At 68.0% G+C, this 56,800-nt stretch carries 47 protein-coding genes (1 of these 47 cut by a window edge); 15 read left to right on the top strand and 32 right to left on the bottom strand.

The features are described 5' to 3' along the window. The 4 genes in view from VFY73_RS30290 to VFY73_RS30275 are tightly spaced (at most 48 nt apart) and all read right to left on the bottom strand, a layout consistent with a single transcriptional unit that may run on beyond the window. On the bottom strand, positions 1-456 hold the 5' portion of the coding sequence (locus VFY73_RS30290; protein ID WP_329725327.1) for an ABC transporter permease. Its footprint begins 846 nt before the window's first position; 456 of the gene's 1,302 nt are visible here — the first part of the coding sequence; its start codon is at positions 454-456; the stop codon falls past the left edge of the window. After that, complete coding sequence (locus VFY73_RS30285; RefSeq protein ID WP_329725326.1) at positions 456-1,742, bottom strand: TolC family outer membrane protein; 1,287 nt, start codon at positions 1,740-1,742, stop codon at positions 456-458. The genes VFY73_RS30290 and VFY73_RS30285 overlap by 1 nt, the downstream gene beginning before the upstream one ends. 2 nt (positions 1,743-1,744) lie before the next feature. Then, entirely contained in the window at positions 1,745-2,467 is a 723-nt protein-coding gene (locus VFY73_RS30280) for an ABC transporter ATP-binding protein (protein WP_329725325.1), read from the bottom strand. Between the two features lie 48 nt (positions 2,468-2,515). Continuing rightward, on the bottom strand, positions 2,516-3,847 hold the full coding sequence (locus VFY73_RS30275) for an efflux RND transporter periplasmic adaptor subunit (RefSeq protein ID WP_329725324.1): 1,332 nt from the start codon (positions 3,845-3,847) through the stop codon (positions 2,516-2,518). A 179-nt stretch (positions 3,848-4,026) separates the two neighbouring features. On the opposite strand from VFY73_RS30275, the gene VFY73_RS30270 reads away from it, so the two are divergent. Both VFY73_RS30270 and VFY73_RS30265 read left to right on the top strand, forming a co-directional pair. Continuing rightward, positions 4,027-4,887, top strand: coding sequence for a DUF6502 family protein (locus VFY73_RS30270; protein WP_329725323.1), 861 nt, complete (start codon positions 4,027-4,029; stop codon positions 4,885-4,887). After that, positions 4,884-6,065, top strand: a complete 1,182-nt coding sequence (locus VFY73_RS30265) for a DUF4382 domain-containing protein (protein ID WP_329725322.1) — start codon at positions 4,884-4,886, stop codon at positions 6,063-6,065. The genes VFY73_RS30270 and VFY73_RS30265 overlap by 4 nt, the downstream gene beginning before the upstream one ends. On the opposite strand, the gene VFY73_RS30260 is transcribed toward VFY73_RS30265, so the two are convergent. Then, on the bottom strand, positions 6,052-7,002 hold the full coding sequence (locus VFY73_RS30260; RefSeq protein WP_329725321.1) for a LysR family transcriptional regulator: 951 nt from the start codon (positions 7,000-7,002) through the stop codon (positions 6,052-6,054). The genes VFY73_RS30265 and VFY73_RS30260 overlap by 14 nt on opposite strands. Positions 7,003-7,127: 125 nt before the next feature. Here VFY73_RS30260 and VFY73_RS30255 point away from each other — a divergent pair, with 125 nt between their 5' ends. Both VFY73_RS30255 and VFY73_RS30250 read left to right on the top strand, forming a co-directional pair. After that, entirely contained in the window at positions 7,128-8,141 is a 1,014-nt protein-coding gene (locus VFY73_RS30255; protein WP_329725320.1) for a zinc-binding alcohol dehydrogenase family protein, read from the top strand. 177 nt (positions 8,142-8,318) lie between these two features. Continuing rightward, positions 8,319-8,723, top strand: coding sequence for a GFA family protein (locus VFY73_RS30250; RefSeq protein WP_329725319.1), 405 nt, complete (start codon positions 8,319-8,321; stop codon positions 8,721-8,723). Positions 8,724-8,746: 23 nt separating this feature from the next. On the opposite strand, the gene VFY73_RS30245 is transcribed toward VFY73_RS30250, so the two are convergent. From VFY73_RS30245 to VFY73_RS30220, 6 genes are all read right to left on the bottom strand, one after another. Next, a complete protein-coding gene (locus VFY73_RS30245; RefSeq protein WP_329725318.1) occupies positions 8,747-9,067 on the bottom strand; it encodes a hypothetical protein in 321 nt (106 codons plus the stop codon). 396 nt (positions 9,068-9,463) lie between these two features. Continuing rightward, positions 9,464-10,819 carry a DUF1501 domain-containing protein gene (locus VFY73_RS30240; RefSeq protein WP_329725317.1) on the bottom strand — a complete coding sequence of 452 codons (1,356 nt, stop codon included), beginning with the start codon at positions 10,817-10,819 and terminating at the stop codon, positions 9,464-9,466. Positions 10,820-10,830: 11 nt separating this feature from the next. After that, positions 10,831-12,672 carry a DUF1800 domain-containing protein gene (locus VFY73_RS30235; protein WP_329725316.1) on the bottom strand — a complete coding sequence of 614 codons (1,842 nt, stop codon included), beginning with the start codon at positions 12,670-12,672 and terminating at the stop codon, positions 10,831-10,833. 148 nt (positions 12,673-12,820) lie between these two features. Next, positions 12,821-13,666: a GNAT family N-acetyltransferase gene (locus tag VFY73_RS30230; protein ID WP_329725315.1), complete on the bottom strand. Its 846-nt coding sequence runs from the start codon at positions 13,664-13,666 to the stop codon at positions 12,821-12,823. A 55-nt stretch (positions 13,667-13,721) separates the two neighbouring features. Next, complete coding sequence (locus VFY73_RS30225; protein WP_329725314.1) at positions 13,722-15,407, bottom strand: glycoside hydrolase family 44 protein; 1,686 nt, start codon at positions 15,405-15,407, stop codon at positions 13,722-13,724. A gap of 338 nt (positions 15,408-15,745) precedes the next feature. Beyond that, complete coding sequence (locus VFY73_RS30220) at positions 15,746-16,405, bottom strand: TetR/AcrR family transcriptional regulator (RefSeq protein WP_329725313.1); 660 nt, start codon at positions 16,403-16,405, stop codon at positions 15,746-15,748. Positions 16,406-16,540: 135 nt separating this feature from the next. Here VFY73_RS30220 and VFY73_RS30215 point away from each other — a divergent pair, with 135 nt between their 5' ends. After that, entirely contained in the window at positions 16,541-16,987 is a 447-nt protein-coding gene (locus VFY73_RS30215; RefSeq protein WP_329725312.1) for a DUF2214 family protein, read from the top strand. Between the two features lie 416 nt (positions 16,988-17,403). On the opposite strand, the gene VFY73_RS30210 is transcribed toward VFY73_RS30215, so the two are convergent. After that, a complete protein-coding gene (locus VFY73_RS30210; RefSeq protein WP_329725311.1) occupies positions 17,404-17,619 on the bottom strand; it encodes a hypothetical protein in 216 nt (71 codons plus the stop codon). Between the two features lie 123 nt (positions 17,620-17,742). On the opposite strand from VFY73_RS30210, the gene VFY73_RS30205 reads away from it, so the two are divergent. Further along, complete coding sequence (locus VFY73_RS30205; protein ID WP_329725310.1) at positions 17,743-18,822, top strand: DUF2855 family protein; 1,080 nt, start codon at positions 17,743-17,745, stop codon at positions 18,820-18,822. Positions 18,823-18,860: 38 nt separating this feature from the next. Here VFY73_RS30205 and VFY73_RS30200 read toward each other — a convergent pair whose 3' ends face one another. Next, positions 18,861-19,874: a hypothetical protein gene (locus VFY73_RS30200; RefSeq protein ID WP_329725309.1), complete on the bottom strand. Its 1,014-nt coding sequence runs from the start codon at positions 19,872-19,874 to the stop codon at positions 18,861-18,863. Positions 19,875-20,031: 157 nt separating this feature from the next. Here VFY73_RS30200 and VFY73_RS30195 point away from each other — a divergent pair, with 157 nt between their 5' ends. Next, positions 20,032-20,592: a GNAT family N-acetyltransferase gene (locus VFY73_RS30195; RefSeq protein ID WP_329725308.1), complete on the top strand. Its 561-nt coding sequence runs from the start codon at positions 20,032-20,034 to the stop codon at positions 20,590-20,592. Here VFY73_RS30195 and VFY73_RS30190 read toward each other — a convergent pair. The 3 genes from VFY73_RS30190 to VFY73_RS30180 form a co-directional block, all read right to left on the bottom strand. Beyond that, positions 20,553-21,923 carry a tetratricopeptide repeat protein gene (locus VFY73_RS30190; RefSeq protein ID WP_329725307.1) on the bottom strand — a complete coding sequence of 457 codons (1,371 nt, stop codon included), beginning with the start codon at positions 21,921-21,923 and terminating at the stop codon, positions 20,553-20,555. The genes VFY73_RS30195 and VFY73_RS30190 overlap by 40 nt on opposite strands. A 244-nt stretch (positions 21,924-22,167) precedes the next feature. After that, the gene (locus tag VFY73_RS30185) at positions 22,168-23,982 is read right to left on the bottom strand and encodes a DUF885 domain-containing protein (protein WP_329725306.1); all 1,815 of its coding nucleotides are present in this window, start codon (positions 23,980-23,982) and stop codon (positions 22,168-22,170) included. A gap of 102 nt (positions 23,983-24,084) precedes the next feature. Further along, the gene (locus VFY73_RS30180; protein WP_329725305.1) at positions 24,085-24,876 is read right to left on the bottom strand and encodes an HDOD domain-containing protein; all 792 of its coding nucleotides are present in this window, start codon (positions 24,874-24,876) and stop codon (positions 24,085-24,087) included. A gap of 288 nt (positions 24,877-25,164) precedes the next feature. On the opposite strand from VFY73_RS30180, the gene VFY73_RS30175 reads away from it, so the two are divergent. Then, positions 25,165-27,441 (top strand): PAS domain S-box protein, encoded by a 2,277-nt coding sequence (locus VFY73_RS30175; RefSeq protein ID WP_329725304.1) that lies wholly within the window; start codon positions 25,165-25,167, stop codon positions 27,439-27,441. 57 nt (positions 27,442-27,498) lie between these two features. On the opposite strand, the gene VFY73_RS30170 is transcribed toward VFY73_RS30175, so the two are convergent. The 5 genes from VFY73_RS30170 to VFY73_RS30150 all read right to left on the bottom strand — a co-directional run bounded on the left by VFY73_RS30170 (position 27,499) and on the right by VFY73_RS30150 (position 33,107). Further along, positions 27,499-27,936 carry a hypothetical protein gene (locus VFY73_RS30170; protein WP_329725303.1) on the bottom strand — a complete coding sequence of 146 codons (438 nt, stop codon included), beginning with the start codon at positions 27,934-27,936 and terminating at the stop codon, positions 27,499-27,501. Positions 27,937-28,012: 76 nt separating this feature from the next. After that, entirely contained in the window at positions 28,013-29,932 is a 1,920-nt protein-coding gene (locus tag VFY73_RS30165) for a putative bifunctional diguanylate cyclase/phosphodiesterase (protein WP_329725302.1), read from the bottom strand. Positions 29,933-29,934: 2 nt separating this feature from the next. After that, positions 29,935-30,426, bottom strand: coding sequence for a YfiR family protein (locus VFY73_RS30160; protein WP_329725301.1), 492 nt, complete (start codon positions 30,424-30,426; stop codon positions 29,935-29,937). 68 nt (positions 30,427-30,494) lie between these two features. Then, a complete protein-coding gene (locus VFY73_RS30155; protein ID WP_329725300.1) occupies positions 30,495-32,423 on the bottom strand; it encodes a TonB-dependent receptor plug domain-containing protein in 1,929 nt (642 codons plus the stop codon). Positions 32,424-32,717: 294 nt separating this feature from the next. Continuing rightward, on the bottom strand, positions 32,718-33,107 hold the full coding sequence (locus VFY73_RS30150; RefSeq protein ID WP_329725299.1) for a GFA family protein: 390 nt from the start codon (positions 33,105-33,107) through the stop codon (positions 32,718-32,720). Positions 33,108-33,368: 261 nt separating this feature from the next. Here VFY73_RS30150 and VFY73_RS30145 point away from each other — a divergent pair, with 261 nt between their 5' ends. The 3 genes from VFY73_RS30145 (at position 33,369) to VFY73_RS30135 (ending at position 36,506) form a co-directional block, all read left to right on the top strand. Next, positions 33,369-33,830: a (2Fe-2S)-binding protein gene (locus tag VFY73_RS30145; protein WP_329725298.1), complete on the top strand. Its 462-nt coding sequence runs from the start codon at positions 33,369-33,371 to the stop codon at positions 33,828-33,830. Further along, entirely contained in the window at positions 33,827-36,034 is a 2,208-nt protein-coding gene (locus VFY73_RS30140) for a xanthine dehydrogenase family protein molybdopterin-binding subunit (RefSeq protein ID WP_329725297.1), read from the top strand. The genes VFY73_RS30145 and VFY73_RS30140 overlap by 4 nt, the downstream gene beginning before the upstream one ends. A gap of 112 nt (positions 36,035-36,146) precedes the next feature. Further along, positions 36,147-36,506 (top strand): hypothetical protein, encoded by a 360-nt coding sequence (locus tag VFY73_RS30135; protein WP_329725296.1) that lies wholly within the window; start codon positions 36,147-36,149, stop codon positions 36,504-36,506. Positions 36,507-36,522: 16 nt separating this feature from the next. Here the strand turns inward: VFY73_RS30135 and VFY73_RS30130 are convergent, their stop codons facing one another. Together VFY73_RS30130 and VFY73_RS30125 are read right to left on the bottom strand one after the other, a co-directional pair. Beyond that, entirely contained in the window at positions 36,523-37,203 is a 681-nt protein-coding gene (locus VFY73_RS30130; protein WP_329725295.1) for an ion channel, read from the bottom strand. Between the two features lie 58 nt (positions 37,204-37,261). Beyond that, positions 37,262-40,399, bottom strand: coding sequence for an ATP-binding protein (locus VFY73_RS30125; RefSeq protein ID WP_329725294.1), 3,138 nt, complete (start codon positions 40,397-40,399; stop codon positions 37,262-37,264). A gap of 442 nt (positions 40,400-40,841) precedes the next feature. Here VFY73_RS30125 and VFY73_RS30120 point away from each other — a divergent pair, with 442 nt between their 5' ends. Continuing rightward, on the top strand, positions 40,842-43,424 hold the full coding sequence (locus VFY73_RS30120) for a serine/threonine-protein kinase (protein WP_329725293.1): 2,583 nt from the start codon (positions 40,842-40,844) through the stop codon (positions 43,422-43,424). A 115-nt stretch (positions 43,425-43,539) separates the two neighbouring features. Next, positions 43,540-44,805 carry a glycerophosphodiester phosphodiesterase family protein gene (locus VFY73_RS30115; RefSeq protein ID WP_329725292.1) on the top strand — a complete coding sequence of 422 codons (1,266 nt, stop codon included), beginning with the start codon at positions 43,540-43,542 and terminating at the stop codon, positions 44,803-44,805. Positions 44,806-45,022: 217 nt separating this feature from the next. On the opposite strand, the gene ggt is transcribed toward VFY73_RS30115, so the two are convergent. The 3 genes from ggt to VFY73_RS30100 all read right to left on the bottom strand — a co-directional run bounded on the left by ggt (position 45,023) and on the right by VFY73_RS30100 (position 48,504). Beyond that, positions 45,023-46,747: a gamma-glutamyltransferase gene (gene ggt / locus VFY73_RS30110; RefSeq protein ID WP_329725291.1), complete on the bottom strand. Its 1,725-nt coding sequence runs from the start codon at positions 46,745-46,747 to the stop codon at positions 45,023-45,025. A gap of 168 nt (positions 46,748-46,915) precedes the next feature. Further along, positions 46,916-47,347 carry a hypothetical protein gene (locus tag VFY73_RS30105; protein ID WP_329725290.1) on the bottom strand — a complete coding sequence of 144 codons (432 nt, stop codon included), beginning with the start codon at positions 47,345-47,347 and terminating at the stop codon, positions 46,916-46,918. Beyond that, positions 47,344-48,504, bottom strand: coding sequence for an MFS transporter (locus VFY73_RS30100; protein ID WP_329725289.1), 1,161 nt, complete (start codon positions 48,502-48,504; stop codon positions 47,344-47,346). Before VFY73_RS30100 ends, VFY73_RS30105 begins: the two co-directional genes overlap by 4 nt. Positions 48,505-48,644: 140 nt before the next feature. On the opposite strand from VFY73_RS30100, the gene VFY73_RS30095 reads away from it, so the two are divergent. Beyond that, on the top strand, positions 48,645-49,517 hold the full coding sequence (locus VFY73_RS30095; protein WP_329725288.1) for a LysR substrate-binding domain-containing protein: 873 nt from the start codon (positions 48,645-48,647) through the stop codon (positions 49,515-49,517). A 60-nt stretch (positions 49,518-49,577) separates the two neighbouring features. Here VFY73_RS30095 and VFY73_RS30090 read toward each other — a convergent pair whose 3' ends face one another. The 3 genes from VFY73_RS30090 to VFY73_RS30080 are packed head-to-tail and all read right to left on the bottom strand — an operon-like array spanning position 49,578 to position 51,588. Continuing rightward, entirely contained in the window at positions 49,578-50,588 is a 1,011-nt protein-coding gene (locus VFY73_RS30090; RefSeq protein WP_329725287.1) for a tripartite tricarboxylate transporter substrate binding protein, read from the bottom strand. Beyond that, positions 50,585-51,460 carry an N-formylglutamate amidohydrolase gene (locus VFY73_RS30085; protein WP_329725286.1) on the bottom strand — a complete coding sequence of 292 codons (876 nt, stop codon included), beginning with the start codon at positions 51,458-51,460 and terminating at the stop codon, positions 50,585-50,587. The genes VFY73_RS30090 and VFY73_RS30085 overlap by 4 nt, the downstream gene beginning before the upstream one ends. Continuing rightward, positions 51,457-51,588 carry a hypothetical protein gene (locus VFY73_RS30080; RefSeq protein WP_329725285.1) on the bottom strand — a complete coding sequence of 44 codons (132 nt, stop codon included), beginning with the start codon at positions 51,586-51,588 and terminating at the stop codon, positions 51,457-51,459. Before VFY73_RS30080 ends, VFY73_RS30085 begins: the two co-directional genes overlap by 4 nt. Before the next feature lie 30 nt (positions 51,589-51,618). On the opposite strand from VFY73_RS30080, the gene VFY73_RS30075 reads away from it, so the two are divergent. Beyond that, positions 51,619-52,452, top strand: coding sequence for a LysR substrate-binding domain-containing protein (locus VFY73_RS30075; RefSeq protein ID WP_329725284.1), 834 nt, complete (start codon positions 51,619-51,621; stop codon positions 52,450-52,452). A 92-nt stretch (positions 52,453-52,544) separates the two neighbouring features. Here the strand turns inward: VFY73_RS30075 and VFY73_RS30070 are convergent, their stop codons facing one another. The 3 genes from VFY73_RS30070 to VFY73_RS30060 all read right to left on the bottom strand — a co-directional run bounded on the left by VFY73_RS30070 (position 52,545) and on the right by VFY73_RS30060 (position 56,553). Further along, entirely contained in the window at positions 52,545-54,050 is a 1,506-nt protein-coding gene (locus VFY73_RS30070; RefSeq protein WP_329725283.1) for a S8 family serine peptidase, read from the bottom strand. 233 nt (positions 54,051-54,283) lie between these two features. After that, a complete protein-coding gene (locus tag VFY73_RS30065) occupies positions 54,284-54,946 on the bottom strand; it encodes a hypothetical protein (protein ID WP_329725282.1) in 663 nt (220 codons plus the stop codon). Between the two features lie 125 nt (positions 54,947-55,071). Next, on the bottom strand, positions 55,072-56,553 hold the full coding sequence (locus VFY73_RS30060; RefSeq protein WP_329725281.1) for a tetratricopeptide repeat protein: 1,482 nt from the start codon (positions 56,551-56,553) through the stop codon (positions 55,072-55,074). Positions 56,554-56,800 lie beyond the last annotated feature (247 nt).

Below are 56,800 nucleotides of genomic sequence, written 5' to 3'. Positions count from 1 at the left end.
GATGCGGGCCTGTGCCTCATCAGCCTGAGCGTCCCAGCTGCCGCCGAACAGGAACGGCGTTTCGAACATCGCGAAGAAGTCGGCCGAGGTATAGCGCGCCGCGGCATAGAAGGGCTTGATCGACGCCGAGTCGGGTTGAACCGGCACATTGGCACCGGACATCATCGCCTGGCGTTTGGCGCGTTTGGCGCGCAGCAAGGCTTCGGCGTCGAAGCGCGTGAGCTGAAAGGTCGGCTCCTCGCCGGGCTGGTAGCCCACCATGCTGGCCGAGTCCAGCTCGACGTCGAACAGCCGTGCGCTCTTGCTCGGGATCGGGTCGCCCGACAGCACGCGGTAAACGGTCAGCGTGGTCATGCAGGCGCCGATGCCGAGGCCCAGCGCAATCACCATCAGCAGGCTCAGGCCACGCGCCGACTTGAAGCTGCGCAGCGCAAGGTCGAAGTAATAGGCGAGCATCAAAGGGTCCCCTTCGAGAGCAGTTGGTTGACGGCGGCCAGCTCGGGCTCGCCGAGGGCGCCGGCTGCTTGTTGCAGCAGCAGCCGGGCCAGCACATAGCCGTGGCGTGCCTGGTCGTGCGCGTTCTGCGCCGCGGCCTGGGTCTGGATCGCCAGCAGCAGGTCGGTCATCGTGCGCGTGCCCAGGCCCTGGCCGGCGCGGGTCGAGGTGAGTGCCTGGTCGGCCGCGTTGACCGCGGCGCGGGTGCTTTCGAGCAGCGCAACGCCAGACGCCACCGCCTGGTACTGCGCCTGGGTCTCGCGCACCAGCGCGCGGCGGGCCACTTCGTAGTCGTCGCGCGCGAGGTCGCGTTGGTAGCCGGCTTGGCGCAACTGCGACTGCGTGGCGCCGCCGGCGAACAGCGGCACGGTGAGCCGCAGCGCGAACTGCGTGCCGCCGCGGCGCTGTTCGTCGCTGATACCGGCGCCGCTGGCGCGCGCGCTGTCCAGCCCGGCGCTGAGCGTGGGCCAATGTGCGGCGCGCGCAGCACCGATTCGCTGCTCGCTGGCCTCGACGATGCGCCGTTGCGACTGAAGCTGCGGGTTGCTGCGCAGGGCCTCGTCGACCCACGCTTGCGGCTGCGCCGGCTCGGGCAGTAGCGCCGGCAGCTCGGGCGCCAGCGGGTGCAATTCGCCAGGCGTCTGGCCAGTGAGCTGGATCAAGGCCTCGCGTGCATCGGCCAGCGCCTGCTGCGCCTGCACGGTGGAGCCGCGCGCCAGCGCGTGGTACGCGCGGGCCTGCTCGACATCGACCTGCGCCGACAGGCCGGCGTCGAAGCGCTTTTGCGCCTGCGCCACCTGCGCCGCGAACGCGTCTTCGTTGGCCTTGGTCGTGGCCAGCGTCGCCTGGGCCGACAGCACACCGAAGTAGGCCGTGGCCAGGCGTGCGCACAAGGCCTGCTCGGCGGCACGCACGCGCAGGTCTTGCGCCGATTCGAGGGTGCGCTCGGCGTCCCAGCTGCGCAGCTTGCCGAGGTCGAACAGGGTCTGGCTGAGACTGCTGCCGAGCTCGCGGCTGCGCGAGCCGTCTTGCTGGTCACGGGTCTCGGTGGCGTTCAGCTGCCACTGCGGCAGCAGCGCCGCGCGGGCCTGCACGGCCAGCTCGCGTTGCACGCCACGCTGTGCGTCGGCCGATGCCAGCACCGGGTCGGCTGCGCGTGCCAGAGCGTAGACCTGCAGCAAGTCCTCGGCCGACGCGGCTTGTGCCCAGGCCACCGCCAGCGCGGTGATGGCGAAACGAAAGCGCATCGTCACAATGCCGGCACGGTGCTCGGCCGCAGCATCGACGGATCCAGGTTCAGCTCGGCCGCGATGTCGACCACCTGGCCGTCGATCACGTGCACGTTGCGCTGCGCGCGCGCAGCCAACTGCGGGTCGTGCGTGACCATCACGATCGTCGCGCCTTCGAGGTGCAGCTCTTCGAGCAGGTCCATCACGCTGCGCGCCATCTGGCTGTCGAGGTTGCCGGTCGGCTCGTCGGCCAGCAGCAGCTTGGGGCTGCCCGCCAGCGCCCGGGCGATCGCGACGCGCTGCTGCTGGCCGCCCGACAGCTCGCTCGGGTAGTGCTTGGCGCGTGCCGACAGGCCCACGCGGGCCAGCGCATCGGCCACGCGCTGGCGGCGCTCGGCGTTCGGCAACCCGCGGTAGCGCAGCGGCACCTCGATGTTGTCGATGACGTTCAGGTCCGGGATCAGGTTGAAGGCCTGGAAGATGAAGCCGATCTTCTGGTTGCGGATGCGCGAGCGCTCGTCGTCGCCCATGCGGCTGACGTCGACACCGTCCAGTTCGTAGCGACCACCGGTGAAGGCCTCCAACAGGCCGGCGATGGTCAGGAAAGTGGTCTTGCCCGAGCCTGACGGGCCGGTCACGGCGACGAATTCGCCGGCTTTCACCTCGAGGTCGAAATTGCGCAGCGCATAGGTTTCGACCATCTCGGTGCGGTAGACCTTGGACAGGGATTGCATCTTCAGCATGTGGCTTTCCTCTTCTTTCTCGTCTCTCGTGAATCGGTGTGCGGGGCGTCAGGGGCTGACCACGACGCGCTCGGCGCCGCGGAAGTTGTCGGTGCCGGAGATCACGATCTGCTCGCCGGATTGAAGCCCGTCGAGCACCTCGACCTTGGACAGGCTTTGCGCGCCGAGCCGGATGGCGCGCTTCTCGGCCACGCCGTCGCGCAGCACATAGGCGACGCGGCCGCCGCCTTCGTCGACAAAGCTGCCGCGGGCGACGCTCAGCACGTTGTCGCGCTGGTCCAGCAGCACCCGTACTGACAGCCGCTGGTTCTGGCGCAGTTGCTCGGGCAGCGCGCCGTCGAAGCGCAGTCGCGCGGCGACTTCGTTGTTGACGACCTCGGGCGACACCGAGCTGACCCTGCCCTTCCACTGCTGCCCGTTGCCGCTGATCTGGCCCGGCATGCCCGGCTGCAGCTCGCGGGCGAAACTCTCGGCAACCTGCATCTGCACCTCGAGCTGCGACAGGTCGACCACGGTCAGCAGCCTGGCGTCCTTGGCCACGCTCATGCGGTCGCTGATGAACAACTGGCCGACCTGGCCGTCGACCGGCGAGCGCACGGTCAGTTCATCGCTCTGGCGCTCGATGTCCCTGACCAGCAGCTGTTGGCGCTCGAAGGCCTGGCGCTTGGCCTGCAGCTCGAAGCGCATCGCGTCGTCTTTGAGGTTCAGCAGCTGCTGGGCCTGCTTCAGTGCGACCTGCGCGCGTTCGACCGCATCGCGTGCCTGGTCGACCTGCGCGCGGGCGGTGGCGCCGGCCTCGAAGGCCTGGGTCTGGCGCGCGAGCTCGTTCTGTGCGGTCTTGTAGGCAATGGCCGCCGTGTCGAGTTGGCCCTGCGCCATGGCGCGCTGCTGCCGCGCATCGGCCGCGGCACGCAGCGCTTCGCTTTGCAGCGCGTCGGCATTCGAACGCTCTTGCGCCAGCTTGGCGGCCAGTTCCGGGCTGGCAATGCGCGCCAGCGCCTGCCCTCGCTTGACCTGGTCACCGGCCTGGATCGACAGCGTCACCGTGCCCGCGCTACCCGCATACAGCGTCGGGCTGACGGCGGCGACGACCTTGCCTTCACCTGCCACATCACGCGTCAGCGGGCCACGGCCAACCTCGGCGACGGCCAGCCGCCCAAGGCTGACCGAGTTCTGGCCAGACAGCCCGCGCGAAAGCGCCGGCCATCCCCAGGCCCCCAGCCCAGCCAGCGCCAGCCCGGCGGCGGCCATCGCCAGCGTCTTGCGGCGGCGCCAGGTCGGTTCGGGTGTCAGCACCCGGTCTTGCGCGGAGGTGTCACGAATCATGGTGTCCGGCGTTGTGTCGGTCGTCTCGATGGGCTGGAAGTTCGCAAAGTCCATACCAACCACTCCGTAGAAACTTTCCTGAATGAAATCAACGGCTTGCGGAACCGTGTCGCGGTCGACCGAGTGTCCGCGGACAGTCGGCCGGACACCGGCGGCGGACAACCCTGACGGCGACATGTCCATACATCTCCGGATCTCCAGGGTGTGAAAAATTTGGGAAAATTTTCCCAACAATGACCACGCTGGTACGCGCTCAACGGGTTCTGGAAACAGCGGTCGCCACCTTGTTGCGACCGCTGTTCCGCCTGTTGCTTCGGCAGTCCATGTCCTTCATCGCCTTTGAAGAGATTGCCAAGCGCGTGTTTGTGGAGGTGGCGATGAAGGACTTCGGTATTGAAGGCAAGGCACCGTCGATGTCCCGGGCGGCGATCTTGTCGGGACTGACCCGCAAAGAGGTTGCTCGCCTGTTGGCCGAGCGGTCCGGCGACGGGGCCGAGCCGGGGGAGCGCTACAACCGCGCGGCCCGGGTGCTGACCGGTTGGCTGCGCGACATCGACTTCACCGAGAGCGACGGCTCGCCGCGCTGGCTGCGCGACGAAGGGCCGCGCAGCTTTGCAGAGCTGGTGCGCCGCCACAGCGGTGACGTGCCTGCACGGGCGGTGCTCGACGAGCTGTTGCGCGTCGGTGCCGTGCGCCGGCACACTGACGGGCGCATCGAGCCGTTGACGCGCGCCTACGTGCCGGCCACCAGCGTGGCCGACAAGCTCGCGATCCTCGGCGCCGACGTGGCCGACTTGATCGCCACGATCGAACACAACATCGACCATGGCAAGACCGAACCACGCTTCCAGCGCAAGGTCATGTACCACCGCATCGAGGCATCGCATTTGCCGGCCTTGCGCAGGCTGACGGCGGTGCAGGCGCAAGCCTTGCTGGAGCGCATGGACCGGTGGCTGCAAGAGCATGACACCGGTGTGCCCGAAGACGGCCCAGAGCCGCGCGCCGCGCGGGTGGGCCTGGGCGTCTACTACTTCGAAGAGCCGCTGGACGGTTCCTTGAAGCAGGACCCGAATTTCATTGGAGAAGAAACATGAAGCTTCGTCGTTGGAAGGCCCTGGTGGGCGGGATCGTCACTTCGCTGTTGGTGGCCTGTGGTGGTGGTGGCAGTGGCGGCGGTGGTGGCATCGGTGGCACCGGGACGATGAGAATCGGGCTGACCGATGCGCCCTCCTGCGGCTACGACGAGGTCAACATCTCGATCGTCAAGGTGCGCGTGCACCAGAGTGCCGATGCCGGCGACAACGATGCGGGCTGGTCCGAGCTGGTGCTGAACCCGGTGCGACGGGTCGACCTGCTGACGCTGCAGAACGGCGTGATCGAGTCGCTCGGCGAGCTGCCGCTGACGGCAGGCAGCTACACACAGATGCGCCTGGTGCTGGCCGAGAACGACCACGCTTCGCCGCTGGCCAACTCGGTGGTGCCCACCGGTGAGGATGAAACCGCGCTCGACACGCCCAGCGGGCAGCAGAGCGGCGTGAAGATCAACCTCGATGCCACGGTGAGCGCTGACCAGGTGATGGACGTGGTGCTCGACTTCGACGCCTGCAAGTCGGTCGTCAAGGCCGGCAACTCGGGCCACTACAAGCTGAAGCCGGTGATCCAGGCGATCCCGCTGCTGACGACCGCTGGCCAGGGCGTGGTGGGTTATGTCGATCCGGCACTGTCGATGGCCGACACGCGCGTTTCGGTGCAGGTCGACGGCATGGCCGTCAAGACGACCGCGCCCGACGGCAACGGCAAGTTCGTGCTGTACCCGGTACCCGTGGGCACCTACGACTTGGTGATCACCGCCGAAGGTCGGGCCACCGCCGTGATGACCGGCGTGCCGACCGACACGGTCGACTACACCTACGTCAACAGCGCAATGGTGCCGATCGTGCCGGGCCCGGCGCCGTTGGGCCTGCGCCCGGTGGTTGGCACGCTGGCGCCTGCTACCGCCGCGGTGCGGGCGCTGCAGAGCTTCACTGCCGGGCCGACGGTGGAGGTGAGCTTCGGCCTGGTCGACAGCCTGACCGGTGCCTACACGCTGGCCCTGCCGATCGATGCGCCACTGAAGACGGCCTACGTGCCGTCACCGACCTCGATCACCTTCACGGCCGACGCGGCGGCAGCGGGCCTGTACACACTGGAGGCGGAGTCCGACGGGGTGGTGAAGACCCAGCCGATCGACACCCGCGTGGCGGTGCCGCCGGTGAACTTCAGTTTCCCCTGACGCTGGCGGCCAGCGCCTGCAGCCGCGGGTGCAGAAAGTCGGCCAACGCCCGCATGCGCGCGCTCAGGTGCGTGCCGCGGGCGAACACCATCGTCAGTGGATAGGGCTGGCTTTCATAGCCGGGCAGCACCCGCACCAGCCGGCCGGCCAGCAGATCGTCGGCCACGTCGAGCCGCGACTTCAGCACCACGCCGTGGCCGTCCAGCGCCCACAGCCGGGCCAGCAGGCCGTTGTCGGCGGCGCGCCGCACGCGGGGTTGAATGTCGACGCTCTCTTCGCCGCGAAAAAGCGTCCACACATGGCCCGGCCGGCCTGACAGGCGCAGCACGATACCGTGGTGCGTGGCCAGTTCGGTGGGGTTGTGCGGCGTGCCGGCGCGCTCCAGGTACGCGGGGGATGCGACCAGCACCGCGGTGTTGTCCGCCATTAACCGCACGATCTGCTCGCCCGACGCCGGCACGCCGTAACGCAGCGCCACGTCGACCGGTTCGCGGCCGATGTCGCTGACCCGGTCACTGACGCGCAGTTCCAGCTGCAACTGCGGGTGCAGCGCCATGAACTCGTCCAGCATCGGACGCAGCACATGAAGCCCCAGGTCGGTCGACACCGACAGGCGCAAGGTGCCGCGCACCTGCGTCAGCGGCGCATGCAGCTCGGCGGTGCCTTGGTCCAGCAGCGCCAACGCATGCCGCGCACGTTCGAGGAACAGGCCGCCCTCGACGGTGGCTTTCAGCGCCCGGGTGTTGCGGGTGAACAGGGCCGCGCCCAGCTGCGCCTCCAGCCGGCGTACCGCCGCGGTGGCGGTGGCCGGCAGCAGATCGGCCTCGCGCGCGGCGGCGGCCACGCTGCCCAGCTCGGCCACGCGCAGCGCCAACCGCAGCGACGGCAGCTCCAGCGGCAACTGCGGAGGTGGCACGGAACGGGCGCGGCGTGGCATCGCAGTCCTTTCAATTGACAAATGCCGTTTGTGAATGACGCAGTCTGCCACGTCTGGTTTGTTGCCAGAGAGTCCGGCACGATGCAGCCCGTTGTCACCCGACTGCCAGATCGAAAGGAACCTTCATGAAAGCCATTGCCCACCGCCAGCCCGCGCCGCTGAGTGCCGCCGACGCGCTGGAACTGGTCGACCTGCCCGAGCCCATGCCGGGCCCGAATGACTTGCTGGTGCAGGTGAAAGCCGTGTCCGTCAACCCCGTCGACGTGAAGGTGCGTGCCGGCATGCCAGTGCCCGAAGGCCAGGTGCGCGTGCTGGGCTGGGACGCGGCCGGTACCGTGCTGGCGGTCGGTCCCGCCGTTCAGGGTTTTGCCGCCGGTGACCGCGTCTGGTACGCCGGCGCACTGGACCGCCAAGGCAGCAACGCTGAGCGGCAGGTGGTTGATGCGCGCATCGCCAGCCGCATGCCGGCCACGCTCGATTTCGCCCACGCCGCGGCTTTGCCGCTGACCGCCATCACCGCCTGGGAGATGCTGTTCGATCGCCTGGGCGTCGCGCCTGGCGGCGGGCAAGGCCAGCGCCTGCTGGTGGTCGGTGCCGCCGGCGGTGTGGGTTCGATCCTGGTCCAGTTGGCGCGCAAGCTGACGCAGCTGGAGGTGATCGGCACCGCGTCGCGGCCGGACACGCAAGCCTGGGTGCAGGAAATGGGGGCCCACCACGTGATCGACCACAGCCAGCCGCTGGACCAGGCGTTGGCCGCGGCCGGCCTGGGCCCGGTGCACCTGGTGGCCAGCCTGACGCAGACGCAGCAGCACTACGCTGCGCTGATCAATGCGCTGGCCCCGCAAGGCAAGCTGGCGCTGATCGACGACTCCAATGAGCCGATCGATGCGCGACCGCTGAAGGCGAAGTCGCTCTCGCTGCACTGGGAAATGATGTTCACCCGCAGCCGCTTCCAGACCGACGACATCACCAAGCAAGGCGAGCTGCTGGTCCAGGTGGCCGCCGCCATCGACGCCGGCACGCTGCGCAGCACGATGACGCGCCACTTCGGCCGGCTCAGCGTGGCCACGTTGCGCGAAGCCCAGGCCCACGTCGAAAGCGGTCGCGCCATCGGCAAGGCGGTGCTCGACGGGTTCTGACCGGCGGCTGGCGTCATCTTCCTTGCCTGGCGCCTGTGTGGAGCGATCTGCGCAGGCTTTTTCCGCAGGCGCTCTGGTTCCGCCGGCAATGGCAATATGTGGCGCCGGCGGCGCAGGAGCCTGAAGACCGGTCGCGAGCGGTGAGCGTCGTTGCCGGCAACCTTTGACGAGATCGAGATGACAACGCGAACAGCGTCCTGCACCTGCGGCCAACTGAGCATCGAAGTCCAGGGCGAGCCGAGGGGCGTCGGCATCTGCAATTGTCTGGCGTGCCAGCGCAGGACGGGCAGTGTCTTTGCGGCGCTGGCAGGCTTTGCGGGGTCGTACCAGGTCACCGGTGAGGCGACCGAGTACGTCCGCACCGGCGATCAAGGAGCCCGGTTCATCTTCCGGTTCTGTCCCGTCTGCGGAACCAACCTGTTCCACACTGAAGAGGGTATGGAGGGCGGCGTGAGTGTGGCAGTGGGCGCCTTTGCCGACCCGGGTTTCCCGCCACCCCAGGTGTCGGTCTACGACTGCCGGCGGCACCCGTGGGTTCAATTGCCGGCAGGTCTTGTCGCTTACGAGAAAGACCCGGCCTGAAGCGTCAGGCCCGGGTGAAGCACTTACTCCGTCGCGCTCGACGCGGCGGCTGCGCTGGACGCCCCCTTGGCCTTCATGTCGAAGCGGACCAGGGAGGGCACCACCTGTTGGGCATCGAGCGGCGAGCGTTCGCGGAACTCAAGCGTGACCGGCTCGTAGCCTTCCAGTTTGGCCGTGAAGCGGTAGACGCTGAACCAGCCGAACTGGTCCTTGATGCTGAGGTCGAACGGTGCGGTTCCGAGCGTTTGGCCCTTGCGTTCGTAGACGATTTCGGCGCCTGGCGGGTCGGACTCGAAACGCACCTGCGTGGCGCAGCCGGCGAGGCCGGCGAGCAGCGAAATCATCAGCAGATTCAAGCTACGGCGGTACTTCATAAAGAGCGTTAGAAGGTGTTACTGAGGTGACGCCTTTATCTTTGCGAGGGGCTTGCCACGTCAATAGCGTTTGCCCTTCGGCACACCGGCTGCGTTGAAGGATCGTGATGATCTGTGCGGATCGTGCGGGCCGCTGCGCATTCATCTGCACAAAAACGTTAGGTCACTGGGCGTCGTTCTGGATTGACAGGCCTTTCTCGCCAAGTCGCCTGTCGGAAACGCACGAGCGCCGGCGCGACCCGGGCTTGGAGGGATGCAGTTTTGTCGGCCGCGAGCGGCGACAAGGTTGCGACAGGCACCAAGAAGGTCGGGCCTGCGCGAGTGACTCGTGCGGGCCCGGTGTGGTGTTGCGGCGCTGCGCGCTTGTCAGCGCAACAGGTCGAGCGTGCGCTGTGAAAACTCGCCGATGTGGGGGAACACCGTGGCCAGGTCGCTGTCCGGCACGCCCATCCAGGTGGCCAGCGTGGCGCCGAGCTGGTCGACCGAAATCGCCGGCAGCATGCGGCCCTGGCCAACTTCGTCGGGCGCGCCGAGTTCGCAGCGCGGCGCCGCGCCGACCCATTGACGCGGCTTGACCGCGCCACCCATCACGACATGATGGCCGGCCCAGCCGTGATCGGTGCCGTCGCCGTTGGCGGTGAGCGCGCGGCCGAAGTCCGACGCGGTGAAGCTCAGGACCTGGTCGCCCAGGCCCGCGTTGTTCATCGCGGTCTGGAAGGCCGCCATCGCATCGCCCAGCTCCTGCAGCAGCGGGCCGTGTGTGCTGGCCATGCCGTTGTGCAGGTCGAAGCCGCTCATCGAGACGAAGAATGTCTGGCGCTTCATGCCCAGCGTGGCGCGCGCGGCGATCAACCTGGCCACCATGTTCAGCTGCAGGCCCAGCAGGGTGGGCGGCAGGCCGAAGTCGCCAATGCCGCTGAGGGCCGTTTGCAGCTGGGCGGCGCCGCTTTCGGCCACCTGGGTTCGCCGCGTGAGTTCACGCAGCATCAGGTGGCTGCTGGGCCGCGTCATCGCGTTGTAGATCGCTGCGTCCGAGCCCGGTGCGCCGGGGATCGCGGCCAGGCGCACCGGCCCGCTCGATGCGACCATGAACTCGTTGACCGACATGCCGGTGGAGTACACCGCGCTCTGGTCGAGCGAGATCGCGGTGAACAGCGAGCCCTGCTGGCCGGCGTCGGCTGCGAGCAGGTCGCCGATGCGGCCGCCCCAGCCCGATTGCGCGCCCTCGGCCAGCAGCGACTGCCACTCGCTGAACTGGTCGTTGTGCGACATCAGTTTGGGCGGCAGGTGGCGCTGCGCAAAAAAGTCTTCGCGCGTCACCGGCCGCAGCAAGGTTCCCACGCGCATCGCCATCGCGAGCTGGCCGCTGTTGAACACCGGCAGCAGGGCCTGCAATGCGGGGTTCAGTGCAAAGGCCTGCGCATCCGGCCAGGCCTGGGCGGGGGCCAACTGGTAGGGCAACAGCGCGCTGCGGGCCAGTGCGAGGCTGCCACGGGCCTGGCTGTAGCGGGCGTGCGTGGGCTCGTCGCAACTGACGATGGTGTTGTGACTGTCGTTGCCGCCGTAGAGGAACACGCAGACCAACGCGCGGTAGTCATCGGGCAAGGTGGCGGCCGAAGCGGCGCCGATCGAGGCCAGGCTCAGGCCCAGCGGCGCGGCGGCGCCGAGGGCGGCAAACTGGCTGGCGTGGCGCAAGAAGGCGCGACGGGAAATGTGGCTCATCGTGCGCCCCCTCACCAGGCTTGAACAAGAAAGGCCGCTGAAGACGCGACCAGCTGCAGCGCGATCAGCACGCGCAGCTTGGGGTCGAAGGGCGACACCCTGGAGACCAGCTGGGTGAATGCGTCCACGTCGGGCGCCGGCACCGTGGCGCCGGTCAACAGCAGGCTGACCCGCTCGACCAGCGCGCGAGGCGACAGGCCGCGCAGATGTCCCAGCTCGATCAGCAGGTAGGTCTCCGCGTCGCGGACGAACTCGTTGATCTTGTTGATCGACGCCGCGATCACCGGCCCGTTGACGAGCTGGAACTCCGGTGCCACATGGCCCAGCCCTCCCAACTCGGACTGCGGCGCCGCATACCCGGGCCGGAAGAAGTTGAAGACCGTCGGCGACTTCAGCGGTGCCTGGCCGATCCCGGTGGAAGCGCCGCTCAGGTTGGCCACCGGGAAGACCACCGTACCGGGGTCGCCGACTTCCATTGCCCGCGCCACGGCGACCAGCCGCAGCATCGGCTCTCGCACCTTGCCGCGAAGGTCGACGAGGTCGCCTCCGCCCTGGTCGCCGGCGCGCGCTTCCGGGTCCAGCAGCACCGCGCGGATCACGGCGCGCATGTCACCGCGCACACCCTGGCCGTTGTCGGCAAAGGCTGCCGAGACGCGCGCCACGTAGGCGCCGCTGGGGTTGCTGGTGACCAGGCGCTGGATCAGTTGCTTGCCGATGAAGGGGCCGACGTTGGCATGCGCGAACACCGTGTCCAGTGCGCGCTTCACGCTGTTGGCCGGCTTGGTGCCGGCCGCAATCACCTTGCCGAGGAAGCGCTTTTCCTCGGGCGAATGGTTGGCCGCCACAGCGACCATCGGCTTGCTCCACTCGGCCATGTCCGGCTCGCCGGGCACAGGCTTGGGCACGCGCCAACCCGTGAACACGCGGGCCAGGTTGAACACGTCGTCTTGGGTGTAGGTTTCCCGCGGCTTGCCTTTTCTGAGCTTCAGGCTGCCGTCGGCGTTCAGCTCGTACAGGCCGATCGAGAACAGCTGCATCAGCTCGCGCGCGTAGTTCTCGTCCGGCACGCGTGTCGGCTCGCCATCCGGCCCGTACTCGGCCTTCAGGTTGTCGCGGTACGACAGGTACACGCCCATCGCCGAGCTGAGCGTCACGCCCTCGAGCAGGTCGCGGAAGTTGCCGAAGCAGCGGTCGTTCAGCATGTCCACGTAAGCCGCCGCGGTGATCTGGTTCTGGCCGATCCCGATGATGCCGACGCGGGTGGTGATGACGAAGATCTCGAGCAGCGCGGCGACGATGCGCTGACGCAGCGCGTCAGGGCCGGTCATGAAGGCGCGCCAGGCCTCGTTCATCATGAACTCGGAGTTCGGCGGGCCGAATGTCGGGATGTCGTACAGCCAGCCGCCCAGGGCATCGCGTTGCGCAAAGATGCGGTCGACGTGGCGCTCGCCACGCGGCGCGGCAAAGCCGTCTTCGATCCACTGCGCGAGGCCCTTGGTGCGCACGGCGGCCATCGTCGACACGGTGGGCCCATGGCTGGCGTGGGCCAGGAAGCGCGCGGCGACTTGCGCGTTGACGACGCCCTGGCCGTCGGGGGCGAAGGCCGCAGCCAGCTCTTCCGATGTGTAGGCCACGCGGTTGGCGGCAGAGGCCTGCTGCGCTTGCCGGCGCGTGCCAGCCGATGCCGCGGACACATCGTCGTCAGAGCTGCCGCCGCAGCCCGCCAACCCCGCACCGAGCACCGCGCTTGCCAGCAACGGCGGGGCTGTGGATGGCGCCTCGATCGGGCCGCGGGCCGCGGGCAGCGTTGCACCGGGGGATACAGCAGACCCACCATGCATGGTTGTGTTCATCTCGAATCCCTCCTTCGTCCTTCGCACCTGGAAGTGTCGCGGCATTCGAGCCGCCACGGCGGTGGCCCCCCCACGTTCGTGGAGCCTGTCGGAGGTTGGGTCGGGCCGTGCTAACCCGATGCGTCCGCTGTCGCGCCCTTGAGCGCGTTCAGCCGAGTTCGAAAGTCGTGATGCCGTACACGGTTTCGAGCTTGCACTCAGGCGCCGGGTAGGTGTACATGCGCGCCGTGTCGAACACGCTGCGCATTCCGTTGGCTTCGGCCAACGCGATGGCATTGCGGTTCGGCATCGGCACGTCCAGGAAGACAGCGTCGCCTGCCGGCAAGGCGTCACCAAGGGCACCGAACAGGGCCGATGCGATCGCCGGGGTGTCGGCCACCAGCGGGCCGATCTTGTGCCCCTGGCGGCACTGCCGCACCACGCCCCAGCCGCGCAGCTCGCCGTTGTCCAGCCACGCCAGGCCGGTCGAGTCCGGCATGGTGGACCAGGCGCGCAGAAAGGCGTCGCGGGGCGCTGGAAAGACGCTGCGGTCCTTGCGGCACAGCGTCGCGAAATCAACGTCCGTCAGCCGGACGATTCGACGCGAGGCGCCCTCAGGGTTCGGCCCCGCGACCCCCGACATGCGGGCGTTGTTCCAGGCCAGCATGAAGCCGCCGCGGCGGTAGTTAGCCTGCTGGGCCGGCACCCCGTCGAGGCCGACCACCTGGCCGGACAGCCGTGACATCGCCGCATTCCACAGGCGCAGGCCGATGCCCTGGCCGCGCCAGGCCGGCGCCACGATGTACAGGCCGATGAAGCCGAAGCGGCCCGCATACGAGACGGCGCTGACGCAGCCGACGGGGTGACCGCCGACCTCGGCGATCAAGAAACCTCCGGGGTCTGCGGCATGGAAACACGCGGCGTCGTGCAGGCCGGGATTCCAGCCTTCCTGTGCGGCCCAGTCGATCGCGAGCGGCACCTCGTGGCGGTGCATCGTGCGCACGGTGCAGTCCATGCGGGCCATTGTGCGGCGGTCGGCACGCGCCGGGTAGGGCGTGCCGCCGCTGGGGTCAATTGGCCGCGGCGGCCACCGGCACCACGTACATCGTGATCGAGTCGGCAGGCAGTTCGGCGTTGATCACGCCTGCCGTGACCGGTGTGTTGGCCAGGTGCTGGATCGCCGACAGGTTGGCCGGCGAGTAGCGGTAGACCTTGGCGTGGGCGCCGGCCGCGAAATGGTTGAGCGTGATCTTGCTGCTCAATGGCGTGCCCGATTTGTTGACTGCGATCAAGGTCATCGCGCCCTTCTTGCCGCGGCGCGAGGCATAGACCGACAGCTTGCTCTGATCTGCGCTGGTGGCGCGCACGCCGTAGGCGCCGAAGCGGCCGCCCTTGCCGTCCACGTTCAGGTACATGCGGAAGGCGAAGGCGACCGCGTCGTTGGTGTCCGGCGGCGACCACAGCGTGGCCAGGTCCAGCCGTTCGCGACCGAAGATGCCCAGCACATCGGCCTGCGCGAGCGCGCCATTGATGTGGTTCACCGCACCCCAGCTGTACTCGCTGATCGCGAGCTTGGTGCCGGGGTAGTTGTTGGCCACCCAGCTGCGCATGCGCGGGATCAGGTTGACCTTGTCGGCGATCCAGCTTTCGTCGGTGTAGGTGGGGTCCCACAGCGAGCGGGTCGAGCGCAGGCGCAGCGCGTTGGTGGCGGCATCGGTGTTGTTCGAGAAGACGCCGTTGGCCTGCGGGTAGTAGTGCTCGTCCAGGTAGTCGAGGATGCGCTTGCCGTGCTGCTGCTCGTAGGCCTTCATCTGCTGCAGGTACCACTCGGCGTGCGGCACACCGCCATGCGCATTGCGGTCCAGCGGGTGGTTCCACCAGTCACCGCCCGGAGCGGTGTCGAGGTCGGAATAGAAGTACGCCGTCCAGCCCCAGCCCGACGGCCCCAGTGTCTGGGCACCCGGGTCCACCGCCTTCACGGCGGCGGCGTATTCCCAGGTACGGTCTCGCAGCTCGTCGTAGCTCAGCGGCTGCGGGCGGATGTCGCGGTGCGTGTGGCGCCACAGCTCGGGCTCGTTGTCGAGGTTGTAGAACTTCACGCCACCGTTGTTGGCGTTGCCGTAGTTGGCGATCAGGTGGCGCACCCAGTCCTGCACGAACGGGGTGCCGACTGCCACGCTCGTGTCCGTCGGGTTGTTGCCGGTGATGTTGGTGCCATTGGTCTTGACACCGTTGCCGCAGTTCGTATCCCACGGGTCGACCGATTGCTGGGCACCGTAGACGCTGACCTTGAAGCCGCAGTCGAATGGGTGGCTGTCGTTCGGCGGCCGCCGCTTGGCGACCCAGCCGGTCATCGGCAGCGTCATCAGCGTCTGCGTGCCGGTGCGGCGGTCTTGCTCGACGAACTTGTCGGCGGCCGAACCGTCGGGCAGCGTGCGGCCGTCGGTGGGCAGCGGGTTCGGGATGTTCTCGAAGTACCAATCGCTGCCGGTGTTGTCGACATCGATCTTCCAGTTGTAGCGCGTGGTGCGGTTGCCGCCCCAGCGACGTACCGGCAGCTTCAACTCCTTGGCCAGCGCCTCCGGGGCGAAGTTCATGCCGTAGATGTAGTTGCTGATGACGTGGTTGTCAGCCGTGGCGTCGATGGTCACTGCCGGGCCGGTGGCCGCCCAGGTGGTGGCGGACAGGGCGCAAAGGCTGGCGGCGGCGAGCAGGTGCAGGGGGTTGAAGGCGGGTGGCAGCGAACGGCCAGGCATGGGGTAGTACTCCAGAGTTGGGAAGGTCATTGCTGACCCGTGCATCGATGCTAGTCATCCGGGCAAGCGACGCGCCTGGCAGCTCGCAGCCACGCGGCAATATCGGCAACCGCTGGTTACGGCCGTGCCATTGGCACGGTGATTTGCCCGTGGAAACCCGAGGTCGGGCGGCCCGCGGCCGGCATCAGGCTCGCGGAGCGTGCGCCCGCAGCGGGCGAACGGCCAGGGTCGTGGCGACCGATCGACATGCCGTGTATTTAACTTGTTAACGGGGGATGCATGACCAACGTGGCTGGCTCGTCGCTGCGGACCGTGGCTTCGAATCCCAGGGTGGTGCCTTACCCTGGGCGCCGAACGGGGTTGGCGAGACCGTCGATCAGCAGGCGCAACAGCTCGGCGCCCATTGCACTGGCGGCCTCGCCATGGTCCGCATCGAGCCCGAACAGCTCGCCTGTCTGCTGCTCGAGCACCAGCGTCACGTAGCCGTGCACCAGCGACCACGCCAGCAAGATGCGCTGACCTCGCTCCGAGGCTGGCAGCCGGCGCTCGGCCAGCACCGCGTCGATCGCGTCGCGCAGCGTGTCGCCGACCCGCTTGCCGGCGACGCGCAGCGTGTCGTCCTGCGGGTTCAGCCGGTCGCGGCGGAACATCAGCTGGAACAGCGCACGGTTGGCCAGCGCGAAGTCGATGTAGGCCTGGCCGACCGCACGCAGGCGGGCGGTGGTGTCGCCAGCCGGCGCGAGCGAGAGGTAGCCGTCGATCGTGTCGGCGAGCCGGTCCAGCCCGCTGGCGGCGCAGGCGCTGAGCAGGCCACGCGCATCGCCGAAATGGTGGGCCGGCGCCGCATGCGACACACCGGCACGGCGCGCACATTCGCGCAGCGTGAAGGCCTCCAGGCCATGCTGCTGCAGCATCGACTCGGTGGCGTCGATCAGCGCCTGGCGCAGATCGCCATGGTGGTAGGTGTCGGCGGCGACGGTGGCACGTGGCTTGGGCATCGGTCGAAAGCAGGAAATGGCGTGCGCGATGCGATCAGCAACACGCGGTGCGGCGTTACGGGGACTCGAACTTGACAGTGTCAAGCTTAGCACCTACGATCGGCTCATTCATATCTTGACAATGGAAAGATAGTCATGACCCCGGTTGCCCTGGATGCCTTGCTGGCCTCGCTGCACCACCTGCTGGTGTTCTCGCTCGTGGCGGTGCTGTTTGCCGAGCTGGTGCTGACCGGTGCCGCGCCGGACGCAGGGCGCCTGCGTCAGCTGGGCAAGCTCGATGGCGCTTACGGCATGTTGTCGATGAGCGTGGTGGTGGCCGGCTTCGTCCGCGCCGTCTACGGCGCCAAGGGCTGGTCTTACTACGCCGGCAACGAGATGTTCTGGGCCAAGATCAGTGTCTTCGTCATCGTCGGCTTGCTGTCGGCGGTGCCCACCGTGCAGTTGATCCGCTGGCGCAAACGGGGCGTCGTGCCGGACGCGGCAGCGATGCGCTCGCTGCGCCGGTGGATGCTGGGGGAGGCTGCGCTGATCGCGCTGATTCCGGTGCTGGCGGTGCTGATGGCGCGCGGGATCGGGTATTGAATCCGGTGATCAGCGTCGAGCTTCTGGCACCAGATCCACCACTGTGTGCGGCGTACCGCCCAGCGACCTCGGTGATGCGCCACGCGGCGCGCCAGCGGCACCGTGCGCGCGTCGATACTGCGCCGCGGCGCAGCCGCTGATCGGGCAGTTCGCTAGCGATGGGCCACCCATCCCAACCAGCCCGTGCCTGCGGACATTCCAACGGCGGGCTTCTGGCGTCCATGCTCGGCGCCCGGCGCCGTCGATCGGGAAGACGCGGTCTCCCAGGGGCGTCAGGTGGACCTGGTGTTCTGTCCCGTAAATAACTGTCATTGCGACGGGCCGCAATGGGGTTGATCGTGAGACGACGAGCCGGGCAGATACCGGCTTGGCGACGCTGCGAGCGCCCCATCTGGTCGAATCTCGATGGCAGTTATTTACGGGGACAGCACACTGGTGCGGGTCAACGACGTGCCGATGGCACCGCCGTTGCCCGAACCGCCGATACAAGGCACCCCGCGTTGCGTGTCGGACGGCAGCGACGCACCCACGAATCGGCAGGGCGCCGCTTCGGCGCGGCCGTACCACCACCAACCCACGAGCACGGCCACCGCCGCCAGGCATTGGCGGGCGGTCGCTTTTCTGATTCTCATTGTCGGATCCCTCTCTCTTGGGCGCTCATTTTCTCAGAGCCGCCGTCGCGCCGGCGACACTTTCGGCGGCCGGTGCCTGCCACCATCTCGGCCCGCAACCGCTTCAAGCAAGGAGAACTGCCCATGCAGACGATCCGTTCTTTGGTCGTCGCGCGCGGCGACCTGGCGCGAACCGACACCTTCGAACAGGCTCGGATGCCGATGGAGGAGGGCGAGGTTCTGCTGAAGATCGACCGGTTCGCCTTCACGGCCAACAACGTCACCTACGGCGAGACCGGCGACAGCCTCGGCTATTGGCAGTTCTACCCGGCGCCCGAAGGGTGGGGGCACATCCCGGTCTGGGGCTTCGCGGATGTCGTCGAATCACGCTGCAACGGCATCGCCCCCGGCGAGCGCCTCTACGGCTTCCTGCCGATGGCCACGCACCTGCGGCTGCGGCCGCAACGCCTGAGTGAGGCCAGCTTCATCGACGCCACCGCCCACCGCCAGGCGCTGCCGAAGGCCTACAACCTGTACCTGCGCACGGCGAGCGACCCGAGCTACCGACGGGAAGACGAAGACCTGCAGGCGCTGCTGCGGCCGATGTTCATCACCTCGTTCCTGATCGACGACTTGCTGGCCGACGAGGGCTTCTTCGGCGCCACGTGCGTCGTACTGTCCAGCGCATCGGCGAAGACGGCGATCGGTCTGGCCTTCTTGCTGCATCGACGCGGTGGAGTCGAGGTGGTGGGCCTGACGTCGGCCGGCAACCGCGGCTTCGTTGCCGAGCTCGGCTGCTACGACCGGGTGGTGACCTACGACGAACTGGCCACGTTGCCGCTCGACCGGGCCACGGTCTACGTGGACTTTGCCGGCAGCGCCACGCTGCGCCAACGGGTGCACGAACACCTCGGTGATCGGTTGCTCTACAGCAGCGCGGTCGGGCTGGCGCACCGCGACACCGAACGCGCGAAATCGCGGGTGCCGGGCGTCAAGCCGATCTTCTTCTTCGCCCCGGATCGGCTGCGCAAGCGCGCGCAGGACTGGGGCCGCGACGGCCTCGAGCCGCGCGTCAGCGAGCAGTGGCGCGGCTTCGTGGCGGCCGCGCGCGGCTGGTTGACTGTCCGGCATGGCCAAGGGTTCGATGCCGTGCAGGCGGCCTATGCGCAGGCGCTGGCCGGCCGGGTGCCACCGAACGTGGGCGTCATGTTGTCGCTCGGCTGAGCGGACCACCTGTGGCCTGCAACGCGGAAACCGCAACGCTACGACCGCAGAAAGGCGACAAGGCGATCGATGCTGTGTTGATCGGCCTGTGGGACGGGGCTGCCGCCGGGGGCATTGCTTCGCAGCACCTCGGTCCACGCGGGCAGCCGGTCGGCGTCGAAGGCGGCGGCCAGGACCAGCCGGCTGAAGCGCTCGCTGGACGGCAGGTCGCGGCGCCGGGCCAATTGCTTGCGCTGGTGGTCGCTCAGGGCCAGCGCGCCCAGGTCGGCGGCACGCTGGACCTTGTCCAGCCGGGGCAAGGCGACCCCGGTGAACCAGCTGCCGAAGGCGTCCGCCCAGCGGCTCAGGTCATGCACGGTCCGGACCGTGATCTCGTCGGTCGGCGGTAGGGCACCGGGGGCCAGCTCGCCGGCCCGCAAGGTGACGTCCGGCGTGGCCGTGGCGGCTGTGAGGCCCAATGCCTCGCGCCAGACTTGCGACACGTCATGGCAATGAAACGCGAACACCGCCTGCAACACCACCGCTCCGGCGCGTTCGCCGGCCGCCAGGCCGATGCCTTGCTTCACCGCGCCGGTTCGGCGCACCAGCATATGGCCGGCGGCGGCTTGGTAGCCGTGCGGCACCAGCCGCTGCGCCAGCTGTCGGGCCAGTTGCGCCCGGGCGGTCTCTTTGGTCAGTGGTGGTGGCGCGGGTTCGGCCGGCAGCAAAGGCATTGGCGCTACGCTGCCATTCGCATGTACCAGGCAACCGTCCGCGCGGTACAGCTGCCGATGGTGCGGATCCAGCAGATGCAACTCGGCCGAAGCGGCGGCTCGCGCCAGGCGTACGAGGGTCTGCGCGGGCGGCGGCTCCGGCAGCGTGACGATGAAGACCGCGTCTTCCAACGTCGTTGGTCCCTCGCACTCGGAATGGGCGACGGAGATCGACTCGGCAAACGCGCGAAAACGTGCCCGTTGGTCGGCCGTTGCCGCGTGGCGTTTCGCGGTGTGCGCCTGCGCTTCGGACACCGTCCGGACGGCGGGGGCGTGGAACAACTGCAGAATGAAGCGCATACGGTTCAGTTCGGCCGAAGTGCATTCAGCGCATCGGCCGTGCGAAGAAGCTGTTGTGGGTCTGGCGATGGGGCGCGATTCTGGGTCACCGACGCCCTCGGCCCACCGTCCATGATGCTTGTCGAGCCCTTCTGGTTGCTTCCCGTCACACATTGGCATGCCCGTCCCTAACTTGAAGATCCAGGCCCTGCTGGTGTCGGAGTTCGACACCTTCGCCCGCTACCTCAACGAACACCTGAAGGACAACGGCGAGCCGCCCGCCGGATACTTCCAACCGTTGTCGCGTGACTTGTCGGTGTTCGTCGGCGAGCGGGCCGAGCGCTTTCGCCGGGCGCTGGTGGTGCCCGTGGGCCACACCGGCTGGCGGCGCGCCTGGATTGCACGCGACGAAGCCGACGCCATCGTCGGCCACGTCGACCTGCGGGCTCACGCCGAGGCTTTCACGACCCACCGCTGCCTGCTCGGCCTGGGCGTGGCCGGCAGCCACCGGCGCCAGGGGCTGGCCCAACGCCTGGTGGTCACGGCCTGTCGCTGGGCGCGCTCGGAGGCGAACATCGACTACGTCGACCTGCAGGTGCTCAGCAACAACACCGCTGCGCTGGCGCTGTACCGCGCAATGGGATTTCGGCAGGTCGGCGAAGTGGTCGACATGTTCCGGATCGACGGCCGCAGCCTGGACTACACGTCGATGACGCTGGCGCTGGGCCCCGGCACCTGATCCGGCAGCGTGCGGACGAACCCGCTGGCCCTGGAGCTGCGGTACAGGCGTTCGAAGCGCGGGTCTGCGTAGAGCGGCTCCATCAGCGGGCTCGTGGCGCCCGCGAGGAACAACGGGTCACGCGCCGCCGCGCTCTGCTGCAGCAGCGACAGCGCTTCGTCGTAACGGTGTCGGGCCGCCATCACTTCGGCCAACACGTAGTGTGATGGGGGCGGGCTGGCTTCACCGGCCGTCCGCAGTGCCTGGTCGGCCTCGTCGTCACGGCCGAGCAGGAACAGGGCGCAGGCCTCGCCCAATTGGCAATCGGCATGGCCGGGGCAACGGTGCCTCGCGTCACGGTAAAGCGTGATCGCCTCTTCGTATCGCCCGCGGTACAGCATCATGTCGGCGCGCGACAGCAGGGCCCAGAAGTTGTCGGGCGCGATGTCGAGCAGTGCGTCGTATTCCTTCTCGGCGTCCAGCCAGCGCCGCTGCGCCATCCGCAGCCAGGCCATGTGCAGCCGAAAGGCAGGGTTCTGCGGATCGAGCTCGCGCGCGCGCTGCAGTTCCGCCTCCGCCGCGTCGTGCAGGCCGGCGAACATCAGCTGAAAGCCGTACAGGTCTCGCACGCGGGCGTTGTCCGGCGCGAGGTCGGCCGCACGCTTCAACTCCTGCTCGGCCGCCGGCCAGTCGTGCTCGAAGCGGTGAAGCACCAGGCCCTTCAGCGAGGCGGCCTCCGGCAGCATCGGATCGAGCTCCAGCGCCCTGCTCAAGGCCTCGAGCGCATCGTCCACATTCGGCGTGGGCGGCTCGAGCCCGCTCATGCTGAGGTTGACCCAGGCACGGGCGGCGCCGAGGTAGGCCGGCGCATAGTCATCGCATTCGCGCAGCGCCTCTTGGTAGCGCTCCAGCGCCGCAGGGAACACGCCCTCACGCAGAAAGTGGTCACCCCGTTCGACCAGGTCGCGTGCCCGCCTCGAGCCGGACGTGCGACCCGCCGCATCGCGCCGTCGGATGGTCGGCACGTAGCTGCCCACCGGCAGGCTGATCTCCCAGGTCTCGCTCTGGCCAGCCTTCGCGTAGTACTTGGCCAGGCGCTGGCGCAGCCGCCGTGCCTCGACGCGCACGATGCTGTCTTCCTTCGGGTTGAAACGGTCCGGCTGGCGACCGAAGACTTCGATCGCGATCACGGTCTCTTTCAACGCCGCGGTCTGTCCGCTTTGCACGCCGGCCATCACGTGGCGCAAGAAGCGCTGTTGTTGCGTCGAGCCGGCAAAGGATGGGCTGGCGAGCAGGCGCTGCAACGCCGCTTCCAGGTCTTCAGGCCAGGCTGCGCCGTGTGTCACCTGCATGTCACTCCTTCACTCGCTGGAAGTTGAGCACGCGCTTCCAGAATCGCGTGCCGCTTCAATCAATGCCGGGCCAGGCGCGAGGTGTGGGCGTTTCGACAGTGCCTGCTTTGGCGAACAAGGAGACATCATGCCATTTCATCGCTAGTTCGCGCATTCGCGATGCCGCCCCCTTCCGCTTGGTGCCTACCGGCTCCAGTGTCCGTTGTTCGGCGAGCCGTCCCGACGAGCGCCGGCACGCCCCGAGTCACACAGCACCGGACCAGCGCCCCACCACCTCGCCCAGCACGTCCAGCGGCACCGAGCCTGTTTTCAGCACCACGTCGTGGAAGCTGCGTGCGCTGAAGCGCTCGCCCATCGCCTGTTGCGCCTGCCCACGCAAGTCCAGCAGCCGCAACATGCCGATCATGTAGGCGCAGGCTTGGCCCGGGTTCACGACATAACGTTCCACTTCCTGTGCACTGATGCCGAAGGCGATGGCTTGCCCGCGTGTCCAGCGCTTGGCGTGCAGGCCCGTGTCGACAACGAGCCGGCGGGCGCGGAACAGCTGGCTGTCGAGCGCGCCGAGCAGCTGGTGCGGGTCGCCCTCGTACCAGCCGTGGTCGATGGCCAACCGCTCGGCGTACAGGGCCCAGCCTTCGCTGTAGGCGCTGCCGCCGCCGAAGACCAGCCGCTGGCGCCAACGCGGCAGGTCGTCGCGTTCCTGCTGGATCGTGAGTTGGAAGTGGTGGCCTGGGATGGCCTCGTGCACCGCCAGGCTGCGCATGCCCGGTATGTTGAAGACCGGGCCGGGCAACGGTGCCCAGAAGACGCCGGGCCGGCTGCCGTCCGGCGCGGGTGTGCTGTAGTGTGCGGCGGCCGTCTTCTCGGTCAATGCGGGTTCGCGACGCACTTCGACGGGCGCCTTGGGCTGCAGGTTGAACAGCGCCTGGCTGCGCCGTTGGTTGTCGGCCACCATCGCCTTGAAACGCTCGATCAATCCCGGCCGCGGGTCGGGCTCGGCCGGCGGCTGGAGCTCCAGGCGCAGCGCCTTCATGCGTTCTTCGACGCTGCCGCTGGCGCGGCCGAGCGCACGCAGCACGCGGTCCATCTCGCCTTCGATGCGCGCCACTTCGCGCAGCCCGATCGCATGGATCGCCTCCGCGTCCAGCGTGGTCGTCGTGGCGCCGGCCAGCGCCTGCGCGTAGGCGGCAGCGCCATCGGGCAACCGCCACAGACCGGCGTCGTCGCTGGTGCGTGGGTGCAGTTCGTTCATCAGTGCCAGCAGGCGCTGCCACGCCGGGCGGATGCGCTGCTCGACCAGCCGGGTGGCGTTGGCAATGGCCGTCGTGCGGTCGGCAGGCGCCAGGCCCTCGACCTGTGCGCTGCGCCGGGCCAGCGCCTCGACGAACAGGTTCTTGTCCGCCGGCGGGGCCAGGAAGTCCTGTACCTGGGTGCGCGATCGCTCGAGGATGAAGCGCGGCGGCAGCAGGCCCCTGACCGCGGCGTCTCGCACCCGCTCGATCGCCTGGTCGATGCGCAGGTCCACCTGCGCCAGACGTTCGACGAAGGGGCCGACATCGGCCGGCCTGCGCAGCGGCTGGGCTTCGTTGAACAGCGAAACGAGCCGGATCTGCAGCCCGCCGAACTGGTTGAACAGGAAGTTGTGGTCTTCGAAAGGCTCGGCGTCCAGCGTGCGCTGCAGGCTCCAGCGCATCGTGACGGCGCCGGTGCGCTGGTCGGGTGTCAACCGGCCGAAGTCATAGCGCGCCAGCCGGGCCAGACCGGCGCGCGCCGTGTTGCGCACCTGCGCACGATGGGCGTGGGTCTGCGGAGTCAGGCGGCTGTCGAGCGCGGCCTGCTCGGCGCCGTCGAAATACTGCGTGAAGGTCGCACGTTCCGGCGACAGGCGCACCCAATCGGCCGCAAAGCCGTCGGCCCATGTGTCGAAGTCTTGCGGCGCGGGCGCCGCGAACATCGCGCAGCCGCTTCCCAGGCCGGCCCAGGCAGCACCTGCTGTCAAGGCCAGTGCGTGGCGGCGGTGGATCGGAAGCGGGGCGTTATGTGAGAGGTCGGTGGGCATGGTGCGGCGCAGTCTATTTCAGCGCTGCCGCGGCTGCTGTGACAGGCCGAAAACGACAACGCCCTCCGAAGAGGGCATTGCCGGGGCATGCTTGACCGGGTCTCAGCCGTTGGCCAGCGCGTCGTCGATCTTGTCTTTGACCTTGTGCAGGCTGCGCAACAGCGAGGTCTGGTCCATCATCGCCTGCGGAGCGATCTTCGAGACCACCTGCTCCAACTCGTCCGGTGAGGTCATCAGCGTGTCGGCCAGGGTCGACAACACGCAGACGTAGCGATGCGACACCGGCGGCAACCGGTGCGTCAGGTTGACGGTCACGTGGTGGCGCACACAGTTCACCGTGGCACCCGGCAGGCCCCAGCTTTCGCACAGCCGCGCGCCGACTTCGGGGTGGCCGACGCCGAAGGCGTTCTGCTCCATCTCGACCAGTGCGCCATCGTTGGGGGCGGCTTTCAGCAACGGCAGGTACTGCTCGGGCGAATGGGCGTACAGCACCGCCTTGCCGCACTCTTCGAACAGGCCGGCGGTGTGGGCGCTCCAGGCTTCCATCGACAGCGCCTGGGCGATGCGCCCCATCAGCATGCCGCGCATGCGGGCGCGTTCCCAGAGCGCGTGCAGCTCCGGCACCTGCGGGAATGCCGCGCGCAAGCCGTTTTCGTAGGCGATGGCCGAGATTTCGCGCACACCCAGGTAAGTGACCGCCTGCTGCACGCTCTGGACCCGGCCCTTCAGCCCGTACAGCGGCGAGCTGACGGTGTTCATCACCGCGGCGGCGAGTGACAGGTCGGCTTCGATGAGCTGGCTGACATCGCTGAGGTTCAGATCGGGCCTGCGCAGCAGCTCGCCCAGTTGCAGCAGCGTCTGCGGATGTGCTGGCAGGTTGAGTTCGATGTTCACGGGTGAACTCCGGTCACTGTGAGGACGGTTGGCAAAGATAAACCGATATTGGGCGCCGATCGGCCCCAGCGATAGGGCGAAGTGGGCTTGGTTTCAGGCGCATTTGCGCGCTTGGATCGGTCGCTCGCGGCCGGCTGCGCGGCGCCGGCGCTGCCCGCGGGCACTTCGCGAATCCTCGGTGTCGGCCATCCGGCACAGGGTTTGCTTTTGGTGTCTGTTCCGGGCGGATGAGGCCGCTTGCGTCTCCATCTGCCGGCAGCCATGCTCGCAACAGGTAAGTTTTTCCTGATGACCACCCCCGAAACCGGCAGCGCAGCCCCTCGCAGCGACGAGGTGTTTCGCCGTCTGGTCGACAGCGTCCACGACTACGCGATCTTCATGCTGTCACCCGACGGGCACATCGTCTCGTGGAACCAGGGCGCCCAGCGGATCAAGGGCTACAGCGCGCCCGAGGCCATCGGCCAGCACTTCTCGGTGTTCTACCCGCCCGAGGCGGTCCAGTCGGGCTGGCCGCAAGAGGAGTTGCGCCGCGCCGTCGCCGCAGGGCGGTTCGAAGACGAAGGCTGGCGCATCCGCAAGGACGGCACGCGCTTCTGGGCCAATGTCGTCATCTCGCCGCTGCGTGACGACGCCGGCATGCTGCTGGGTTTCGCCAAGGTCACGCGCGACCTGACCGATCGCAAGAGACAAGAGCAACGCGTGGCAGACAGCGAGCGCCACCTGAGGCTGCTGATCGAGAGCGTTCAGGACTACGCCATCTTCATGCTCGACCCGCAAGGCATCGTTGCCAGCTGGAACCCCGGGGCACAGCGCATCAAGGGGTACTCGGCCGAAGAGGTCATCGGCCGCCCGTTCACCATCTTTTACCCACAGGAAGCCATCGACAAACGCTGGCCGGAGGAAGAGCTGCGGCGCGCGCGGCAAGCCGGGCGTTTCGAAGACGAAGGCTGGCGGGTGCACAAGGACGGCACGCTGATCTGGGCCAACGTGGTCATCACCGCCGTGAAAGACGAGCGGGGCGAACTGGTCGGGTTCTCGAAGGTGACGCGCGACCTGACCGAACGGCGCCGGCATGAAGAGCAGCTGAAGGACAGCGAAGAGCGGCTGCGGCTCATCGTCGAGGGTGTGAAGGACCATGCGATGTTCCTTCTGGACGTAGGGGGGATCATCCGCTCATGGAACCAGGCGGCGCGGACTGTGCTCGGCTACACCCAGGAGGATGCGATCGGCCAGGACGTGGCGATGCTGTATGCGCCGGAGGATCGTCAGGCCGGCCGGCCCGAGGCCGAGCGCAGTGCCGCGGCACACGGCGGCTCCTTCCAATCCGAAGGATGGAAGATGCGGGCCGACGGGACACGGTTGTGGACCGACGTTGTCATCACCGCGGTTCGTGATCAGTCGGGTGCGCTGCAGGGGTTCGTCCACATCCTGCGCGACATGACGGAGCAGCGGCGGGCCGAAACCCTCGAAGCCGAAGGCAAACGGGTGCTGGAGTTCATCGCGATGCTGTCGCACGAACTGCGCAACCCGCTGGCGCCGATCCAGAACGCCGTCAGCATTCTCAAGTCACCGATCGGCAAGCAGCAGACCGATCGCTGCGCGGACCTGATCGGCCGGCAGGTCAACCACTTGACGCGGCTGGTCGACGATCTGCTGGACGTCAGCCGGATCACCACCGGGAAGATCGAGTTGCAGCAGGCCCCGCTGGAGATGAACACTCTCGTTCAGGTGGCGTTCGACTCGATGCGTGCGACGCTGGAGAGCTATGGCCACAGCTGCGAGCTGAAACTTGCGCCGCAGCCGGCGTTCATCAACGGCGATTCGGTGCGGCTGACCCAGGTGGTGGTCAACCTGTTGACGAACGCTGCGAAATACACGCCGCCCAACGGGCACGTCGAGCTTTGCGTGGCACGTGACCGATCCGTGGTGCGCCTCGAAGTCAGCGACAACGGCGTCGGGATGCCTGAGTCCCTGCTGCAGCGCGCGTTCGACCCCTTCGTGCAGGGACCGAGATCGCTGGACCGCTCGGCCGGCGGGTTGGGCATCGGCCTGACGCTGGTCCGCAAGATCGTCGATCTGCACGGCGGCACGGTCGTGGCCGCCAGCGAGGGGGCGGGCAGGGGCGCCAAGTTCACGGTGACCCTGCCGTTGTCGATGCAGGCCTCCCAGCCCGTCGATGGGACGACCGTGATGGTGCATCCCGCGACAGGCGGGAGGGTGCTGCTGGTCGACGACAACGACGACGCGGCCGAGAGCCTGGCCCTGCTGCTGCAGATGTCGGGGCACGAGGTGCTGATGGCCCGCAGCGGCGCCGAGGCGTTGAGCATCGCTGCGCGCGAACAGCTCAAGCTCGGCGTCGTGCTGCTGGACCTCGGGTTGCCGGACATGTCCGGCTACGAAGTGGCGCGCCGGTTGCGCGACTCCCCATTGACCCGGCACCTGCGGCTCATCGCCACGACGGGCTATGGGCAGGAGAGCGATCGACGGGCGACCGCAGAAGCGGGTTTTGACGAGCACCTGGTCAAGCCGGTGAACCACCACGATGTGCTTCGCCTGATTGCCTAGCGTCCCGCCCCCCCAACAGCCATCTGGTCGAACTCGATGGGCGGGCGGCAATGACGGCTATTTGCGGGACAGGATACTGACCTGCAGCGACACACCGAGGCAGGCGCCCCACATCAGGTGGTCTGCCATCTGGGGCCAGAAGGCCAGTGCAGCCACCGCGGGGAAGAACGCCGGCGCGATGACCCGCAAGTCGAGCAGGCCGATGGCCGCGGCCATCACCAGCGCCCAGCCCGCCGGGTGCCGGCGCGGCAGCAGCAGGCCGGCCACCAGTGTCCAGAGCGCCGACACGGCGCCGTGCACCAGCGCTGCCGCCGCGAAGAGCCAGGGCCGCGGCGAATCGGCCGCCAGCAGCATCGCACCGGCGGCCCAGGTGGCTTCGCCGACGTCGCCACCGGCGTGCAGCGCCCACAGCGTCGACGGTGCACCGCTGAGCACGGTGGCGGCCAGCCAGGCCCAGGCCAGCTCCCGGGCTGAGAAGTGCAAGGCGATGGGCATGACGAGAGCGCGCCGGGGTGGTGGGGTGTCAGCGGCATCTTGCGCCAGGCGGCCAGGGTGGCGAAGGAACCGGGCGCTATGAACTCACGGCGCCGCCGAACTCCGGCGATTTGCATACCGGCTGATCGCCCTCGCCGACCGCCGCCGGGGCCGGAGCCGCGCGCAGCCAACTCTCGAGCGCGTGGGCGGGCTGCGGCCGGGCCAGGCCGAAGCCCTGGTACAGGTCACAGCCCAGTTGCATCAACCGGTCGTGCTCGGCCTTGCGCTCGACGCCTTCGGCCACCACCAGCATGTCCAGGGAATGCGCGACGCGCAGCATCGCCTCGACCATCAGCGCGTTGTCGTGGTCAGCCTCGATGCCGGCGACGAACAGCCGATCGATCTTCAGCTTCCGGCATCGAATGCGACGCAAGTACGCCAACGAGCTGTAGCCGGTGCCGAAGTCGTCGATCGCCAGCGCATAGCCCATCGACTGCAGCCGCACCAGGATCGAGTCGGGGTTGTTCAGGTCGTCGAAGAGCACCGATTCGGTCAGCTCGAACTCGACCTCGCCCGGCTGAAGGCGGGAGGCTTCCAACTGCTCGAGGAACTGACGGCGGTCCGCTTCGCGGTGAAGCTGCTGCGACGAAATGTTCAGCGCCACGGGCACGGGCGACAGGCCTTTGCTGCGCCACGCGTCGATGTCGATGCGAGCCTGGCGCATGCACGCCAACCCCAGGTCGACGATCAGCCCCGACTCTTCGGCGATGGGGATGAACTCCGCCGGGCCGATGGCGCCCCGCACCGGATGGGTCCACCGAGCCAGTGCTTCGACATTGCGCAGCACACCGCCGCTGTCGAATATCGGTTGGTAGACCAGGCTGATGCGCTGCGCGGCAATGGCATCGCGCAGGTCGGCCTGCAGGCGGGCGCGTTCGCGCTGCCCCTCGCCCAGGGCGGGCGTGTAGTCGGCCACGGCATTCTTGCCATTGCGCTTGGCTTCGTAGAGGGCCACGTCGCTGCATTGCATCGCTTCTTCGGCGGTTTGGGCATCGGCAGGGAGCTGCGACATGCCGATCGACACCTTGACCGCCGGCTGCGTGCCCGCCCTCTGCGCAGCGGGCAGCCGGTTGATCATCTCGCGCGCCACCCGCCGGCCAGTCTCTTGTGAACGAGGCCCGGTGAGCAACACCGCGAACTCATCACCACCCAGGCGCGCGACCATGTCGTCTTCGCGCACCAGCTCTCGCAACAGGGTGGCCACCGTCCGCAGCGCATCGTCGCCTGTGGCGTGACCGTAGGTGTCGTTGATCTGCTTGAAGTCGTCCACGTCGAGACACAGCAGCGTGACCGGCAGGCCGTGTTCCCGAGCCCCTTTGGCCGCCAGTTCGAGGGCGCTGGAGAAGGTCGCCCGGTTGGCCAGCCCGGTCAGTGCGTCGTGGTGGGCCAGGTAGCGGGTTCGCTCTTCGGCGTCACGCACGGCCGCACGCATGCGCCGCGAGATGAGCCGGGTGAATGTCGTGGCACCGAGCATCACCATGAGCAAGGCCACCACGAGCGAGCCGAGCGTCGACCACAGTTCGCTGCGATCGGCCAGGACCTTCAGCCTGGCCACCTCGGTGCCGTTCGCGAGGACCGGCACCGTCACCTGGACTTCGCCGCCGTAGCGCTGCAACCAGCTGCGCTGCGCCTCGTCGCGCTGGTAGCTGGCCAGGGCCGAGCCGTCGGGCCGCTGCAGCATGACCTCGGACACGTCGGCGACGCCCCGGAACGCCTGCAGCGATTCGGTCGCATCCCTGGCGCTGTCGAAGATGGCGGCTGCGCTGACCGAATGGGCCACGATGCCGGCGTGGATGCGCAGCCCGCGCTCGTGGCTGTGATCGAGGTAGATGTACTCCACCACGGCCAGCAGGCCGGCGGTCAGCAGCATGGCGACGGCGAGCGACCGCACCTCCGAGCCGGTGTGCGATCGGCGCCAGCGGGCTGGCGAAGACGGGCCTGAGCGGTCGGGTGGCATGGTCAGTCCTGCTGTACGAACCGTGCCAGACGCAGCAGGCGCGTGTCGATCTCGAGCCCGTCTTCGCGCGCGGCCTTGAGGTTGACATCGAAGACGACACGGCCCAGCTCGACTTGAACGTTGACCATCACGTCGTCTTTCAAGCCGCCAAGCACATCGCCGACCCGAAGCAGACCATGCCGGCGCTGGGCCATCGGGGCGCGCTCGTTCGGGCCGACCAGTGCCACATGGCACTGCTTCGACGGATCGGTCGCTCCACGTCGAAGCTGCAGCCGGTGGCCGTTGATCATCTGGCCGTCCTGCCGCGCCACCGCGCCGGCCAGCGGGTGCTCCTCGGCCAGGCACATGACGAGGGTCTGGCCGGGTTGGAGCACGGCCGCCGGCCACTGCGCGAACAGCAACGCCCGGACAATGATCCGGGCCTTCAGTTCCGGGGCGGATGCGTCGGCGCGGGCGGTGGTGGCCGCCGCCGCGATGCCGGCGAGCACGGCCACCCAGCGCCACCTTCGTGGCGCGAGGGGCCCGGCCCGCCGTTTCATTGCCCGCTGTGCCACGGCCGTGCCTAGAACCGCGCTTGCCACTCGAGCGTCAGCGAACGCCTGGGGCGCGGTACGCGCAGCAGGTCGTTGTTGCTGGACGCCGGGTCATGGGTCTTGCTGTCGGCCACGTTGCGCACGATCAGCGCGACCGACTGGCCGGGGGTGAGCACGCGTCGCAGCAAGGCGTCTGCCGTGACGAAAGACGCCACGTCGGCGCGCAGGCCGTCTCGCCGGGCCATGGCCAGCCACTGCAAGCCGATGGACCAATGGCTGTCGAGCGGCCCCAGCAGATGGCCCTTGAACAGCCAGCGAGGGGAGTTGAACGCCGCGGCGCGCTTGCTCGACATGTCGGCCAGGCTCACGCTCGCGCGCCATTGCCAGCCACCGGGTTCGCGGTGCTCGACATCCAGGTCGACGCCGCGCAGCAGCGCACTGGAGACGTTTTCGTAATGAGAGACCTCGTCGTCCAGGGCCACGAAGTCGATCAGGTCATCCATCCGATAGGCGTAACCGCCGAGCGACAGGCGGGTGGCCTCGCCGATCGAGCGCTCCCAGGCCAGCTCGACGGTCGAGATGCGCTCCGGGCGCAGCGTCGGGTTGGCAACCTGCGTCAGACCGCCGTCCTCGTAGTAGCGTTCGCTGAGGTTGGGGGCGCGAAACGCACGGCCCAGCATCAGCTTCACCGCCTCGAAGGGGCCGGGCCGGTGGACCAGTGCGAGCCGCGGCGAGACCTCGACATCGAACGTGTCGACCTTGTCCGCACGAAGCCCGACGGTCAGCGACGTCCGCTCGGAGAAACGAAACTGGTCCTGTGCGTACAGACCCCACTGGGTCGACTGGTCGTCCCGGTCGAGGTAGGTGGCGGCCGGTTCCACGTCCTCGTTGCGCTGCAGGCCGCGAAAGACCCGACGCAGCTCGACGCCCGCCGAAAGGCTGTGGTTGATCCATCCGCGCCACTGCGCGCGCGCGTCGAAGCCGGCCCAGCGCGAATCGGCCACGTCGCGATTGAGGTAGTCGCCGCCATCGTCTTCTGCAGGCATGACGTAGTCGCCTTCGAAGCCCATGCGCGACAAGCTGGCCCGCGCCTTGAGCCGCCAGTCGCCCTGCCACGGCCCGTCGTAGGCCAGCTCGCCGTAGGCATATCGATCGAGGTAGTGCGTGCCCGCGGCACCCGGCACCGTGCCGTATTCGGCCGTCGCCACGTCCTTGTCGCGCGCTTGCACGACGAAAGTTCCCCGCCACGGGCCTCGGCGGGCCTTGGCCAACAGCGAGGTGTATTGCAGCCCATCGAGCCCCGAGACGACGCCGCCGGGTACCGAGTCGCTGGCCAGCTCGGGCAGGTGCAGGGTCTCGCCGGCGACCTGGTGGTGCGTCAGCCCGACGAAGACGTCCACGTCACCTTGCGACCAGCCGTACTGGCCGGTCAGGCGGGTACCGCCTGCGTCGTCCAATCCGGCCTTCAGGCCGAAGCCGGGTTCGTCTGCGCCATCGACTGTCACCACGTTGGCCACGCCGAGCAGCGCATTGCCTCCGTACACCGACGACGCCGGGCCGTTGATCAGCTCGAGCCGCTTGACCCAATCGGCAATGATCGGGAACTCGAACTCCGGCAGGGCCTGGTCATAGAGCGCATCGTTGACCCGGTAGCCATCGATCGTCATCAGGATCCGGGCGTTGTAGTCCCCGGGCCGGTTGAAGCCGCGCAGGCCGACGGCGGAATAGGTGCGCGAGGTCGTCACGTAGGTGCCGGGCAGGCGCTCCAGCATCTCGGCCAGCGTCACATGCCCCAGCCCGACCGAGGTGTCGCGGCTGATCACGCTGACGACGGCCGGTGCGTCGAGGGCGCTCTCCGGGTAGCGAGACGCGCCTTCCACCTGGGTGTTCAGCAGCGCATCCAGCTCGTTCGCGGGGTCTGCCGGCTGGCCGTGGGCCGCCAGCGGCAGGAGGGTCACCAACGCCCACTTCCCAGCCGCGCGGAGCATGGCACGGCCGGGTCGCAACCGGTTAAGAAGGGCAAAAGGCGTAACACGCGTCATCTGGTCGCTATCGTCCTGCGGGGGTGATGACTTGAGGGGCGGCGACACCAAGACGCGTGATTGCGACGATTTCAGCCGCTCGGCGGCGGTGGACGCCGTCGCCGACGGCGTGCCGGCCTCTCTGGCAGAGGCGGCCCTCGCCCAGCGGAGGCACTCGGGTTCACCCTTTGACGCCCGCAGGAACGGCCGGCCGGGCCGGCCCGCCGAAGCTCAGAACCAGTAGTCCCCCACGCATTTGCCGTCTCGCGGCAGATCGTCGAACGTGTCGAGCCCGTCGAAGTGGTCGACCGGGATCGTCGCGATCGGCCCTGGCTCGGTCAGCCGCAGGTTGACGGCGATCCGCTGCCGACCGTCCTCATCGGGTCGCCTTGCCCGCCAGAACGCCACGCAGCCGCAGTTGGGGCAGAAATGGAACTCGAGCGCCCGGCCGCGGATGTAGGCACGCGTCGGCCCCGACACGCTGATGCCTTCGCCTTCGTAGTCGTACGCCCACAGCACGCCATAGCGGCGGCAGGCCGTGCAGTTGCACGCGGTGGCCGACTCGGGCATGCCTTTGAATTGCCAGGTGACGGCATTGCAGTGACACGATCCTTGGAGCATGGGTCCTCCGATGAAAGCCTTGGATGTCGTTCCAAGTCTGTGAAATCCGTCTCGTCGGCCGTGCACTCTACCGCTGCAGCACGTCGCGATGGCGACGGCGACGGCGATGGCGATGGGGCAGGGCGTCGATGGTGACGGCCTCGAACCAGCGGTTGCACAGGGAACCTCACTCCCTTGAAACCCGGTTCCGTCGCGTCGGCCATGCGCCAGGTCATCGCGATGCCTAGCATCGCGCCCAGCCAAATCGCCGGAGCCCTGCCCATGCAACTGAACATCAACGACCGGCCGCAGAAGGTCGCGCCGGCCGACCCCGAGATGCCGTTGCTCTGGATCTTGCGCGAGCAGCTGGGCCTGACCGGCACCAAGTACGGCTGCGGCGCCGGCATCTGCGGCGCGTGCACTGTTCACGTCGACGGTGCGCCGCTGCGCAGTTGCGTGACGCCGGCCGCGGCGTTGGCCGGACGCCGCATCACGACGATCGAAGGGCTGGCGGCCGCGGCCCCGAAGCACGGGGCCGCGCTGCAGCAGGCCTGGATCGAGCACCAGGTGCCGCAATGCGGCTACTGCCAGAGCGGCATGCTGATGGCCGCCGCGGCGCTGCTGGCGTCGACGTCCCGGCCAACGGACGAGCAGATCGACGCGGCCATCACCAACCTTTGCCGTTGCGGCACCTACCCGCGTGTCAAGGCCGCCATCAAGCGCGCGGCGGGGATGGCCACATGAGGCCCGCTGACGCGTTCTCGGCACCACGCCGGCGTCTGCTGCTCGGCTCGCTGTTCGCCGCCGGCGCGTGGACGATCGGGCTCGACCCTCGCGTCGCCCACGCACAACCCAAGCCCCCGCAGGTCGTCGACCCGGACGTGCCCGGCTTCGGCATCTGGCTGCGCTTCGAGGGGGCCGCGCTGACGCTGCTGACGAACATCACCGAGATGGGGCAGGGCACGCCGTCGCTGATGGCGGCCATTGCGGCCGAGGAACTGGGCCTGCCGCTCGACCGCATCAAGATCGAGATGGCGCCGATCGAGCCGCGTTTCGACAACCCGTTCACCGACAGCTACGTGACCTACGGCAGCATCGGCTTTCGCACCGCCTATGCCACGCTTGCGCCGGTCTGCGCGGCCGCGCGCGACATGCTGCAGCGCGCCGCCGCGGCACGCTGGAGCGTCGACGCCGCGGCATGCCTGTTGCGCGAGGGCCAGGTGGTGCATGCGCCCAGTCGCCGCGAACTGCCCATCAGCGCGCTGCTCGCCGAAGCGGCGGCGCTGCGACCGCCGTTGACGCCGAATCCGAAGCCGCGCGCGCAGTGGGCGGTGCTCGGCCAGCATCGGCAACGCACCGACATCCCGGCGAAGACCGATGGCCGCATGGCCTACGGCATCGACGAGCGTCAGCCCGGCCTGCTCCACGCAGCCGTGCTGCACGGGCCCGGCTTCGGCGCCAGACTCGTCGCGCTCGACGAACGGCCCGCCAGGGCCATCCAAGGCGTGCGCAAGATCGTGCGGTTGCCTGGCGCCGTGGGCGTGGTGGCCGACAGTTGGTGGACGGCGCAGCAGGCCTCACGCCGGCTGAAGCCGCGCTGGGCGCCCGGCCCCCATGCAACGCTCGACAGCGACACGCACGCGGCCGAGCTGCGCGCGGCGGTGCAGGCAGGCCGTGGCGACGCGTTCCCGAAGCGGCTCGACACGCGGCTCGACGAGGCGGCCGTGACGGCGGCGCTGAGCGCCGCGGGTGCTGACGCCATCGAACAGCTCTACGAGTTCCCGTTCCTCGCCCATGCGCCTCTCGAGCCGCTCAACGCAACCGTGCGCGTCGACAAGGAGGGCGCCGAGATCTGGGTCTCGACGCAGTCGCAATCGGACACGCGCGCTGCCGTGGCCAAGGCGCTCGGCCTGGCGACCGAGCGGGTTCGGCTGCACAGCCGTCCCTGCGGCGGCGGCTTCGGCCGGCGACTCGAATTCGATTGCGCCGTCGAGGCGGCGCTGATCGCCAGGGCCGTCCCGGGCCAACCGGTGAAGACGATCTGGTCACGCGAGGTCGACATGCGCGCCGGCTTCTACCGCCCGGCCAGTGCGGCGCGGCTGCGCCTTGCGCTCGGTGCGGACGGCCTGCCGGCCGCGTTGCGTGCCGACATGGCCGGCGCGCGCATCGAAGACTATTCGGGCGTTGCCGGCGCGCCCGAAGACGACGTGCCCGACTTCGCGTCGTCGATGGCCTGGCTCGGCCAGAGCTATGCCTTGCCAGCGCTTCATCTCGCGTTCACGAAGGTCGACCGAGGCGTGCCGCTCGCCTATTGGCGCTCGGTCGGCGCGTCGCAGAACACCTACTGCCTCGAGACGATGATCGACCGCGCCGCGCGCTCACGGGGTGACGACCCGCTCGCCTATCGGCGCCGGCTGTTGGCCGGCGAAGGGCCACGCCAGCGGCGAGCCCTGGCGCTGCTCGATGCGCTGGCCGCGCGCGCCAACTGGGGCCAGGCCCTGCCGACAGGTCACCATCGCGGTATCGCGCTGTTCGAGGGCAACCGCGCGGTGTCGGGCCATGTCGTCGAGCTGGCGGTCTCCGGGCCAGGCCGTTTCAAGCTCATCAAGATCTGGGCTGCGATCGATGCCGGCTGGGTCGGCAACCCCGATGCGGTGCAGGCACAGCTGATGGGCGGCACCGTCTTCGGTCTTGCCGCTGCGCTGCACGGTGAGATCAGCTTTGCCAGTGGCGAGGTGCGCGAAGGCAACTTCGACACCTACCGGCTGCCGACGATGGCCGAGCTTCCACCCATCGACCTGCTCGTCGTCGGCAACGGCGAGCGCCCCGCCGGCGTCGGCGAGGAAGGCGTGCCGACGATCGCGCCGGCGATTGCCAACGCGCTGTTCGCGGCGACCGGGCAGCCCGTGGCACGCCTGCCGCTGGTGCGCGCCGGTTGGCAGGCTTGACCGGTACGCCGATGGCCTTCTGACAGCGCCATCTGCACCACGCCCCGGCGGGCCCAGGCTCGCCCCTTGAGCCTGTGTCCGCGTCCAATGTCTTCTCAACGGGAGAACCGACATGAAGACATCGAAGACACTGGACAGCTGGGCCCCGCACGACCAGGCCACCACCGCCGCGCAAGCGTGGCATGACACCGCCCATCGCCGCGCCAGGCGCGTGTTCGCAGGCCTCTATGGCCTGGCCGTGCTGTGCCTGATCTGGTGCGCGTTGCCGATGCCGAACCCGCTCAGCGCGGCGGCGTTGCTGCCGGCGATCGTCGCGGCGCAGATCGTCGGCGCATTGGCGCTGCTGGGCTGGCTGCTGGCATGGCCGCGAGGCCAGGCCCACGAAGAAGACGGGCCGGGGACGCCGCTGGAGCGTTGGCTCGTCGCGGTGGCGCACGCCGGGTCGATCGAGCCCACCTTCGGCAAGCGCTGATTCGCCGTCGGGTTTGTCAGCGTGGCGGCGGGTCGCGCCGCTCGAGCAGGGTCAGGCCGATCAGCCTCGAGACCACCGCCGCCAGGTACATCACGCCGACGAACATCTCGACCGCCGCCAGCATGCGGGCATGGGTGCTGAGCGGGATGACGTCGCCGATGCCGGTGCTCGACAGCAGCGCGAAGCTCATGTACATCAGCTCGGTCCAGGTACGCAGTGACTGTGGGTTCACCGCGGCGGCGAAACAACCGGGCTGCAGCACCTGCATCAACACGTACAGGTAGGCGAAGGCCCAGGCCAGCAGGGTGAAGGTGGCGCCGGCGGCAAACAGCTCGTCGACCGTGGCATGGCGGTCCGCCATCATGTAGGCGATCAGGCTGCCGGCCGCGTAGAAGTAGAACACCGCCTCCAGCGCCGCCGACCACGGCAGCAGCCACGGCATGCCGAACAGCGCCTGCAGCGCCAGCATCACCACCGCCGGCAACGCGATGCTGCCGGAGACCCAGTTCAGGCCCGGCGTGCGGCGCACCATGCCGGTGGTGACGGCCAGCACGACGATGCCGAACACGCCGAAGCCGATGCGACCGGCGTCGGTGCCCTCTATGAACGGATACAGCAGCATGCCGGCCAGCTGCACGGTGAGCAGAATCGCCGACGGATGCCTGCGTGTGTTTTCGACCCAGCGGAATAGAAGCATCGGGGCATTGTCGCGCGGCAGGTTCGCCACGACGGCTGCTGCCGTGTCGGCCGGGTGCTCAGTTCAATTCGCCCAGGTCCGTGGCGATGTTGCTCAGCATGTCGTCCAGCAGCTTCAGCAACTGCTGCGTGACGATCGGCTTGCGCAGGAACGCCTGGGCGCCCAGGCGCATCGCTTCGCCGACCTGCGCATGGTCGGCCGAGGCAGACAGCACGATCACCGGCACGTCACGGGTCGCCGGGTCCGAGCGCATGCCTTCGAGCACCGCGATCCCACTGATGTCCGGCAGCCGCAGGTCCAGCAGCACGAGGTCCGGCTGGCGAAGCTTGGAGGCCGCCAGACCCGACAAGCCGTTGCGGCTGACCTCCAAGGCAATCTGCGGCCGCAGCGCCACCATCGCGCTGATGACGTCGACGTTGTTGCTGTTGTCCTCGATCAGCAAGACCTTGCGTGCGTGGTAAACCGGCGCCTGCTGGAGGTCGTGGGCGGCCGGCGCGGGCTGTTGTATCGAATCGTCGGTGGTGGGCAGCGTGATCGAAAACGTCGTGCCATTGCCGCTTTGGCTGCGCACCTGCACATCGCCATTCATGCGCTCGACCAGCAGCTTGGTGATGTACAGGCCGATTCCCGCGCCCGGCACGTTCGAGTTCTCCCGGCCCAGCCGGTCGAACGGCTTGAACAGGCGCGGCAGCTGGGCGGACGACATGCCCAGGCCAGTGTCGATGATGTCGATCGTCACGCGCTCCGGCGTCTCGCTGCGGGTCTGGACCGACACCGACCCGCCGGGCCGGTTGTACTTGATCGCGTTGGACAGAAGATTGATCAGGACCTGGCGCAGCCGCGTGACGTCGGCCAGCACATTGATCGGGGCATCGCAGCTGGGGTGCTTGTCGATGCGGATCCCGCGCTTCTGGGCGTCGCTCTCGGCCATCGCGATCGCACTGCCGAGCAGCGATGGCAGGTACAGCGGGGCATTGGTCAGCGTCACGGCACCGGCTTCGATCCGCGACAGGTCGAGCACATCGTCAATCAGCTGCAGCAGGTGCCAGCCCGCGTCCTGCATCTGCTTCAGCCAGCCCAGGTGCTTCTCGGTGAAGGGCAGGCTGCGATCGAGGTGGAGCAGTTGCGCAAAGCCCAGGACGGCGTTCAGCGGGGTGCGCAGTTCGTGGCTCATGCGGGACAGGAACTCGGTCTTGGCCTTGTTCGCCGCCTCGGCCGCCGCGCGGGCCTGCTGCGCTTGCTCCAGACGCAACTGCTCGCTCAGGTCTTCCACCAGCGAGACGATGATGTCGGCCTGACCAGGTTCACGGTCTCGCAGCATCGTGGCGGTGACGCGAACCTGCAGCTCCTGCCCGTCGGCCTTGATGTAGCGCTTGACGTAGCGATACTGCGAGCCCTTCGTCTCGACCAGCGCCGTGCGCCGGGCCTGGTCTTCCAGGGCGTCCTCGGCGGGGGTGATGTCGAGAACGTTCATGGTGCGCAGCTCTTGCTCGGTGTAGCCGAGCAGCTCGCAGTAGCGGGCGTTGGGCTGCAGGATCCTGCCGTCCTTGTCGACGAACACCACGCCGACGGGCACCTTGTCGAACAGCAGCTTGAACCGCTGCTCGGTGGATCGCAGGGCCGACTCCGACAGCTCGTTTTCGTTTCGCAGCTCGAGCACCTGGCGGGTACGTTGCCGAACGGTCAGCTCGACTTCGCGGGCGCGGCCCGTCAACAGCAGCAGCAGGGCGCCCAACAGTGCGCAGGCGACCATGCCGGACGCAGCGAACACCCACGCGGTGCCACCGTCGGACCGCAGCCCGGCGCCGTAAATGGCGGCGTCGGGCTGGGGCACGATGCGCAGTTCCCACTGCCGCGATGCGAATGCGATCGGCGTCGAGAAGACACGAGGCGAGCCTGGCGTCAGGGCGGCACAGCGCGCGCTGCCGGCCAGCAATTCGGCCGTGTCGGCCTGGTCGAGCAGGCAGTACTCCAGCGATCGGGACAGCTTGGCCGTCATGTTCGCCAGCGCATCACCCATGCGCAAGGTGGCGAAGGAGACGCCCTGCTGTTGCCCCGGGACACCGCGCACGCGCTGGTAAACGACCACCCCCGTCTGGATACCGGATTCCTGGGTCAGCCGGAACGGGCCGGTGGCCACCGGGGCGCCGGAGCGCAGCGTTTGCAGCAAGGCCTTGCGAGGCTGGCTGATCGACAGCGAATTGACGCCAAGCGCCCTGGCGTTGCGGTCGACGGGCTCGATGAACCGCACCGAGAGCAGGATCGTGTCCTCGGCCGCGATCTCGGGCTCTCGGAGGAAGACATGAAACGGCCGGCCGTCTTGCGCGGAGATGGCGGCTTCGCGGGCCTTCAGTTGCTCGCGCTCGATCTGCTCGAGAAACCCGAGGGCCTGCAACGAAGGCAGGCTGCGCAGCCAAGGCTCCGTCGCCCGCTCGAACAGCGGCAGCGACACCGGGTGGTCACTATCGAACAGGCCGTGAACGGCAGTCAAGGCGTCCAGGTGCCGCTGCAGATGGGCCTCGATCGAGCTGGCGGCGCTCGTCACGTCGCGCTCGAATGCGGAAGCGGTACGCTGCTCCTCCCATTCGTTGACGCGCTGGGTCGCCCAGCCCAGCAACAGCGTGACGCACACCAGCGGGGCCGCCACCGTGGCCCGCCGGGAATGCCAGATCCGCCGCGGCAGGCCGATCAACGTCAGTGTGACCGGGGCGCCGATCAAGGCACCGAAGGCGTCGCCGCTGTACCAGATCCACCAGTTGAGGGCCAGCGCCCTGGCGGCCACGGCATCGCTGCCCAACTCCCCGATCGGCCGGAAGTACGCCATGGCGGCGTTGGCGATCGTCGAGCTGACCACGGACCCGACGATGCAGCCGGCCAGGCAGAAGCGCGCGATCTCGCGCGGCCGGGTCAGACGTGGGTACATGCCGACCGATGCCTTGACCAGGCGCGCACTGAACAGCGCCTGCAGGCAGGCGCCGAGCGCGAACATGAAGGCGAGCGCAGGCACGGGCTGGCCGTCCAGCCAATAGGCACCGAGATTGGCGGCCAGCGAGCCGAGAAAGACGCCAGAGGCTGCACTGGGGCCGAACCTGAGCACACAGGCCAGCGCGATGCCGGCGGCTGGAAAGACCGGTGCGGCGAACGTCCCAGGCTTGACCAACGCCATGGCCAGCGCTGCGACGCAAAAGTAGGCCACCGCCGTGCCGGCTGCGGTCCGAGCGCCCTTCGAAAGGATCTTGCCGCTGCGAGCGTCGATGGTTCACTCCTGCGCTGACTGCCTGCTGCGCAACAAAGAGCTCAACCCCACGGTGCGGCAGGACGACCGTGTTGCCGCTGACCCCAGTGTCCATCCGGTCGAGCTTTGGTGCCATATGGCGAACACCGAGCGTGTCGTCAGGCGGGATCGCCATCAGCGCGGGCCGATCAGCCCGGCCGGATGCGGCGAGCCCGGGCGGCAGGCGCCACGAAAATTCGTAACCCGACGCAAATGCCGGCGCTTGAGCCTTGCGGCAGGCCAACCGCTGTGCGTGAATCGCAGCCTCGGACGGGCCCGCCCGCCGGTGACAGGCGGGCGGGCTCGGCGCGCACGTCTGCAGCGATGTCTCTTGCGGGCTGGCCCACGGAAAGGACGCTGTGACATGAATTCGCCGCTGCCGGCGGACCGCTGGCAACTCATCAAGCGCTTGCTTGCCGATGCACTGGAGCAGCCGGCCGACCAACGCCAGGCGTATGTCGCCCAGCAAGCCGGCGACGATGCCGAGCTGCTGGCCGAGCTGGGGACCTTGCTGGCAGCTGCGGAGCCATCGCGCAGCGTGCTGGATGCGGCGCCCGCCGAGCTCGCGCTCGACGCCCTCGACGCGCTCGATGCCCTGGATGAGCGCCTGACGCAGCCGTGGCTGGGGCGGCGCCTGGGGGCGTTCCAGCTGGTCTCGCTGATCGCCCAAGGAGGCATGGGTCAGGTTTACCTGGCCGAGCGGGCCGATGGCCAGTACGAGCAGCAGGTCGCGATCAAGCTGATGCGCGAGAGCCTGTTCGACCCGTCGCTGGCGGAGCGCTTCAAGGCCGAGCGGCAGATCCTGGCCAGCCTGGACCACCCGAACCTCGCCAAGGTGTTCGACGGCGGCATCACCGAAGAGGGGGTGCCGTACTTCGTGATGGAGCGCGTCGTGGGTGCGCCGATCGATGCGTATGCGCAGCGCCAGGGCCTCGATGTGCGGGCCCGGTTGAAGCTGTTCCGCACCGTCTGTGCGGTGGTGGAGTACGCGCACCAGAAAGGCGTGGTGCACCGCGACCTGAAGCCGGCGAACATCCTCGTCACCGACGACGGCGTGGTCAAGCTGGTGGACTTCGGCATCGCCAAGCGGGTGAATCTGCCGGGAGACGGCGAGGGCGGCGATGCGGCCACCGCCACGCGCCTGAGGGTAATGACGCTTGCCTATGCCAGCCCCGAGCAGGTGCTGGGCCAGCCGGTGACGCCGGTCAGCGACGTGTATTCGCTGGGCGTGGTGCTCTACCGCGTGCTGACGGACACCAGCCCCTATGCCGGCGAGGCGACGAACAGCGACTTCACGCTCAGCCAGGCCATCTGCCACGAGGAGCCGGCGCCACCGAGCACCGCGGTGCGCGCCAACCGCGCATTGCGCCAGCGCCTCAAAGGCGATCTCGATGCGGTGGTGCTGATGGCGCTGCGCAAGGAGCCGGCGCACCGCTATGCAAGTGCCGAGCAGTTGTCGGATGATCTCTTCCGTCACCTGGAAGGCCTGCCGGTTCAGGCGCGCCGCGGTGCGTGGAGCTACCGCGCCGGCCGCTTCATGTTGCGCCACCGTGCGGCAGTGGGTGCGGCGCTGGTGGCCAACCTGGCTCTCGTCGCCGGCCTGGGCTTGGCGGTGTACGAGGGCATCGAGGCCAAGCGGCAGAAGGATCGCGCGGAAGCGCATTTCGCCAGCGTGCGCGCGCTGGCCAACATGCTGGTGTTCGACGTGCACCAGGCCATCGAGCATCTGCCCGGCTCGACGTCCGCGCGCAAGCTGATCGTCAAGAACGCCTTGACCTACCTGGAGCGCTTGGGCAACGAGGCGAAGGACGATGCCCAGCTGAAGGTCGAGCTCGCCACCGGCTACCGCCAGATCGGTGACATCCAGGGCGGGCCGATGGCTTCGAACCTGGGTGACCCCGAGGGTGCGCGCAACAGCTACGAGCGTGGGGTGGCCTTGCTCGAGCCCTTGCTGGCGAGCGAGCTGCCCCCGAAGGCGGCTGCGGCGGCCAATCTCGAGATGACACGCACCCTTCGCGTGCTGGCGTTGTTGCAGGCATTCCGGGGTGAGCTCGATGCCGGCCGCCAGCGGGCCGAGCAGGGCATTGCGGTAGCACGGCGCCAGTTGAAGACCGATCCCGACAACGCGTCGGCCCAACGCCAGCTGGCCACGTTGCTCGGCGCGGCGGCGCAGATCGACGATTTCGCCGGTGGCGAGCGTGACGCGGCTTTCAAGGCGGCCATCGACGAGTCCATCGTCTTGCTCGAACGCTTGTACGCGAACGATCCCGCTGAAGTGTCGACAGGCGCCAACCTGGCCAGCATGTACGGCCTGCGCAGCCAGCATCTGTCGCGCGGCCCGACGCCCGAGAAGGACGCCCTGGCGATGCTGGCCGACGAGGAAAGGAGCATCGCGGTGCTGTTGGCCTTGCTGGAGAAGAACCCGGACAACACCATCCTGAAAGCCAACCTGGCCGTGGTCTACGACCACCGGGGCTACGCGCTGCAATTGCTCGATCGCAAGCAAGAGGCGGTGGCCTCGCACCGACAAGCCGTGGGCGTGCTCGAGCCGATGGTGGCCAAAGACCCCGACAACGTGATGCTGAGGGTCGACCTGGGCACCTTCAATGGCGAGCTGTCAGACGCCCTGCTGCTCGTCGGCCAATGGCAGGCCGCCGTCGAGGCGGCCCGGACGGCGTTGGACACCTTCGCCAAGGTGCCCGAAGACGCGCGCAACAACCTCGTTTCGCTGCGCGACTACGGCATGGCGCACTACTACATGGCCAACGCGCTGAAGGCGCGCGCCCAAGCGCCTCGGCAATCTGCCGCATCGATCAAGGCCGACAAGGCAGAAGCCTGCAGCAACCTGCGCAAGAGCAGCGAGCTGTTCAAGGCCCACGAAGCCAAGTTTGGTGCCGGGGGAGCTTCGATGCCGAATGTGGCGGACGAGCTGCGCGGATGTTCGTAGCCGCACTCCTGCGGGCCAGCCGACGAGGCGTCATCGCCTCGACACGCGAATCGTCTAGTCTCGCGGCAAACCAGGCCACACCGGCGAAGCGCCGGACAGTTCAACGAGGAGTCCCATGCAGTTCTTTCCCGCCTTCAAGACGGCCGTCATTGCGGTGCTGGCCGCCGCTTCATTGCCGGCCTGCGCCGGCCCCGGCGCCACGAAGGGCGCTTACCCGGTCCCTTCTGTGCAACTCGGCCCGCGGCCCTTCTTCCTTGTCAACGAGATGGCGGAAGGCAAGCTGAAGCAGCAGTTGAACGCATGCGCGAAGACGTTCCAGCAGTACCGCGTCAGCGCGTTTTCCATTGGGCACCGCGGCGCACCGCTGCAGTTTCCGGAGCACACGCGCGAGTCGTACGAGGCGGGCGCCCGGATGGGGGCCGGCATCCTGGAATGCGACGTCGCCTTCACCAAGGACAAGGAACTGGTCTGCCGCCACGCGCAGAACGACCTGCACACCACCACCAACATCCTGCAGACGGCGCTGGCCGCCAAGTGCACCACGCCGTTCCAGCCGGCGGTGTTCGACGCCTCCGGCAACCTGGTGACCCCGGCGAAGGCCGAGTGCCGCACCAGCGACATCACGCTGGCCGAGTTCAGGACGCTGCGCGGCAAGATGGATGCCTTCAACCCGCGCGGCAAGACGGTCGAAGAATTCATGGCCGGCACGGCGACGTTCCGCACCGACCTGTACTCGGGCCCGACCAGCGGCACCTTGATGACCCACGCCGAGAGCATCGAGCTGTTCAAGAAGCTCGGGGTGAAGATGACGCCCGAGCTGAAGACGCCGGTGGTCGCGATGCCGTTCGACGGCTTCACGCAGCAGGCCTACGCGCAGAAGATGATCGACGAGTACAAGGCCGCGGGCGTGTCGCCGAACCGCGTGTACCCGCAGTCCTTCCTGAAGGACGATGTCCTGTACTGGATCGCGCAGGAGCCGCACTTTGGCAAGCAGGCCGTGTACCTCGACGATGCGGCCGGGGTCGCGGGCCTGCCGAGCGCGACCGATCTGCGCGTCTACAAGGCCCAAGGCATCAACATCTGGGCGCCGCCGACCTGGGCGCTGCTCGCACTGGACGCCGACAAGAACATCGTGCCATCGCAGGCCGCCAAGGATGCCAAGGCTGCCGGCCTGGGGCTGATCACCTGGTCGCTGGAGCGCAGCGGCATCCTGGCCGATGGCAACAATGGCTCGTACTACCAGACGATCGATGCAGCCATCTCCCGCGAAGGTGACGTCTTGCGCGTCATCGACGTGCTGGCCCAGGGCGTCGGCGTGATGGGCATCTTCAGCGACTGGCCGGCGACGGTGTCGTTCTACGCGAACTGCAAAGGGCTGTAAGAGCCACGGCGCAACCGCGCCAGGAGGTTGACCGGCGGCTCAAAACGAGTAATCTGCGGGCGTCGCAGCACTGTGAAAGGAGGTGATATGTCTTCAATCTCCCGGTTTGGGGCCGATCCTCAGCTCAAGTAGCTGGCTCTGTCACCAGGCCCGCGGGCGCTCCACACCATGGGTGGGAGCGCCCGCGTCACTTTCGTTCAGCCCGCGTCACTTTCGTTCAATAACCCAGCGCCAGCCCGCTGTTGCGCCGCGGGTCGTTCGCGCCGTAGAAGCGGCTCTTGCCCACCGGCTTGCCGCCGAGTGACGGCGCGCCGACCAGGATTGCCGCGAGGTGGTTCGCCGGTTGCGGCTCGCCCAGCTTGTGGCCCATGCCTTCGAGGATCTTGCGCGTGTCGGGGCTGATCGCGAACTGCTCGACGTTGGTGGCCTCGGGCAGCCATTGCTGGTGGAAGCGCGGTGCGTCCACCGCCTCCTGCACGTTCATGCCGTAGTCGATCACGTTGATCAGCGTGTGCAGCACGGCGGTGATGATGCGGCTGCCGCCCGGCGTGCCGACGATCATCACGGGCTTGCCGTCTTTCGTGACGATGGTCGGGCTCATCGACGACAGCGGCCGCTTGCCCGGGGCGATTACGTTCGCTTCACCCTGCACCAGGCCGTAGAGGTTGGGCACGCCGACCTTGGCGGTGAAATCGTCCATCTCGTCGTTCAGCAGCACACCGGTCTTCGCGGCGGTGACCTTCGCACCGAACCAGTCGTTCAGCGTGTAGGTCACCGAGACGGCGTTGCCCCATTTGTCGGCGATCGAGTAGTGCGTGGTGTTGCTGCCTTCGTGCGGGGCCACACCGGGTTTGATGCCTTGGCTGATGCCGGCCTTGTTCGGATCGATCGCGGCGCGCAGCTTCGCCGCGTAGTCCTTCGACAGCAGCCGCTCCAGCGGGTTCTTCACGAAGTCGGGGTCGCCGAGGTAGGAGTTGCGGTCCACATAGGCGTGCCGCATCGCCTCGATCTGGTAGTGCACTGCTTGCGCCGAGCGAAAGCCCAGCTCCTTCAGCGGGTAACCTTCGAGCACGTTGAGGATCTCGCAGATGATCACCCCGCCCGAGCTCGGCGGCGGCGCCGAGATCACGCGGTAGCCGCGGTAGTCGCACTCGACGGGCGCCATCTCGCGGGTCTTGTACTGGTCGAGGTCGGCCTGCGCGATGATGCCCTGGCCCGCCTTGCTCGAGGCGACGATCGCCGCGCCGACGCTGCCCTGGTAGAAGCCGCTCTCGCCTTTCTCGCTGATCAGTTTCAGCGTGGTCGCGAGATCTTTCTGCACCAGCTTCTGGCCGACCTGGAACGGCTCGCCGTTGTTGAGGAAGATGGCGGCCGTTGCCGGGTCCTTCTTGAAGTCGTTGGTGGCGGTCGCGAGCAGGTCGATGTCGCCCTGGTCGAGCACGAAGCCGTCTTGCGCGTACCTGATGGCCGGTGCGATCAGCGTCGCGCGCTTCATCGTGCCGTACTTCGAGCGTGCCAGCTCGAGGCCCGACACGGTGCCGGGCACGCCGACGGCCAGGTGCCCGATCGTGCTCGCGCCCTTGATGACGTTGCCGTCCTTGTCGAGGTACATGTTCGCGGTGGCGGCCAGCGGCGCCTTCTCGCGGAAGTCGAGGAAGGTCTTGCGACCATCGGCAAGCTGGATGGTCATGAAACCACCGCCGCCGAGGTTGCCGGCCGCGGGGTAGACGACGGCCAGCGCGTAGCCGACCGCCACGGCAGCATCGACCGCGTTGCCGCCGTCTTTCAGCACGTCCACGCCAATGCGCGTGGCCAGGTGTTGAGCCGTCACGACCATGCCGTTCTCGGCGGCGACCGGTGCTTGCGAGGCCGCGTGGGCTGACGCACACGCGAGCGCGACGGCAAACACGAGCAGGTTCCTGTGCACAAAAGCGAATCTCATCGGGGTGTCACCTCGTTGTGATGTGGAAGGGGTTGCGAGAGGGGAAGGGCACTGTCACGCGCATGACGCATGCCCGCCGGACCGTGAGCTTAGTTCTCTTCTCCAAGAGATCCGGCCGCGAGTTCTCGCAGTGGATCCGTGCGTCGCCGCACCCGCTGTGGCCGAAGGTCAGGCCGGCCAGCTCTGCGCCAGCAAATGCCTGAGGACCTCGAGCTGTTCGGCGGTCGACTCTGGCACCGAGCGCAAGTCCGGCGGGGAGGGAAACGCGACATCCGTCCAGGCGACCCCATCGCGATCAACCTGGGCGGCATATCGGGGAAGGGCATGGAAGTGCGGGTTCGGATCGACCATCATCAGCGCGAGGTAGTTGAACTTCGACGCCGGTGCGAGCCGACGGACGGCCCGTTCGAAGTCGCTGATCACCTGCGGCAACTGCGCCGCTTCGTCCGGTGTCAATTCTCCCAGGCTGACGCAGTCGGACTTCGCCGCGATGATCGTGCATCCCAGGGTGACCTGCCCCGGCCTGATCATCACGACCCAGTGAAGGTACTCCTTGATGACGGAGCGCGGATAGCCGAAGCGCCGCAAGGTGGTGTTCATGGTGCTCGCCCCCGGGCGCCGAGCAGAAATGCCGCGGCACCGCCCACAGAACAGACCAGCAGCACGAGCAGCACCGTGTCGTAGGGGTTGTTCATGGCGATCAGGTACGTGCCTGCCAGGGGCCCGGCAGCCCTGGCCAGAACGGATGGGCCGCTCAGCGCGCCACTGATCGCGGCGTAGCCTGCGGTACCGAAGATCTCTGCCGGTGCCGTTGCACGCACGATGGTCAGCAGGCCGAGGCCGGCGCCGTACAGCACGGCAAAGACGTACAGCAGGTTGAATGCGCTGGGCGAGGCCCACAGCGCTGCCAGGGCCACCGGAATCAGCGCAACCGTGACGGCGCCAATCGCGAGCGGATGCAGGCGGCCGACCAGCAAGAGGTCGGTGGATCGGCCCGCCACCTGCATCGGTCCGATCAGCGCGGCAATCGCGATGGCCGTCAGGGGGGCGACGCCCTTCGATTCGAGCATCGGAATCACATGGGTCGCCATCGCCGAGGTCACGAACCCGAAAGCCGTGAAGGAGAACGCCATCAGCCAGAAGGCGGGTGATCGCAGCGCCAGCCGTGTCGACGGACGCGGCATCGACGACGCAGGCGCGCCGCCATCGGCAGGTGTCGGGCGACCGCCTGGCCGCGACCTCGGCAGGGCAAACCAGTGCAGCGGGGCGCAGACGAACAAATGAATCGAAGCGTAGACCAGCACCGCGGCGCGCCATCCGATGTTTGCGACCAGGACGTGCGTCAGCGGCCAGAACGCGGTACTGGCCAATCCGCCGGCCAGCGTCAGAACACTCATGCGTCGCCGATACGCGCGGGGCCAGGCTTCCACGAGGATGGCGAACGCCGGTTCGTACAAGGTCAGTGCCATGCCGACGCCCAGCCCGATCCAGACCAGATAGAAACCCCAGAGCGATTGCGTGCCGCTCAATGCCACGAGCAGAACGCCGCAAAGACACGAACCGAGTGTCATGGCGCAACGGCCACCAAACCGGGCGATGAAGCGCCCTGCCGGGTACGTGCACAGCCCCCATACCACCAGGGCCGTCGAGTAGGCGCCCATCGCCGAGGCGGCACTCCAGTGCAGATCAGCAAGCAGCGGTGGGAGCAACATGGCAAAGGCGTAGTAGAGGCTGCCCCATGACAGCAGCAGCGTCAATGACAGTGCGGGAACGAGCGGGCGTGAAGGTCTCACCGGGCGAGTGGGTTGGGGAACGAGCGCCAGTGTCGGGTGCGCTGCCGTGCGGCTCAAGCGAGTTTCCTGGCATCATTGGTTGAGAAAAACTCACCCTTCTCGCCATGGCCGCTCGTCCGCCCTTGAATGCCATCTTCGTGTTCTGCGAAGCGGCTCGGTGCGGCAGTTTCAAGCTTGCCGCGCAGAAGCTCTGCGTGACACCCGGGGCCGTGAGCCGGCAGATTCGAGCGCTCGAGGATTACCTGGGCCAGTCGCTGTTCGACCGCAGCCCGCACGCGATACGGATCAGCCGCAAAGGCCAGCTGCTATATGACCGGGTGGCGAACAAGATGGCGTCGATCCAATCCGAGGTGGATCTGATGCGCGGCGGAGGCCGAAAGACGGTGATCCGCGTCGACGCGGGTGTCACGCTCGCCATGCACTGGCTGATCCCCCGATTGAGCCGCTTTTCCGACGAGCACCCCGGCATGCAGGTGCAGCTCACCACGTCGGACGGCACCATCGACCTTTCACCGCCGGTGGACGTTTTCATTCGGCGCGACCCGGCCGAGCTCCGCGGCCTGCCGTCGCGGGCGTTTCTCGATGAGTTTTCGGTGCTGGTCGCCAACCCAGCGCTCGTCGGGGGCAAGCCGAAGCTGTCACACCGAGAGATCGCCCGCCTGCCACGCGTCGCCGCCCGTTCGCGGCAGGACCTGTGGCCGCAATGGTGCGCGCATCACGGCCTCGAGGAGGCCGACTACCGGCCGACGCTGGAGTTCGACAACACCGTGCTGGCGATCCAGGCCACGAGCCAGGCGCTGGGTGTGATGGTCGTGCCCACGTTGTTCGTCGGTGGTTTGCTCGACAGCCGGCTGTTGTCGACGCTTGAGTCCATCCGCATACGAACGGGCTCCTACTCGTATGCGACGCGCACGCAGCGTGATTCCCGGCGCGTGTCTGCATTCACCGACTGGTTGCAGCAAGCCGAGCGCCGCTGAATCCGTGAGCCACCGCGGTGGCCACACGTGGCGGCCGCACCCGCGCGGCGGCTTGGGCCGTCACGCCAGCACGATCTTGTGTTTCTGCACCACGCTCTTGAAGAACTGGATGCGCTGGGCAATCTCCTGCCTGTACTGCTCGGGTGTCAGCGGCTCGGGCAGGATCGCCCCGCGCGCCTCCCAGGCCTGCCGCGTGGCCGGGTCGGACAACACCGTGCGCATCGCTTCGTACAGCCGCTTGACGATCGGCTCCGGCGTGCGCGCCGGCGCCGCCAGGCCGGTCCACGAGGTCAGGTTCAGGTCCGGCAGCTTCAGCTCTTCGAACGTCGGCACCGCCGGCAACTGCGCCACGCGCCGGGGCGCGGCCACTGCCAGCGCGCGCAGCTGTCCACTGGTGATGCTCGAGAGATTCGATGTCAGGTTGTTCCAGGTCGCCTGCACCAGACCACCCAGCATGTCGTTCAAGGCAGGCCCGGCACCCTTGTAGGGAACGTGGGCGATGTCGAGCCCGAGCTTGGCTTTGAGCAACTCCATGCTCAGGTGGGCCACTGAGCCGTTGCCCGAGCTCGCGTAGTTCCACTTTCCCGGGTGGGCGCGCACGTAGGAGACGAACTCCTCGAAAGTCTTGACCGGCAGGCTGGCGTTGACCAGCAGCACGTTGGCAAGGCGATCGATCAGCGTGATCGGTGCGAAGTCGGCCTCGGCGTTGTAGCTGAGTTGGGGCGTCACCGCTGGATTGACCACGTGGGTCGTTTGCGAGGCGACCACCAGCGTGTAGCCGTCGGCCGGTGCCCTGGCCACGAAGGAACTGCCGATGGCGCCGCCGGCGCCGGCGCGGTTGTCGACGATGACCGTCTGTCCCAGAACTCTGGCAAGACGGTCGGCCATCGCGCGGCCCGAGATGTCCACCGAGCCACCAGGCGCGAACGGCACGACGAGGGTGACTGGGCGGTTCGGATAGCCCTGCGACTGGGCGCGTGCGGGCATCGCCGCCGCGCCGAGCAGACCCAGCCCCGCAGCCATGAGCTGTCGACGGTTGCCGTTGTGGATCACTGTGAACTCCTCGGTCATGTGGAAAGGGTTGCGGCATCCTGTTGGGCGCCGATGAATTCCGCGACACGTTGCAGCACCAGGCCGATGTCGCGGCGGGTCTGGTCGAACCGGTCATGGGGCTCGCGGGTGCTTTCATCGAGGTACAGCCTGCGGTTCAGCTCGATCTGCAGGCTCTCGCATCCGTCGCCGGGCCGCCCGTGCTCGCGCACCAGGTCCTGGCCGGCGTAGGGGTCGTTGATCGACACGCTGTAGCCCAAGGAACCGAACGCCTCGGCCAGGCAGCGGGTGAACGCCGGGGTGCAGCTGCGCCCGTGCAAGTCGCCCAGCACCACGTCGGCCAGCGGGCGGGCCGACGTGAGGCCCAGTCGCTCGTAGGCGTTGCTGGGCATCGAATGCAGGTTCAGGTGCCAGGCCCGGCCGAAGCGGATGCGGGTCTGCTCGATCAGCGTGCGCAAGGCGTCGCGGTACGGTCGCCAGCAGGTGTCGATGCGGCGGCGCACCTCGGCCGCAACCAGCTTGCGCGCGTAGATCGGCGTCCCGGCGTTCGTCCTGCTGTAGAGCAGCCCGTTGCCCAGCTTGACGCACCGCGGCGAAGGCTGCACCGCCCCCGGCCAGGGCTCGCTCAACAGCGCCGGTTCGATGTCCGTGCAGGCACGGTTGGCATCGATGTAGCTGCGTGGAAAGTGCGCATGCAACAGCCGGCCACCGGCCTGCGACACGCCGGCCCAGAGCGACTCCACGCACGTGTCTTCGCATTGGCGCAGCTCGGCCAGCGCGACGGCATGCCCGAAGTCGGCCGGATAGTCCGTGCCGCTGTGCGGCGAATCGCAGACCAGTGCGATGGGCCTGGCCGCGGGGGCGACGATGGAGAACGGTGGACGAATGCTCATGACGTGCCGGTTGGAATGCCGCCATCGTAGGCAGCCCCGCGCACCGCCGAAAGGGACACTTTCGTCGCCTGTGTTGCCATAATGTCATCGCCATGAATTTCCAGTCCGCCTCGCTCGTCGAGTTGCATGCCTTTCTCGGTGTATGCAGGACCGGTTCGATGCGCCGCGCAGCGGAGCAGTTGTGCGTGACGCAGGCCGCCGTGAGCCGCGCTGTCGCGCGCTTGGAAGATCGCCTGGGCTACCCCTTGTTCGACCGCCACGCCCAGGGCGTTTTGCCCACCGCCAGGGCATTGGACCTTCGCCAGCGCGTCGAACAAAGTGTCGATGCGATCGAGCAGGCCTTCACCGAACTGCGCAAATCGCGCACGCGGCGGCGCGCGCTGCGCGTGTGCGTGGTGCCGACGCTCGGCACGCGCTGGCTGATGCCCCGGCTGGGTCGATTCCAGGCGCTGTATCCGGACATCGCCATCGAGCTGCGCCAGTCCCGGCGCGACGAGGACTTTCGCCGCGACGATGTCGACGTGTGGATCGAGATCAAGCGCCCCAGCCAACCCTGGCCGCGCGGCATCACCGCACGCTACTTGCTCGGGCGCGAGATCACGCCGGTGTGTGCGCCTGAGATCGCCGCGCGGCTGAAGACCCCGGCCAACCTCCTCAAGGAGAAGCTGCTCTATCACACCAGCTACCCCGGCAACTGGACGCTGTGGCTGGGCGCGGCCGACGTGAAGAACTCGAACGTCGAGCTTGGCGGTGGGTTCGACCTGGCCGCCAACCTGATCGTCGCGGCCAGCTCCGGGATGGGTGTGGCGGTGCTCCAGCCCTGCCTGGTGGAGCGCGAGCTGGCCACTGGCGAGCTGGTGCGTCCGTTTGCGCTGACAACCTCCACGGGGCGGGGTTATTACGTCTGTGCGCGCAAGGCCACGGCCGACGAAGGGGTGGCCGCCATCTTCATGGCCTGGCTCAGAACGCTGACCAAGGCCAGCGCCGTGTGAGGCGGCGGCTGAACGGTGTACGCCACGAACAACAACGCCTCCCGAAGGAGGCGCTGCGTCACCGGCGCAGCCCACATCGTGGGCCGCGAGTATCAGTCTTCGCCCGACAGTTCCAATGGGTTGGCGATGGCCCTCTTGTAGGCTGCGAACACGTCGATACGGCCATGGCCGATCATGTTGTTGGGCCATTGCGTGGGCGAGGTGCCGCCGCAGGTCTGGTTCACCGGATTGGTCACACCGTCGCGCTGCGCCGTCTTGCGAAACAGCTTCTCGACCGCGGCCGGATTACCCTTCAGCGAGGGAACGGCCGACATCAGCAGCGCCGCGGCGCCGGCAACGTGCGGCGTGGCCATGCTGGTGCCGCTCATGGTCGTATAGCTGTTCGGCGGGAACGCGGAGTAGACGTTGACGCCCGGCGCGGAGACATCGGGCTTGACCCCCTTCACATTGGCCACCGGCCCGCGGCTCGAAAAGCCGGCCAGCCTGTCGCTGCTGTCGGTCGCGCCGATCGTGAACGACAACTGGTAGATCGCCGGCGGGTCGGTGATCGTGCTGCAGTTCGGGCCGTCGTTGGCGGCCGCGGCAACGAACAAGATGCCGCCCCTGACGAGGTTGTTCACCGCCGCCTTGATCTCGGTGCCGACCGTGCAGCCTTCGCCGTCGGTGCAGCCCCAGGAGTTGCTGACGATGTCCGGGGCCTTGTCCGGGTCGGGGTTCTTGTTCTGCAGGTCGGTCGGCGCCAGCATCCACTGCATGCACTCGATGTAGGTGGCCGGCGTGCCGTTGCCGGCGTTCATGTTGCGGCAGCCGATCCACTTCGCGCCGGGCGCGACACCGATCTGGTGCGTCGAATGGTCGTCGCCGGCAAAAGTACCGGCCGTGTGGGTGCCATGGCCGTGGTCGTCGCAGGGCTGGGGCGAGTTCGCCGGGCAGCTGCTGTTGGCCGTGTGGATGGCGTCGTGCCAGTTGTAGTTGTGGTCGGCGGTGCTGCCGTTCCAGCCGCGGTACTGCGACTTCAGCGCCGCATGATCCCAGCGATAGCCGGTGTCCTCGCCGGCGATGACCACGCCCGCCCCGGTGTGGCCCTCGGCCCAGACCAGCGGCGCCTTGATCTTGTCCACGCCCCAGGCGATCGCTGCGACGCCTTCGGCTGCATCCGACGGACTTGCGGCCTCGCGCTTAGGCAGCGGCACCCGGATGGTCGGGTTCGGCTCGATGCGGCTGACTTCGTCGCGCGCCGCCAGCGCCGCCATGTCGGCCGGCGAGAGCTTGGCGTAGACGAGGTTCGCGATCCAGAACGCCTGGTATTCGATGCCGCGCGATTCCAGCCAGGCACGCAGGCCACCTTGCTGGGTATCGGCGCGCTCGACCAGCGCATTGACCAGCGCGCGGCGGCGTGCCTTGTAGTCGGCACCCTCGGCCAACGGCGCCAGGGCCGGCGTTCTCTGGTCCTTGAGCACGATCAGTGCTTCGGCCCGTCCGTCACGGCGCGCAGCCGCGGCCAGATCGCCATTGATCTGCCCACCCCACGCCGAGCTGCAGGCAAGGGCAAGGGCCGCCAGCGACAGGCGGTGCAATCTGAAGTTCGATGTGCTCATGACCTGGGATGCTCCTCATTGATGGGCGCTGGGAAGGCGGCGCCCTTGCGCCGATGCAAGCGAGCGATTCTGCGCCCGGCATCGGCGGGAACATCCCCCTTGCTGAACCATGTTGAACATCGTGCTCCGCGCGCGAGGCGGCGGCGCGCATCGGCCACGCGCGACCGGTCAGTCCGTTTCGATCCTGCGTCCGTGCGCGCCGGGTACGCGTCCGCTCCGATGCAGGGCGGCCGTCAGTCGTGCGGTGCGAAAGTCTCAAGATCCTCGCTCTGCTTCCCGCCTTCGGCGACCACGCGGGCAATGCCGACATTCGCCATCCGGCGGATGAGGGTGTTCAGCAGCAGCGGGCGCGAGTTCTGGCCAGGGCAGACCTTGTCAGGCAGCCGAAAACGGAACTGGCTGCGCGTGGGACGCGATGCACTCTTCGACGGGATGGCATGGTTTCCACCCAGGTCGTCGCGGAAGTCGGCCACGATCGCCAGTCCGGCCGGATATTGGAAATTGTCGATCTGCAGCTCGATGACGCAGCCTGCAGAGTCCTCGGCCAAGCTGATGGTCCATTCGCATTTGCAGAAGCCGTCATGCCCCTGCTTGATCTTCTGTGTCAGCGTGCCCTTCACGTCTCCGCGCACCGTCGAGACGGTGAACGCCTGCTGCAACGAGTGGCCCAGAATCTGGTTTGACAGCTCCTGCGATTCCGTGAGGTTGGTGCCTCTTGTCCTCACCCGCTGGCCCGGCCACAGCGGGGTGCCGGTCAGCTGGGAGGTGGGCACGTCGAGCGTCGAGTCGGAGGGCATCTGCGCGAGCAACGCAGGGGGCGGGCAAACGGTCTCGGCGTGGCTTCGTGGCCCTGCGTTGGCAGGGCCCCAACTGCCGAGGGCGATCGTCAGCATCATTGCTGCGGGCGGCAGGGATCGACGGACAAACTGAAGTCTGGACATAGAGCCTCCTTGGCGGTTCGTTTGAGTTGGCATCCATAAGAACGTCGCGCCAAGGCGCGATCCGGACACGTCGTGGCCGCTCAGCGATTGGCTGTCGGCCCGTTCGGATCCAGCGACATGCTCCGGGCCGCCAGCAGCGGCGCGCGGGCGCACCTGATGCGCGATTGGGCGTCGAGCACAGCTCCGCGAAACTGCGGGCCGAGCATGGGCAACTTCGCCAGGAGGGTCTGCGCGCGTGCCAGTTCTTCGCAGGCCCGCGCACCTCCATGCGTCGCCGCCAGGTTCTGCGCCCGATAGGCGCGCAGCTCGACCAACCCCGGGTGGTCTGGGTTGGCCGCGTCCAGCAGTTCGATCGCCTTGACAAGATGGACGTCGGCGTCCGCATGACGGCCCGTGCCGGCCCATGTGCGGCCAACTGCCGAGTGCATCTGCACCAGGGCTTCGCGGAGTTGTTCGCGGCGAGGAGTCTTCTGCGCCCCCTGCTCCAGCGAGGTGGCCAGAGTCGCGGCCAAGTCATAGCGGCCCTGGGCGAGCCGCAACGCGAGCAGCACCAGTTGCGCGCGGTGCTGGGGTGATCCGAACTGCGTTTCTGCCGCATCTTGCGTGTCCATCGCGGCCGCCAGCTCGGCCTCTGCCCTGATCGGCTCGCCACTGGCCAACCACGCCTGTGCCAGTCGGGAACGACGGTCGGCCACGTCGGGGTGTTTCGGTCCGGAACGGGCGATCGCCGAGTCGCGCAAGCGTTCCAGAATCTGGCGGCCCTCGGCGAACTGCCCCGTGTCGATCAACCAGCGAGCCTGCGAGACGTCGAGGGTGACATCCGGTCCGGCGTGGGTCTTCAGTCGGCTGTGAAGGTTCATTGCCTCGGCCAGCTCGTCGCGCGCACGCGCCAGGTGGCCGTCGAGAACCAGTGCATTGGCCCAGAGCACCTGGACCTGGAAGATCTCGATCGGGTCGATCCGCGATCGTTGTCGGTGCAGCGCTTGCCGCGCGTGCTCCAGATGCGGCAGTCCTTCCGGCGAGATGCCGAGGTAGAACTGCAGTCGGCCCAGGTTCGCCTCGATGCGCGCGCTCAGCACATGTTTGGGGCCGAGCGTCGTGCTCGAGATGCGCCAGGCCTTTTCGAGTTCCGCCTCGGCTTGCGACAGCTGGCGAAGCGTCCACAACGTCCGGCCGAATCGAAGGTGGGTCTGGGCGATTCGCGCCGAATTCTTGCCCCACATGGATTCGCGGATGGCGATGGCCTGTTCAAAGTGCTTCAACGCCTGGTCAGTCTCGTTGCGGCTGGCATGCAGACTGGCCAACAGTTCGTATGCGGCGGCCTGGTCTTCGGTGCCTGCCGCCTTGGCGGCCAACTCTGGCAGCACCGGCTTCAGGTGGCCGAGCGCGGCGTCCCAGCGGCTGTCTATGAAGTCGAGGCGACCCAGATCCACTTCGACGCCGAGGCAGTCGGGTGGCGCGTCGTGTGCGGCCTCGGGGCACAGCCGGCGCGCAGCCACGAGCGTGTCGCGTGCCGCCTTCTCCTGATGTGCGGCCCGCTGGCTCGCGCTCAGCTCACGCAAGGCCGCGCGCTGCACTTCGGTGCTGGCGCCGATGCCGGGCAGGTCATCGACTCGCTGCTGACGCACGCGGATGGCTGCTTCGGGAATCTCGAGGTCGTGCAGCAGACCGCCGACAACCCGCAGCAGCTCGGCCCGCAGCTCGGGCTGGCCGGACAAGCCCGTGGCCAGGGCGTCGGCGCTGTGTTCAAGCAGTTGTTGCACACTTTGATCGCGCTTCGCGTAGCCCTCCGCCTGCTCGATGTCGTTG

Source organism: Ideonella sp. (assembly GCF_036277275.1).
Taxonomy (GTDB): Bacteria; Pseudomonadota; Gammaproteobacteria; order Burkholderiales; family Burkholderiaceae_C; genus Ideonella.
This window is presented reverse-complemented; position numbering and strand designations above follow the sequence as displayed.

Bases quoted from the DNA above. Each gene is read 5' to 3' on its own strand.
- VFY73_RS30150 (WP_329725299.1), bottom strand. From the start codon at position 33,107: ATGCTCCAAGGATCGTGTCACTGCAATGCCGTCACCTGGCAATTCAAA.
- VFY73_RS30115 (WP_329725292.1), top strand. From the start codon at position 43,540: ATGCAGTTCTTTCCCGCCTTCAAGACGGCCGTCATTGCGGTGCTGGCC.
- VFY73_RS30130 (WP_329725295.1), bottom strand. From the start codon at position 37,203: ATGCTTCTATTCCGCTGGGTCGAAAACACACGCAGGCATCCGTCGGCG.
- VFY73_RS30140 (WP_329725297.1), top strand. From the start codon at position 33,827: ATGAGGCCCGCTGACGCGTTCTCGGCACCACGCCGGCGTCTGCTGCTC.
- ggt (WP_329725291.1), bottom strand. From the start codon at position 46,747: ATGAGATTCGCTTTTGTGCACAGGAACCTGCTCGTGTTTGCCGTCGCG.
- VFY73_RS30220 (WP_329725313.1), bottom strand. From the start codon at position 16,405: ATGCCCAAGCCACGTGCCACCGTCGCCGCCGACACCTACCACCATGGC.
- VFY73_RS30275 (WP_329725324.1), bottom strand. From the start codon at position 3,847: ATGGACTTTGCGAACTTCCAGCCCATCGAGACGACCGACACAACGCCG.
- VFY73_RS30095 (WP_329725288.1), top strand. From the start codon at position 48,645: ATGGCCGCTCGTCCGCCCTTGAATGCCATCTTCGTGTTCTGCGAAGCG.
- VFY73_RS30200 (WP_329725309.1), bottom strand. From the start codon at position 19,874: ATGCGCTTCATTCTGCAGTTGTTCCACGCCCCCGCCGTCCGGACGGTG.
- VFY73_RS30075 (WP_329725284.1), top strand. From the start codon at position 51,619: ATGCGCCGCGCAGCGGAGCAGTTGTGCGTGACGCAGGCCGCCGTGAGC.
- VFY73_RS30175 (WP_329725304.1), top strand. From the start codon at position 25,165: ATGACCACCCCCGAAACCGGCAGCGCAGCCCCTCGCAGCGACGAGGTG.
- VFY73_RS30185 (WP_329725306.1), bottom strand. From the start codon at position 23,982: ATGCCCACCGACCTCTCACATAACGCCCCGCTTCCGATCCACCGCCGC.
- VFY73_RS30195 (WP_329725308.1), top strand. From the start codon at position 20,032: ATGCCCGTCCCTAACTTGAAGATCCAGGCCCTGCTGGTGTCGGAGTTC.
- VFY73_RS30285 (WP_329725326.1), bottom strand. From the start codon at position 1,742: ATGCGCTTTCGTTTCGCCATCACCGCGCTGGCGGTGGCCTGGGCACAA.
- VFY73_RS30085 (WP_329725286.1), bottom strand. From the start codon at position 51,460: ATGAGCATTCGTCCACCGTTCTCCATCGTCGCCCCCGCGGCCAGGCCC.
- VFY73_RS30190 (WP_329725307.1), bottom strand. From the start codon at position 21,923: ATGCAGGTGACACACGGCGCAGCCTGGCCTGAAGACCTGGAAGCGGCG.
- VFY73_RS30120 (WP_329725293.1), top strand. From the start codon at position 40,842: ATGAATTCGCCGCTGCCGGCGGACCGCTGGCAACTCATCAAGCGCTTG.
- VFY73_RS30240 (WP_329725317.1), bottom strand. From the start codon at position 10,819: ATGAGCCACATTTCCCGTCGCGCCTTCTTGCGCCACGCCAGCCAGTTT.
- VFY73_RS30225 (WP_329725314.1), bottom strand. From the start codon at position 15,407: ATGCCTGGCCGTTCGCTGCCACCCGCCTTCAACCCCCTGCACCTGCTC.
- VFY73_RS30280 (WP_329725325.1), bottom strand. From the start codon at position 2,467: ATGCTGAAGATGCAATCCCTGTCCAAGGTCTACCGCACCGAGATGGTC.
- VFY73_RS30135 (WP_329725296.1), top strand. From the start codon at position 36,147: ATGAAGACATCGAAGACACTGGACAGCTGGGCCCCGCACGACCAGGCC.
- VFY73_RS30270 (WP_329725323.1), top strand. From the start codon at position 4,027: ATGACCACGCTGGTACGCGCTCAACGGGTTCTGGAAACAGCGGTCGCC.
- VFY73_RS30235 (WP_329725316.1), bottom strand. From the start codon at position 12,672: ATGAACACAACCATGCATGGTGGGTCTGCTGTATCCCCCGGTGCAACG.
- VFY73_RS30260 (WP_329725321.1), bottom strand. From the start codon at position 7,002: ATGCCACGCCGCGCCCGTTCCGTGCCACCTCCGCAGTTGCCGCTGGAG.
- VFY73_RS30230 (WP_329725315.1), bottom strand. From the start codon at position 13,666: ATGGACTGCACCGTGCGCACGATGCACCGCCACGAGGTGCCGCTCGCG.
- VFY73_RS30245 (WP_329725318.1), bottom strand. From the start codon at position 9,067: ATGATTTCGCTGCTCGCCGGCCTCGCCGGCTGCGCCACGCAGGTGCGT.
- VFY73_RS30205 (WP_329725310.1), top strand. From the start codon at position 17,743: ATGCAGACGATCCGTTCTTTGGTCGTCGCGCGCGGCGACCTGGCGCGA.
- VFY73_RS30105 (WP_329725290.1), bottom strand. From the start codon at position 47,347: ATGAACACCACCTTGCGGCGCTTCGGCTATCCGCGCTCCGTCATCAAG.
- VFY73_RS30170 (WP_329725303.1), bottom strand. From the start codon at position 27,936: ATGCCCATCGCCTTGCACTTCTCAGCCCGGGAGCTGGCCTGGGCCTGG.
- VFY73_RS30065 (WP_329725282.1), bottom strand. From the start codon at position 54,946: ATGATGCTGACGATCGCCCTCGGCAGTTGGGGCCCTGCCAACGCAGGG.
- VFY73_RS30215 (WP_329725312.1), top strand. From the start codon at position 16,541: ATGACCCCGGTTGCCCTGGATGCCTTGCTGGCCTCGCTGCACCACCTG.
- VFY73_RS30090 (WP_329725287.1), bottom strand. From the start codon at position 50,588: ATGACCGAGGAGTTCACAGTGATCCACAACGGCAACCGTCGACAGCTC.
- VFY73_RS30255 (WP_329725320.1), top strand. From the start codon at position 7,128: ATGAAAGCCATTGCCCACCGCCAGCCCGCGCCGCTGAGTGCCGCCGAC.
- VFY73_RS30080 (WP_329725285.1), bottom strand. From the start codon at position 51,588: ATGCAACTCGACGAGCGAGGCGGACTGGAAATTCATGGCGATGACATT.
- VFY73_RS30070 (WP_329725283.1), bottom strand. From the start codon at position 54,050: ATGAGCACATCGAACTTCAGATTGCACCGCCTGTCGCTGGCGGCCCTT.
- VFY73_RS30165 (WP_329725302.1), bottom strand. From the start codon at position 29,932: ATGCCACCCGACCGCTCAGGCCCGTCTTCGCCAGCCCGCTGGCGCCGA.
- VFY73_RS30250 (WP_329725319.1), top strand. From the start codon at position 8,319: ATGACAACGCGAACAGCGTCCTGCACCTGCGGCCAACTGAGCATCGAA.
- VFY73_RS30265 (WP_329725322.1), top strand. From the start codon at position 4,884: ATGAAGCTTCGTCGTTGGAAGGCCCTGGTGGGCGGGATCGTCACTTCG.
- VFY73_RS30145 (WP_329725298.1), top strand. From the start codon at position 33,369: ATGCAACTGAACATCAACGACCGGCCGCAGAAGGTCGCGCCGGCCGAC.
- VFY73_RS30210 (WP_329725311.1), bottom strand. From the start codon at position 17,619: ATGAGAATCAGAAAAGCGACCGCCCGCCAATGCCTGGCGGCGGTGGCC.